This is a genomic window from Acinetobacter bereziniae LMG 1003 = CIP 70.12 (assembly GCF_000368925.1).
In the GTDB taxonomy this organism is placed as follows: Bacteria; Pseudomonadota; Gammaproteobacteria; order Pseudomonadales; family Moraxellaceae; genus Acinetobacter; species Acinetobacter bereziniae.
The window spans coordinates 285,628-340,066 of the sequence record NZ_KB849754.1 but is presented as its reverse complement, the minus strand read 5'-3'; the positions used below and the strand labels follow the sequence as shown (position 1 = coordinate 340,066).

General features: G+C 37.9%; 32 protein-coding genes. 22 read left to right on the top strand and 10 right to left on the bottom strand.

What is annotated here, in order from left to right:
* Positions 1-907 precede the first annotated feature (907 nt).
* The 18 genes from F938_RS01735 (at position 908) to F938_RS01650 (ending at position 40,654) form a co-directional block, all read left to right on the top strand.
* Positions 908-2,542, top strand: coding sequence for a hypothetical protein (locus tag F938_RS01735; RefSeq protein WP_005005782.1), 1,635 nt, complete (start codon positions 908-910; stop codon positions 2,540-2,542).
* Between the two features lie 31 nt (positions 2,543-2,573).
* Positions 2,574-9,206 (top strand): strawberry notch C-terminal domain-containing protein, encoded by a 6,633-nt coding sequence (locus tag F938_RS01730; RefSeq protein ID WP_005028698.1) that lies wholly within the window; start codon positions 2,574-2,576, stop codon positions 9,204-9,206.
* A 312-nt stretch (positions 9,207-9,518) separates the two neighbouring features.
* On the top strand, positions 9,519-13,961 hold the full coding sequence (locus tag F938_RS01725) for a hypothetical protein (protein ID WP_005028696.1): 4,443 nt from the start codon (positions 9,519-9,521) through the stop codon (positions 13,959-13,961).
* A 2-nt stretch (positions 13,962-13,963) separates the two neighbouring features.
* On the top strand, positions 13,964-14,857 hold the full coding sequence (locus tag F938_RS01720) for a hypothetical protein (protein ID WP_005028694.1): 894 nt from the start codon (positions 13,964-13,966) through the stop codon (positions 14,855-14,857).
* 68 nt (positions 14,858-14,925) lie between these two features.
* A complete protein-coding gene (locus tag F938_RS01715; protein WP_005028693.1) occupies positions 14,926-15,354 on the top strand; it encodes a hypothetical protein in 429 nt (142 codons plus the stop codon).
* A 9-nt stretch (positions 15,355-15,363) separates the two neighbouring features.
* Positions 15,364-16,164 (top strand): hypothetical protein, encoded by an 801-nt coding sequence (locus F938_RS01710; RefSeq protein WP_024160804.1) that lies wholly within the window; start codon positions 15,364-15,366, stop codon positions 16,162-16,164.
* A 25-nt stretch (positions 16,165-16,189) separates the two neighbouring features.
* Positions 16,190-17,152, top strand: coding sequence for a hypothetical protein (locus F938_RS01705; protein WP_005028689.1), 963 nt, complete (start codon positions 16,190-16,192; stop codon positions 17,150-17,152).
* A 12-nt stretch (positions 17,153-17,164) separates the two neighbouring features.
* The gene (locus F938_RS01700) at positions 17,165-18,001 is read left to right on the top strand and encodes a hypothetical protein (RefSeq protein WP_005028686.1); all 837 of its coding nucleotides are present in this window, start codon (positions 17,165-17,167) and stop codon (positions 17,999-18,001) included.
* Between the two features lie 5 nt (positions 18,002-18,006).
* A complete protein-coding gene (locus F938_RS01695) occupies positions 18,007-19,197 on the top strand; it encodes a hypothetical protein (RefSeq protein ID WP_005028684.1) in 1,191 nt (396 codons plus the stop codon).
* 12 nt (positions 19,198-19,209) lie between these two features.
* Positions 19,210-20,451 carry a hypothetical protein gene (locus F938_RS01690; protein ID WP_005028681.1) on the top strand — a complete coding sequence of 414 codons (1,242 nt, stop codon included), beginning with the start codon at positions 19,210-19,212 and terminating at the stop codon, positions 20,449-20,451.
* A 208-nt stretch (positions 20,452-20,659) separates the two neighbouring features.
* Positions 20,660-27,946: an LPD1 domain-containing protein gene (locus tag F938_RS01685; protein ID WP_005028679.1), complete on the top strand. Its 7,287-nt coding sequence runs from the start codon at positions 20,660-20,662 to the stop codon at positions 27,944-27,946.
* Positions 27,947-28,029: 83 nt separating this feature from the next.
* Positions 28,030-28,689, top strand: coding sequence for a hypothetical protein (locus F938_RS01680; RefSeq protein WP_005028677.1), 660 nt, complete (start codon positions 28,030-28,032; stop codon positions 28,687-28,689).
* A gap of 265 nt (positions 28,690-28,954) precedes the next feature.
* Complete coding sequence (locus F938_RS01675; RefSeq protein ID WP_005028675.1) at positions 28,955-36,181, top strand: LPD1 domain-containing protein; 7,227 nt, start codon at positions 28,955-28,957, stop codon at positions 36,179-36,181.
* A 9-nt stretch (positions 36,182-36,190) separates the two neighbouring features.
* The gene (locus F938_RS01670; RefSeq protein ID WP_005005806.1) at positions 36,191-36,622 is read left to right on the top strand and encodes a hypothetical protein; all 432 of its coding nucleotides are present in this window, start codon (positions 36,191-36,193) and stop codon (positions 36,620-36,622) included.
* A 272-nt stretch (positions 36,623-36,894) separates the two neighbouring features.
* The gene (locus tag F938_RS01665; protein WP_005028673.1) at positions 36,895-37,467 is read left to right on the top strand and encodes a hypothetical protein; all 573 of its coding nucleotides are present in this window, start codon (positions 36,895-36,897) and stop codon (positions 37,465-37,467) included.
* Between the two features lie 70 nt (positions 37,468-37,537).
* On the top strand, positions 37,538-38,209 hold the full coding sequence (locus tag F938_RS01660) for a hypothetical protein (RefSeq protein ID WP_010591245.1): 672 nt from the start codon (positions 37,538-37,540) through the stop codon (positions 38,207-38,209).
* Positions 38,210-38,217: 8 nt separating this feature from the next.
* On the top strand, positions 38,218-38,700 hold the full coding sequence (locus F938_RS01655; RefSeq protein WP_005028671.1) for a hypothetical protein: 483 nt from the start codon (positions 38,218-38,220) through the stop codon (positions 38,698-38,700).
* 97 nt (positions 38,701-38,797) lie between these two features.
* On the top strand, positions 38,798-40,654 hold the full coding sequence (locus tag F938_RS01650) for a phosphohexomutase domain-containing protein (protein WP_005028670.1): 1,857 nt from the start codon (positions 38,798-38,800) through the stop codon (positions 40,652-40,654).
* 48 nt (positions 40,655-40,702) lie between these two features.
* Here the strand turns inward: F938_RS01650 and F938_RS01645 are convergent, their stop codons facing one another.
* Both F938_RS01645 and F938_RS01640 read right to left on the bottom strand, forming a co-directional pair.
* A complete protein-coding gene (locus F938_RS01645) occupies positions 40,703-41,104 on the bottom strand; it encodes a hypothetical protein (protein WP_005028669.1) in 402 nt (133 codons plus the stop codon).
* A 49-nt stretch (positions 41,105-41,153) separates the two neighbouring features.
* Positions 41,154-41,567: a hypothetical protein gene (locus tag F938_RS01640; RefSeq protein ID WP_005028668.1), complete on the bottom strand. Its 414-nt coding sequence runs from the start codon at positions 41,565-41,567 to the stop codon at positions 41,154-41,156.
* 266 nt (positions 41,568-41,833) lie between these two features.
* On the opposite strand from F938_RS01640, the gene F938_RS01635 reads away from it, so the two are divergent.
* On the top strand, positions 41,834-44,839 hold the full coding sequence (locus tag F938_RS01635; RefSeq protein WP_005028667.1) for a DotA/TraY family protein: 3,006 nt from the start codon (positions 41,834-41,836) through the stop codon (positions 44,837-44,839).
* A 61-nt stretch (positions 44,840-44,900) separates the two neighbouring features.
* On the opposite strand, the gene F938_RS01630 is transcribed toward F938_RS01635, so the two are convergent.
* Positions 44,901-45,395, bottom strand: coding sequence for a hypothetical protein (locus tag F938_RS01630; RefSeq protein WP_005028665.1), 495 nt, complete (start codon positions 45,393-45,395; stop codon positions 44,901-44,903).
* A gap of 243 nt (positions 45,396-45,638) precedes the next feature.
* Here F938_RS01630 and F938_RS01625 point away from each other — a divergent pair, with 243 nt between their 5' ends.
* Genes F938_RS01625 through F938_RS01615 form a run of 3 tightly spaced genes read left to right on the top strand, consistent with a single transcriptional unit; the run spans position 45,639 to position 48,524 of the window.
* On the top strand, positions 45,639-47,651 hold the full coding sequence (locus F938_RS01625) for a peptidoglycan DD-metalloendopeptidase family protein (RefSeq protein WP_005028664.1): 2,013 nt from the start codon (positions 45,639-45,641) through the stop codon (positions 47,649-47,651).
* A gap of 22 nt (positions 47,652-47,673) precedes the next feature.
* On the top strand, positions 47,674-48,084 hold the full coding sequence (locus F938_RS01620; RefSeq protein WP_005005820.1) for a hypothetical protein: 411 nt from the start codon (positions 47,674-47,676) through the stop codon (positions 48,082-48,084).
* A gap of 14 nt (positions 48,085-48,098) precedes the next feature.
* Positions 48,099-48,524 (top strand): hypothetical protein, encoded by a 426-nt coding sequence (locus F938_RS01615; RefSeq protein WP_005028662.1) that lies wholly within the window; start codon positions 48,099-48,101, stop codon positions 48,522-48,524.
* Between the two features lie 52 nt (positions 48,525-48,576).
* Here F938_RS01615 and F938_RS01610 read toward each other — a convergent pair whose 3' ends face one another.
* The 7 genes from F938_RS01610 to F938_RS01580 form a co-directional block, all read right to left on the bottom strand.
* Positions 48,577-49,221, bottom strand: coding sequence for a hypothetical protein (locus F938_RS01610; protein WP_005028658.1), 645 nt, complete (start codon positions 49,219-49,221; stop codon positions 48,577-48,579).
* Positions 49,214-50,770: a UvrD-helicase domain-containing protein gene (locus tag F938_RS01605; RefSeq protein ID WP_005028656.1), complete on the bottom strand. Its 1,557-nt coding sequence runs from the start codon at positions 50,768-50,770 to the stop codon at positions 49,214-49,216. The genes F938_RS01610 and F938_RS01605 overlap by 8 nt, the downstream gene beginning before the upstream one ends.
* A gap of 3 nt (positions 50,771-50,773) precedes the next feature.
* Positions 50,774-51,331 carry a hypothetical protein gene (locus tag F938_RS01600; protein ID WP_005028652.1) on the bottom strand — a complete coding sequence of 186 codons (558 nt, stop codon included), beginning with the start codon at positions 51,329-51,331 and terminating at the stop codon, positions 50,774-50,776.
* A complete protein-coding gene (locus F938_RS01595) occupies positions 51,331-51,900 on the bottom strand; it encodes a hypothetical protein (protein WP_005028650.1) in 570 nt (189 codons plus the stop codon). Before F938_RS01595 ends, F938_RS01600 begins: the two co-directional genes overlap by 1 nt.
* Positions 51,901-51,912: 12 nt before the next feature.
* Positions 51,913-52,587 carry a hypothetical protein gene (locus F938_RS01590; RefSeq protein WP_005028648.1) on the bottom strand — a complete coding sequence of 225 codons (675 nt, stop codon included), beginning with the start codon at positions 52,585-52,587 and terminating at the stop codon, positions 51,913-51,915.
* A 12-nt stretch (positions 52,588-52,599) separates the two neighbouring features.
* Entirely contained in the window at positions 52,600-53,505 is a 906-nt protein-coding gene (locus tag F938_RS01585) for a hypothetical protein (protein WP_005028646.1), read from the bottom strand.
* Positions 53,506-53,627: 122 nt separating this feature from the next.
* On the bottom strand, positions 53,628-54,439 hold an 812-nt coding region (locus F938_RS01580; RefSeq protein WP_228129502.1), incomplete at its 5' end, for a secretion/conjugation apparatus DotM-related subunit.

Below are 54,439 nucleotides of genomic sequence, written 5' to 3'. Positions count from 1 at the left end.
AGCGAAAGTTTTTTATAAATGGGTTGTAAACTTTCTTCCGTCCTAATGACGTAAGTTATTGATTTATAGTTGTGTCAAAATACGAGCGAAAGTTTTTTATAAGTGGATGTAAACTTTCTTCCGTCCTAATGGCGTAACTCATTGATTTTCTGTTATAGTCTGAACTCAGCGAAAGTTTTTTATAAATGGGTTGTAAACTTTCTTCCGTCCTAATGGCGTAAGTTATTGATTTGTCGTAAAACAAGCTAAATAGCGATCGTTGGGTCATATATAAGGGCTATTCCTCATAAAATCTGAAAGTCTTTATTATCAAGGCTCTCAGGAAATTGGAGAAGTTATCCGCAACGTTTTGAATTTAATTTGCGCTCAAATGAATTTAATTTGCGCTGGAAGTATTTTTTATTCTATTTAATTTTATTATAAACAGCGACTTACAACACTTGCTAGTTTGCAAATTTCCAATATTGCAAAAAGCTAAAAAATGAACAATATTTTACTCATATTTTTAAATTCATTCTAATATACAAGAACTTAATTTGTGGATAGAATTTAATAGGAAAGTGGATAAAAACATCAAAAACCAGCTAAAAACGCCTTATTTTCTAAAAATTCAAATTCAATTTGCGCTCAAATGAATTTGATTTTCGCTCGTACCATTTGTGTTTTTCCGTACTAATCCTGTAATATCATGAAAAATAAGCATAAAAAATGTCCCTAATTAACTTCCCTTAATTAGAAAGATAATAAACAAAAAATTTCTTTTTAAAAATTTACTCTTAAACTTTTTAATATATTTTTTAATTTTTTATTTGCCTCCTTAGTATATACCAATGAGGTTTTGTAGTATTTTATAAATAGCTTGAGTCAATGACCAGCAATCAAAAATATAAAGCGTGGAATTTAAGAAATGAGTAAAAGTGATAATACGATTAAACGTATCGTCATGACTGTAGATCAATTTTACAAACATGATGAACAAGACGAGCTGTATGCATACGGCTTTGATATGTCTACCAATGAACCAGTTCGCATACGAATGAGTTCATCTGAAGAATTCACGAAGATCATTAATAAACTCAACAAGCATCATACTGAGAATGTTTCAGTAGATGAAGTCCACGCAAAATTTGATTCTGGACGTAACCAACGTACTTCATTAGACACACATAATCGCGGTGCTAACCGTGGTCGAATTATCTGTTTTGACAAATGTGTTGACTCACCCTACGAATCTCTTGACGGTTATAAAACTTATGTTGCTCAGTGGTGCAACGTAATGAGTAACAACCCGAATTCACAATTAATCAAAGCAGTCACTTCTATCAATGTGCATCAACAAAAAAACGGCGATTTCTTTGTTAAAGCTCAAATCATTGAAGATGCAGCACATATGCAAGTGCCCAATGTAAAAATTAATTCTCCAGCACTTCATAACGCTATTATTAAAAATAATTTACAGCTTCTTGTTAAATCTTTATCGAATAGTACTGACAACCAACCTGAGCGCATTCCATTTTCAAAAATTGTTGTGCGCTATGAGTCTGGTTCTGTATTAACTACAATCCCATTGATTCCAACCTATGACAGTGCTGATCGTGAAAGTGTTAAGCAATTCGCTAAGCCAGATCCGTTGATGCAACGTGGCGGTATTGATAAAACTAAAAAGTCTTATCGGGTTGCTAAAGATCCGATTGAAAGTATCAAAGATATTTTGAACGGCAATGACTTTCACACCGCAACTTTTGATCCAAATTTTGTACCATCCAACCAGCATGAAAAAGACCAGTTCGATAAACAGGCTCAGAACGTTTATGTTATGGACCAGGCCCGTATTGCCCTGTTTGCATTACTTGGCGATCGACAAATTAAAGTGTTCTACAATGAAGATGTAGACAAAGAAAAAAATCAAAATTTAAAACGTCTTTACGCTGGCTTGGTGAGTCAAAAATTACTGCCTGAGGTTTATCATGGCCAACAACTACAACTAGGTGCGCTTTACAAAGACACGTTCTTAAAGAAATTTTTCAACAATAAAACGCCTCACGCTGGTTTTCGCAAGGTAGATCCAGAAATAGATTTACGTACTGGTGAGGGTGTTCGTGGTGTTGGTGCACCTCCCCTAGTGAATCAATTTACCGATGACTACGGCAATCCAAAACCGCACGACTTAAATCCTCAATTTTTAAGTCAAGTTGATCGTCAGACCATGAATAAATTGACGCATGCAAAACAGCAATTTGCTGAAGCGTTTATTGTTATTCAACCACACCAACGGAACTCGAATAATTGTTTTGTCTCGTTTATCGAGCCTGTTGAACTTACTCAAACCCGTATGAATGCGTTGAACTTTTCAGAAATTACGGTAGAGCATGTACAGCAACATAAAGCTTCAATCGATAGTCCGTTATCTAAGAACTTCAACCACGATCTTTTACCTGATCCACAAGAGTTAATGATGAAAGTCAGACAGCCAGAAATGGATGTTAAGAAAAGCCAAGAAAAGGCTGCGACTTCTGATGTCTATAACGACATGACTTTTTAATCAAATTTAATAATTCTTCTTCAGGTTCGCTATGACTACTCATGATTTAAACGAAAAAATTAAATGGATCGACTTATCACAAGCTGGTGTATATCTCGATGTACGGCGTGTTGGCCAGACGGATAGCCAATTACTCTTATTGGACGTTCAAAAAAAACTATCTAAAGAAAATTTGAATAACATTGGTTTTACACCGATGAAGTTTGAGGCTTATCCTCACTTTGACGGTCACTTGTATCAATACAATTTGAATGAAACGATCAAACCAAGACTGTTTCATGAAGTTTTGGGTATTCCAAAAGAATTTATCCGTAGTGTGCTTGCGACTCGCCAAGAATTGCATGATTTGTTCAATGCCCAAGCAAAAACATTGGTGCCACAACGATTGAACGTTGCGTTGAATAGTGCAACTCCACTCGGTTATAACTCTGATGGCAACAAAATCTATGCTTCAGCTCATAACCGTTTTTACGTGAATGCCCAAGGTACGCAAATACCTGAAGGTCCTAATGATCAGCCGTCTAGTCTGTACTTACGTGCGACCAAGCAAAAAGATTTAAAAGAATGCTTAAGAGGCTATATCTATCAATTAGAACATGAAACAAAGAGCCATAATCACCAGGACTTTTTAAAGTTTTTAGCTCTAATCACGCAAGCCAAAAATGCTGACGTTGATGTATCCAAGGTAACAGATAAACAGATCCATACTGCAGAAGAAGCGCTTGAAACAGTGATGGTCGAAAAGTTAGGTGAGCTTGATTTTACTGAGAGCTCATTTAAAACGAGTTTAGCGTTATACAATCGCATGCCGACTAAGACCATGCGAAACAATACGATTCGTATGTTACAGCAATATTCGACTCCAATCCCGATGTCACTTGTGGCTCAGCGCTTATTGATTGAGGGTGATAACCGAACAAAACAAAACTTTTCCGTGCTCGAGCCAACTGTGGGTAATGGATCTTTAATCGGTTTATTAACCCAAGAGCGTAATGCTTCTGTCTATGCGGTTGAGTTAGATCCCAAACGTGCTGAACGTACAAAAGCACTGACTCAAAATTATGAATGCACGGTTGTTACTGCAGATGCTACACAAATTGATTTTGAGCAAACGTTTAAGCAAAAAGTTGACTATGTGATTGCCAACCCTCCTTTTGGTGCTATGGATAAACTAGAACGTGTTGCACCAATTTTGGTTCAACAGCGTAACGGCGTAGATCCAAACCCATTATTGGTAGATCCATCAGAAAACGTCTGGTTCAGTACGGATAAATTGGACCATGCCATTCTGGTTAAATCACTAAACGCACGAAACGATCAAGGGCGTTCAGTTTTCATTATTGGCTCAGATAAACAGATTTCAGATGGTACGGTTGAGCGTAAATCAAAGAATTTACTTAATTATCTCTATAAGCATTATGAAGTTGAGGCGGTTGTAGAAATCCACGGCAATGCATATGCACGAAACGGCGCTAATCAAAATGTTCGTATGTTAGTGGTAGGCAATCGTAAAAACGAACAAGCGTTACTACAAACTTACCAATCTTCTGTGGTACCAGATAAGTTGAAAGTCATTACGGACTATGACGAACTTTGGGGATGGGCTAATAACGTAATCTATAATCGTTTGAATCCGAATAAGGATCTATACTTCAAGCCAACTACTCCGACTCCAGTTGAGCAACAAGCACAACAAGCACCAGTGGTTGAACCTGTTGTTGAGGTTAAGCCTGTTGAAAAAGAAAATGACGATTTGTTTGCCAGTCTAGGTGATGAACAGCCTGTTTCGCCACTTGAAGATATTGCATCAAGTGTAACGCCTACGTCTGCAGTCACTATGTTTGATGAAGTCGTGGTCGCTAAAGAAGAAGAGATTAAGCAAGAGGAAGCTGTCAAACCAAAACCGATGTTTGGTCGTAAACCTAAATCAAAACCGAATAAAGTTTCTTTTGACTTCGGAACCGTTGAAGTTAGTACGCAAACAACCAGTTCAGATGATGATGTACCTACACCAACTGAAGCTACACCAACGTTTGAAAATGAAAATGACAATGATTTCGTGCCTGAGGTAAAGAATCCGCACGAGAACCAAAATCTGGATGAAGACCTTGACGATGACGTTAATCTTCAAGTAGGTGATACCACGGCGACCAATGAGGGTGAAACACCTGAACAAACACCAGCTGAAGAACCAGCGGTAGAGCAAGTAAAACAGGAACCGGGTTTAACTGCTGAAGAGATTGCTAAGTTAAATTCTGAATTAGCGATCGGTACTGAGCAAAAAGAAGAACCGACTGTTGAATCTGACCAATCAAATTTACAGCCGATTGTTCCTGTTCCTAATGCTGAAAACACAACAGAACCAACTCCGGAAAATATATACCAAGTTAAGTATATACCGATGTCTATGGCATCTGAGCCAATTGCTTTAGTGGCTAAAAACCAGATTAAAGCGATTAATCAGGCAAATGCTCAATTGACTACACACATCCAAAATGTATTAGGTTTTGGGGGTATCAATTTCCAAGCTGAAGTCGATAATGGTAACTACCCTACTCTTGTTGATGCCTATGTCGCTAAGAAATTGCAATATGACAATTTTGATGCACTAAAGTCCGCTTTTGCATGTGAACAGGTCGATGCGGTTGCCCATATCATTTTACGTTTTGACCAAAACTTACCTGTGCTTATTGGCGACCAGACGGGTTTAGGTAAAGGTCGTATTGCAGCTGCGTGTTTACGATATAGTGCGTTAAGAGGAAAGCCCCCTGTTTTCCTTACAGATACAACGCAACTCTTGAACGACATTTGGCGTGATATTGTTGCTACAGACAGTGACAAGTTCTTTAAAGATCCGTTTATCTTTAACTCGGATGCTGTGATTAACCGCTTTGGTACTGAAGAGGTTTTATTCACTGGCCAAGATCTACCTAAGGAAATTGAAGATATTCCAGCGCAACATGACTTGGTATTGGCAACGTATAGCCAATTTAACCGACCAAACCGGAAACGTGCGTTATTGACTCGTTTTATTAATCAAGACACTGTTTTGGTGATGGATGAAACGCACCGTGCAGCATCCTTGAAATCAGCTACAAGTCAATTTTTCTTAGATGTTATTGATCAGACCAATCTAATTAATTTCCAGTCTGCATCGGCAATTAAGAAACCTGAAAATCTTGAATTCTTCCATAAATTGTTCCCTCGATCCGTATCTCGTAATGACTTACAAAAGGTTATCGATAATGCAGATGGTCCAATTTTGGAGTTTATTTCTGAAGGTTTGGTAGACAGCTCTGCCATGATTCGTAGAGAGCAAGATCTCTCGCACATTACCATTCAAACCTTTGTGCCAACTGAAGAGGAAATTAAGAAATTTCACAATTACTCAGATGTTCTTTCTGACATCTTGACGGACATGGTGAAATTTTCTAAAGATATTCGCCTCGATGCGCTAGAAAACATTGCCAATGATGATGATGCTGTTGCCAATTTAGACTTTCATCAGGATTCAGACGATCCGAAAAACCGTTTAAGTTTGAGTGTGATGAACTTTGGATCTCGAATGTACCAGATCCAAAAGCAATTCCTATTGGCATTGAAAACTGACTCTACAAGTGATGCTGTGATTCAGGCATTACATGAGGGTAGAAAGCCCGTGATTGGTTTGGAAAATACGGGTGAGAGTCTATTCAACATTTTGATGCAAAGTCGCATGGAAGCGATTTTAAAAGCAGATACGGCGCAAGACGTTACCGCTGATTCGCCTGAAAAAGAAAAAGCGTTTAATAACTTCAAGTCGGTATCGTCAGAAATTGAATTTCTTGAAAATGAGCTTCAAAAACTCATGATCAAAGAAAACCGTGACGCTGGCGATGAAAAAGCAGCGAAAAATATTCAAAAGGAATTGACTAAGCTTGAATATAAGCGCGGTAGCTATCTGCAAAGTCAAATTTCTGTTTTAGATGAACTCCCACAATTCCGTGACTTGCTTGAAGTGATGTTAGATCGCATCGATGTGGTGAAAGCTGAAGATAACTACGGTAACTCGTTCGTTAAGAAGCTCAGTACGGAAGTGACATTTAATGAAAACGGCGATCCAGTGGTAAGTCCGTATAAAATCATTTTGGATCGTATCAAAGAAAAGATTCAAAAGTTCCCTGACCTACCTTTGATGCCTTTGGACGTACTACGTAACAAGGTGACAAAAGCTGGCTTCAAGATTGATGAAATCTCTGGCCGTCAGATCCACTTAACGGAAACAAGAGACGGCAAATGGAAGGTTAATAAACAAGAGAACAATACGACACAAGGTAAGATTTTGGTTCAATCAAAATTCCAATCTGGTGAAATCGATGTTGTTATTGTGACTCGCTCTGGTTGTACGGGTATTTCTCTACATGCAGCCAAAAACCCTGATCCTACAATTCCATCGGATCACTTGCGCCAACGTGAGTTGTTTTTCTTGCAAAAACCTGAGAACTCTACCGATACGATTCAGATGATCGGTCGTGTGGGTCGCCGTGGTGAAGAATCACATCCGATTATGACGACAGTAGATTCGGGTATTCCAGCAGAAACACGTATGCACTTAATGATGATGCGTAAACTGTCTACCCTATCAGCGAACGTCTCTGCCAACTCAGAAACCAAGTTTAACGAAAACGATTATCCTGACATGCTCAACTACATTGGCAACCGGGTAGCGTTGGACTATTTAAAAAATAACGTAAACTTGGCGAACACACTTGATATTGATATTTCGGATGATGAAAAAGGACCATCATATCGCACGGCGCAAAACTATCATGTGAACCAGTTGCTATCTAAACTGATTTTGATGCCGATTAGTCAGCAAGAACAGGTTTATCAAGACTTGGTTGTTGACTATAACGATAAGATCCGTGAATTAGACTTGTTGGGTCGTAACCCTCTCAAGACCAACTTTTTAGACTGGAAAGCTAAAAAAGTCCGTGAGTTTGAAGTGAAGGACAACTTCTTTACCGTGACTTCAGAAACAGAAGCAGCCAAGATCAATACCTTTGATCTACCTGTGCGTTTTGAAGGTCTGCAATACATTGAACATGTTGAGCCATTACGTGCTGACAATCTAAAACTCATGTTCAAAGAAAGTGATGATTATCTGGTGCGTCAATTTAAACGTATCAATGAAAACATCAATGAAACGGTACACGGACTACTACACTATGCCTATAACTTTGAGGCATTGATGTACCAAAAATATGAAGGCTTTGCTAAGCAAAAGTTATTTTTCAAAAATGGGCAAATGCGTGGTGAAGTGATTCGTGATTATCGACACGAAGTATTTGATCATTTCGGTGTTGTTGAAGCCAATGTAAAACACATTGATGATATTCAATTTCGTAAACCTGATGATCACTCTGCAGATGCTTTTGAAAAAGTAGCTGAAGCGGTTTATCTTGCCAATGATCCTATTTTGACCTCTAACTTTGATCGCATGTATCGAATTGTTCAGGATCTAAAATTCTTGGCTCGTTCTATGGAAAGGAACGAAAAAGAAGGTCATTCAGCGCATGGGTTATTGTTCCTTATCTCAAAACCTAGTCTTTTTGATGATGAAGTGACGCCAGATCACAAAACAGGTGCTTTGCTACGTCTAGACCTACCGCCGTTACGTGTAGGTGCAATCACACCGAATGCGGTTAAGCTTGATTTGGTTTACCCTGGTGATAAGAAGTCGTTTAAAGTTCCACTGATCAATTACACCATGCAAAATGCCAAGCAAGACTTGGATTGGGTAGCTCCAGTGAGTGAAAAAGGACGTATTATCCTAAAACGCTTCAATCCTGAATTTTATTCTTATGCTGATGTGAATAGACGTCATGTTGAGGATCGTCAACCCTTGGTGAACTTATTTACTGAACAAAACAATTATTCCCGTTATACGCGTACCTATTTTGAGAAAGCGCCGTCTGGTGATGTCACACGACAAGCGATTACCTTAACGGGCAATATGTTCAAGGCACATAAGATTGTCAGCTCACTAGATCTACGACATTCAACCGTTATATTTACCGATGCTGATGGTATGCGTAACCGTGCGTTATTATTGCCATCAAATACACCAACTGACTTGTTTGAAAGCTCTCTTGAAAACCAAGTGACGTTTAAGCAAGTTAAAGAGATTGCGAACTTCTTTAATCAATTGCCTGTAAACATTGATTTCAACCGCAATAACTATGTGGGTACTAAGGTTAATTTCCCGTACAAGAAAGCAAGTATTGAGTTCTACTACAACGGGTCAGACTGCTTTAATGTGACGGTGAAATCTGTTGCAAAACAGTTCAATCGCTTTATGTCGAATACCAACGTATTCCATGATCCTAAAGGCGGTAAAACAGATGAATCGTTGAACATCCACTTTACTGAGCCAGGCCGTAATGAGTTTAGATTTGCGCTTGATCTCAAGGATGTTGAACGCTTTGTTGACGAGCTGGACAGTACAACCAAAATTGAAGCTGCCTTTTTGGATTTAAAATCTAAGCTTCCTGATGGTAATGATTACTTTTTAAATGAAATTAACCGTATGCTTAATCCTCCAGAAGAGCCAGCTTATAAGGCTGAGTTACCTAAGGGTAAAACCTTAGATAACGATCAAGAAATCCAGCAATTATCTTTCTAAAACCCTCCCTTAAAAGGTATATACCAGACCATACGTGAATAACAATTACGTGTGGTCTAGTTCGTATATACCATGTATCATATCCGTGACGATCACATTGACGTTTTAAAAAACAAATACAGGTATTTTATGTGCAACTCTAATCCCTTAGAGGAATCTTCTAATAACTCAGATTTAGTGGATTTTGACAGTGAATTAGACATCACAACTGGTTTTAATTCTGACTTTAAAGAAGACTTTATTTGGAATGTTGATACAGATTCTAAAAAGGACTCTTAAAACCAGGAAGGCCACCTGTCATAAGGATCAAATATGGACCAAAGCCCTAAACAAGATAATTTTGACGAGCAAACACTTGATCAACTGCAAGACGGCCAATCATTAACTTTCAATGAGGGCCTGGAACAGTGGGATGATTTAAGTTTGGACGGCGTGGAATTTCAATCCATCCAGCCTACGCCACAACAAAACAATGTTGCACAAGATCAATCGCAACAATACCAGTCTGAACCATATCCCAATGATCCCCTATCTGAACCTCCATTAATGGAAGAACCGCCAGTCATGCAAGATGATGGGTATCAAAATAATCAGTATGATCAGTATGATCAGTATGAACAATATGATCAGCCTATGGGCGGTAACTCTGTACCTCCTGGGCACCCAGATTATGATTACGCTCCCCCTCTTGAAGATACTCGGTTGAACGATGATGAACCGATGTTTTTTGACGAAGGTGATTATGAGCGTAGTAGTTACCCGAATTACGAGAATGAACGGTCCATCATTCCTGAAAACACGTTTGATCTTTCCGCTGTCACTGTCAATGATTTAGCTGAACTTGATCCTGTTCTGATTGGTAAAGTATTTGATGCACTTGAGCAAAGAGAGCCAGCCAGTCAATTAGAATTCTTTGCAGACATCGGGCTTGATCTGCAGAATGATGATGATCTTAAGTTTATTGCGGCTCTGAATAAAATCCAGACTAAAAACGCACTGGACCAAGGATTAGGCAATATTGCTGAAAATAACAGTTCATTGCCAGTTGAAGACCGTGTTTATACAACTGCAGACTCTAAATTATACCTATCAGACAATGATCCTGATTTCCTCCTTTCCAAAGAAGAGAATCCATTTGAAGCCGTTCAAGTGGCTGAAAAAACCCTCTTTAACTTTGAGACAAAATCTTTTATCACTCAGCCCTACTATGGTTTAAGCCTGAAGGGTGCAACTAAAGAAAATGCCCTCAACTTCCTGAGTAATCGTCAATTCGCGATTGAAGGCCTGATTAACCAAAACCAAGTCGTGCGTGAAGCAAAACAGCAGATCTACAACGAAGTTACGGGTGCACCGAATACCTATTTTTCAGGTGAATTAACCGATAAAAACCAAATTAACGCATTGATGCGCCAAGTGCGTGACTTTTGCTTAATTCGTGGGATTGAAGCTGAAGAACTTGGCTTAGTGCCAAAATCTATCGTCATGGATCAATGGCGTGTGAATAGCGACCATACAGCTGCTCGACTTGAACAACTTGAGATTCACTATCTTGAATTCAATACGGACACGTTAACCAAGGAAGTAATTCAGTTATTAGAAACCCGTGAACATAGCGACCAGTTACAAGCTGCTCTACTTTTGAAAGAACATAAAGAAAATCAGAAGACTAAAGAGACAGTAAAGGAAGATGTTGAATCAGCTGATCCGAATGCACCAAAAGGTACACCAAAGAGCACATTAAACATTGCTGGTGGTCCACAAGACAAAGCAAGTTTGGCTGCAAGTAGCGTTGCCTCTAAAAGCTTTAAGGATATGCGAAATGAGGAAGGTAACGAACGTCCTCCTTTAGCGCGTGAAAATAGCCACGGCCATCCACGAACGGTCGCTGATGAACTCGCTGCGCTCAGTGCAAAAATGATTGCAGTCATGATTGAACTGGTTAAGAAAACAATCAAGTTGATCATTGCAGCGATTATGGCCATGTTCAACAAGAACAAAAGCCTTGATAACCTGAAAAACATTTGGGATAAACCAATCAATCCTGATGTTACCGTTAAAAGTAACCATCCAGACGCACAACAACCCGAACAGCTTGCCAATACAGCCGATAAATCAAAATTGACTGAACTTGGTAAGAATGCCGATATTTTAAAACCGATCTCTAAAGAGCAAATGTTGCCTCTTTTAAACGATCCATATACCACTCAACTGAATAAAGACCGTGACGGCGTTACCTTAGAAGAATTCGATCTAAATGTCGGTAAAGTCTATGCCATTGACGGTGAACAATACATCGTGATTGATGTAGTCGGTAAGGATTCTGTCGAAGGTGTTGAATCCTCTACCCCATTTATCAAACTAGTTAAAGAAGCAGATTTACCGCCTCAAGTGGAAGGTAGCGATGCACCTACCCCGATTACGCCGTTCTATTTAGAAGCGATTGAAGACAAAGTAACGTTTCTCTCAATTGAAGAACTGCATGAAGGCATTAAGTCTGAAAAGATCCATGAGTTTGAAGGTCGCTTTTTTGAACCCATTTGTTCTCAGTACTTAGAACAAGCACGTATGTTCCTTGGTGCCGAATATCCATTAGGGCAAGATCCAGAACAAATGACTGAAGAAGCCAAAGCTTCATACAAAGATCAGTTTATTCAACGTGCCTATCAATCAGGTCAAATAATTTCGGATCAAGTAAAGAAAGTCAAATCTAAACTTTCAAACCTTTTGGGTAAGTTTAAAGGCAATACTGCAGAACAGTCGGCAACTCAATCAGCACCGCAAAGCCAAGACCAAAACAATGACGGTAAACCAATGAACCCTTATGACAGTATTTATGTTGATCATGATTCTGACTTAGAAGCATTCTTTAAAGACCGTCACAACAATGTTTCTTATGCTGAAATTGAACAGTTTGTCGGTATGGTTTATGAAGATGAAACAACCCAAACCAATATGGTTGTTTTGGATATAGCTTCCGATAATCTGGATAAACGTGCGATCGTTGTGCCTCTTTCGGTGATTGAAGATCTCGAAAATATCACTGAACAAGATGTGCTTTATCTTAAAGACATCGTGAATGAATCCTCTACCGTTCCACTGTATGAGCTGGAGTCTGTCGAGCCGATAGACGAGTTAAATGCGCTTGGTAAATTTTCAAGTGAATATTTAGACAAGCTCAAAGCCGATACCATCAACAATACTGCAGAACAGACTAATACTTATGCCAGATCTGCCGAACGTGAACTTGAACTTTCAAAAATGATTTTGGAAGGCAAGCTCAGTGTTGTAGGTGCCATGGTGAAAACGGATTACGGTCAATTCGTGGTACTGACTTCAGATTCGGAAGGTCATAAATCAATTGCACCCGAATACAACGCCGTGGCCATTACTAACCTTGATCGTCAAATTACCACGGAAGATATTATTAATGCCGGTATTACAACGATACCGCGTAAAGATATTTTAGAGTGGAATACTGTCACGGCGCTCAATGAAGAATCTGCCAATCAGGTGACTTATTTAGATCCTGAAGTTTACCAGGCAGTAAGTAATGCAATTCATCAAAATCGCGAAAAAGAATTGATTCAAACTTTGAGTACGTTACAACCCTCTGCAGCACTCAATAGCATCGGTTCAAAAATCATTACGCAAGATGGCAATACATATATTGGTCTATGCGCCAAAGATGATGGCAAATCAGGCGAGTACTACGCCGTAAAAGCTCCAGATAATCAACTCTCCCCGATTGGCGCAAGCTATATCAATGATGTTGGTGTTGAAGTCATTAGCCGTAGTCAAATTGCTGAATTTCAGAATGCGGAAAATAATCAGCAACAACTAATCAGCCATGATGTGTTTGTTACATTGCTAAATGCAGTCAATAACAGCAATGAACAAGAAGTACTTCACCTCTTCTCTAACTTGGACCAGGTGAAACAACAAATTAAAGATTCGTTATTCAGCGAAAAGGAAAGTGAAAAAGTGATTGAACAAAATCAATTTATTGAACAACTGAAAAACAATAACCTTGTGAAAGCCGATCACATTAACGCGCTTAATCAAATTGCTGATCAGATTCAAAATACGCAACTGAAAAATGTTGTTAAAGGTATGGCCTCAACCGTTGTTGCGCCTGAAAACTCTCAAAACGAGATGTATGTTCAAAGCTTTCTACATCTCAACCAACGCCTAGACACGTTACAACAAGATTTAAAGCTTCAAGCAGCATCAAATCTTATGAATGCTGAATATAAGCAACTTTTTGAATGTATGGATGATCATCTAGTACTACCTACTGCGTATGGTGATGCCAAGTTTGTAAACCTTAATAGTGTTGAGCCTCGTATTGTTGAATTTAGAAACTCGGCTGAAACAGGTCAAATCTTTGACAGCTTCAACGCCGTGATTGCCGAAACAGGAAACGTGGAAATTGCGCTTCAGCACTTAAAGCAAGAGATCTTAACCGATCACTATATCGCTGCGATTCATGAGGATGTGAAGTTACACCGTCTAGAACAGCAAGACATGGAAAAAATCAAAGAAGTGAATCAGATCCTTGAAGCTGATTTTGATAAAACTGGCCTACGCTTAGAAGCGCTCCAAGATGGTTTGAATCTCAATACTAAAAACTACTTAGACCAAGTAAAGCTTGAGAAAAATACGACATCTCAATTTTTGAGTGACCTTGATAAGCATATAGATTTAGAAGTCGCACGTAGAAACGATCATGACAATGATCAAACATTGGGGCGTTAATCATGGATCTCTATAAAAACGTAACTGGCGACATCGATGCGATGATTACTTTTGATAAAATCTTAGGTGGTTTTGGTCAAAATACAGTGAATACCACGCGTGAGCGTGTTCAAATCAACTCTAAGCATGAAAAGGTAGAGCGTGAGATTGAAGGTGCCAGTCCGTACCTTAAAAGCGATTATGAGCTATTTGTCGAGCATCACAATATGTTGATGCAAGAGTATCGGGCAACTCAGCTACATTTACGCAATATCTTAGAAAAGAAAAATGAGGTTAAAAGCATTCAAAAGCTTGCGGATCTCTGCGAACGGCACCAGTGCTCCAACATCGCTCAATTATTCGTTGAAAAAAATGAAGATGAATATGTATTGCAATGCTTTCAAGACTTTCAGCAAGACTTAGAAAACAATAATGCTCTCCGAAAAGACTTTAATCACTTTTCAGACTCGTTTGAAGCCTACCGATACAATATGGAGATCTGTAATAAGCTTTCTGGTATCGATCAGCCGTTTACCCTTGAACGTCCGAATGACAGACAGTTGAATTTCGTTATCCATAGTCATGAAAACATCAATAAAACATTGTTGGACTATCAGGCGAAGATCATTGAGCAACAAACAACTGTAGACCAGCTCAAGCAAGATGCTTCCTATACTGCCCTATTTCCGATCGCAACCAATGATAAGAACATGTTCTCAATTGCAGCGACCGAAGTTTATGTAGAACAGTCACCAAAATATCAAGACTATCTTAAGGTCATTAAAAATGAGCTTAAGAACATAAACGAAACGGGTAAAAATACGTTTAGTCAGCATTACAAAGATACTATTACGCAAAGCAATCTTGAAAACGTTAAAACTAAAGAAAGCGCTTCAACTTATAGCAATGGGTTTTAATTAATTTTAAATAAAAACATTTAGGGTGTTTTAAGATAGAATCTAAATACCCTTTAATGGAGTTAAACATGATTCAAACTAAAATCACTGAACCGACAAGAACGCCGTTTAATCCTCATGGTTTTGCAGATGCAACGCCTTTACATGCGTTTTACTTGGAATTATTAGAAAAGGGATTAATCCATAAAGCTCTTGAAGAAGGTAATTTGGAATTTGAAAACCAAAACTTGTTCATGACGATCGATTGGGAATCAATAGACGTTCAAATGGATGCTTATACGTTTGATGTGAAATTAGATATTGTATGTGGCGTCATACTTGATGAACAAAAAGTCACGAATAGCATTCAAGTGTTTATTAATGAGCAAACTTTGTTTATAGCTTCAGCTAAAACCTTTAACCCTAAATCTGGTCTAACGCAAAGTCTTAACTTTGATATTCCTTTACGTGTTTTAAGTCAAATGGGCTATTACGCCCTACCTCTCAAAGAGGACTAAATCGTGGGAATGAGCATAGAAAGCCAAAACATAGCATTGTCTCAAGAGCCTACAACCTTTGTACCAGAAGCTTTTGTACACTCTATTAACTACTTTTGTCAGACCTTAGAGAACACTTTTCATTTTGATAAGCGTTCACTCAATTTCTTTGAACCAGGTACACCAAAAGAATACGGCTTGTATCTTACTGAACAGCATTGCCTTGTTTTTTTGAATGCTTGCAGTAGTGGCTATCTTGGCGAAACACGCAAAGTTACCAGCTTCACCGCTTTTGTGCTTTTAAATCAAAAAAATAATGAATCTGAAATGCTCGACATCACGTTAAACGATCCAAAACGTGTAGAGGAACATTTCAAAACTGCGTCTAAAGATCAGATCAATATTTACTTAAAGAACGTGCATGAATTAAGTAATTTTCTGAAAAATAAGTACTCGGATTCAGGTTTTTTAAAAGATATTGTGACTGAGGAAGGTTTTTCTAAAACCCTAAAGCCATCGGTTTTACAGGAATGCTTAAAAGAGGAAGTAGAGCTAATTAATACTTTAATGTGTTTGGTTAGTACTCAGTTTATATATATTACGACAGCTATTATTTTTAAGCGTCCTATTTTAAAAGAATTCATAAAACTATGTTTAACCAATGAGAAGTATATACTACAATATGGTGAAGAATGGTATTATGATTCTATATATAAGTTCGCTAAAAGGATATATGAGTTAAAACACCTTATAGCTACCTTATATTTAAGTAGTGAAGCTGTAGTAAAAGATGTTGTAGTGCTTTGCGAACTTGCTTCTAAAAAACATTAATCATAACTCTTTTAAAGGGCTAGATATGCGTAACAATCACAAGAAAGCTAAAAGGCTACAACAAGTTCGGGGCAAGACTTTAAGGACTAACCCTAATCTACAAAATGTTAAGCCAGCTTTTAAAACTAAAAGTGCTTTAAGCATTTTTGTTGCTACCGTTATTGGGTGTTCAAGTGCTATTGCAGTTCAACAAAGTTCCGTTGCTTCTGTTACCAGTAATACTCAAAACATGGGTAACTTAAACATCGCAACATCATCGACCATTGCAAGTAGCTCTGGTGGTGATACGCCTTTGTCGAATTCAAATAGCGGATATTATTCGTCTACCAGTTCTAATTCGTCATTCAACTCTACTGCTGCTGAAAACAACTTCATGGCGGTTAAAAAAGGTGAACAAGCAGCTGCTCAAAACATTCAAACCAATATTGAATCATGTGCAACTGATGGGATCGGTAAAGTCGTTAAAGACAACTTAGATCTACAAATGACGGTTTGGGGTCGTCCAATCGATATTAACAAAATGTTCAGTCCAGCTAGTCAAGGTGGCTGTTTTGCTGACATCGGTAAAATCATTGACCTTTCTGTGACTATTCCATCACTTGATACAATCATCAATGCAGCGCAACAAATGGTTGTCGATTACGCGACTAAAAAAGCGTGTGACGCAATGAAAACTGCAAGTACTGAACTTGTTGGCCCATTGAATGATGTTATAGGTGAAATCAACAAAGCTGGTCAATATACTGATGTATCGGGTGCGCTTGGTACTGCTGTGAATGGTCAACTTGGTAAACTTGATCCTGGTCTAGTTATGCCTAGCGGTGCTTTTGAGGGTGGAGATACTTATACAATCAATGGTAGTAGCTCGACTAGTCCAGTTTCTTATTCAACTGATCAAAAAGCCAGTACTAGCACACCGTCTAACGCAAAAACTTCAAGTTCAGAATCTACTTCTGTCACCCAATCAATTAAAGACTTTTTCTCTTAAGTTGGGGGTGGTATGAAAAATAGAAATAATCTGCGTAAAAGAAGAATTACTGTTAATCAGTTTTCACCTGTTAAAGCAATTGCGGTGGGTACTTTAACGGTTGGTCTATTATCCGTACCACTTTTTACCAATGCTTTTAGTCTTGGCACTATCCTTTCTGAGCTTGCAATACAAGCTCAGCAATTGATGGTACGTTCTGCTGTGCGTGTATCTACTCAACAAACAGCGGTCAGTGCAAATCAAATTGTTGATAACCAAACGCGTGATTCAGAAATGATCGTTGCTGGTATTCAAAGTGTCGATAAAAATATTGAGATCAAAAAAGCGATTTTAAATTCTGGTACGAATGCTGCCCTCCCTGATTCAGCTTTTTGTACGGCTCTTGAAGAACGTGAACAAACCGATCTCAATAGAAACTTAAAAGACTTTAACGTTTCTAAATACATGCAAGATGTTTCAGGGAAACTTTTCTCAAATTCAACAGATGAAGCAACCTCACCATATGCGTTTCACTTGGCGACCTCGTGTGGCGTAGAAGAAGCAAAAATGGGTGTCTGTAATTTGATTCCAAATGGTCTGCAGTATGGCGACATTGATACTGCTTTTGTTTTTTCTCGTTCTCGACTTTCTGAACAGCAAGCGACTGTTGCATTGAACTACTCGTCAATTGCATCTAACAACGTTGTTCCAGTCGGATTGATGGAATGCTCTTCATCAACTTGCGTTGATTTTCAAAATAAATACATGGCTGGAAGTACTCTTTCATCACTGGCTAACTATTCGGTGGCTAATAATGTGATGCAACGCACTACACCAAACTCCAATGCTTCAGCCAAATTCTTTGAGTAATGACTATGAGAAAGCGTAAAAATACTTTAAGACAGCCTAAAGGAAAATCAAAGTTTGTACCTGTCATTTTAGGTGCAACTTTGGTGATTAGTAGTCCTGTTTTTGCTGAATGGGCTACGGTTGGTTTGGGTACGATTATGAGCGAGATGTCTTCTCAGATTCCTAAGCATGCAAGCAACCAAGCAAATGATATTCAACAAGTATCTCAAAGTACCCGTAGAAAGTTAGATGATTCGACTGAAAACATCGTTGCAGCGCTTAAAGTTGCGGTGAAGCAAAAGGCGCAAGCTGCTAACCAAATTACCGATGCGACAACTAAAAACACCCAAACTATTGCCTCTGGTATTCAAGCGCTTTTACAGTCAGATACCATGAAAAAAGCACAATTTGCTTATGGCGCCAATACTGGTCAAGGCTTTAAGTCTTGTGAGGTTTTGGCTGAAAATACAAATATGTCGAGTGCATCTGGTCAAGTGATTGATCAAGCAGCTGATATGGCGACTCAAACTTCTCAAGTCGGCGGTAAATTAGTTGGCTCTCAACAGGAAGTGATTAATCAACGCCTAAACGTGCATAAAGCTGAATTCTGTACGGTTGCTGAAGCACAAGCTGGTCAATGTACGTTGTCTAAATTACCGGGTGGCGATACCAATGCTTCCCTACTGTTTAAGTCTGTTGCACCTGGCTCAAAAGAAGCTCTTGCAAGACATTACGTGCGTGAAAACATTTTAGGTACACCAGATAAATCATTGTCTAATGCAACGGCACGTACTCCAGCTGGTCGAGATTATTTGCAAGCAACCAACCAAAAAACAGCTTTACTTGCTATGCCAGCGTATAGCTTGGCGGTTATTGACGCGCAAAATACAAAATCATTCAAAGATATTGACGGCAAAATGGTGTCTGCCAACGATTTGATCGACCAAACAATCGCACGTTACTACGGTGGTCCTGAAGCTAAAAAATGGCAAATGGCGATGGCGATGCAAGATCCACGCGGTCTACTTAAAGAAGCCAATATCATTAACGGCGTTTCTGTTTATTTAGATCTTCAAACTTACAAGCAAAGTTTGCGTGAAGAAGGTTTATTGTCTGCATTACTTTTAGCGAAATCTCAGCCGATAAAAGATGATGTGAAAACGAAATACGGCCAGTCAGTGAAAGTTAAGCTTTCACAAACTATGCCTCAATTTTAAGGAGACTAAATAATGCGTACTCCGAAAAGAACATCACGTAAAGTTATGAAAGCGCCACAAGCGCACGGCTCTCGTTCAAAAATTAGTGCACTCGGTTTAACCCTCGCCATTATTAGCGGTTCTGCATCTGCTTATTACTGTGCTTCCGTGGGCAACCCGATGGCAGTAAATACCTTGAATATGCTTATTCAACAGGCTGATGCGGTGGAAAGCGCTGCGTTACGTGCGTTGGACACAAACTTATCTTTGGGCATTAAAAAGCAACAAGATGATGTGACGGCAGCGATTAAGATCCTGACGAAACAAGAGGCTGTATCTGCTCAAGGTATTTCAGATAACGCACATAAAAACGCACAAAGTCTTGTAACGGCGTACCAAGCTGTTAAACAAAGTGAGCAAATGAAAAAAGCTCAATTTGAGTTTGGTGCACATGGCCAAGCATTTAAAGCGTGTGAAGTTTTAGGCGATCGTGAACAAGCTCAACAAGACAATAAATCTGCTGATAGTTCAATTTTAAATAAAGTTGGCTCTGAAGTGGTTGCTGCGCCTGGTGTCTACATGAACCCTCACAAAGCACAAGAAGCTATGTTACAAGCTCATAATGAGTTTTGTACCACTTCTCAGGCTGCGTCTGGACTATGTGGTGCTGCTGGTGAAAATGCTGGTCTAAGTTTACAAGCTTCAACTTTATTCACGACTGCAGCGCCAGACACGGCGATGGCTCGTGCTCAAAATGCATTGATCAACAACATGGTTGGTCTACCTGATGCTCCAATTGACGGTAGAATTGCGAAAACATCTGCTGGTCAAGATTATGTGATGGCTAAACTGGCGAAAGATGCTTTAACTTCTCCAGCAATTACCTCTTTGAAAGCAATTCAAGCGCAATACTCCCCTGTTGCTGGTGGTGGTACCAATAGTCATGATTCAAGTACCAAACTTGCACCGATGCAACACTTGGAAAAAAGTGTCTCTCGTTATTTAGGTTCAGGGCAAGATTACAAAGACTTTGCTAAATCACAAGCGATTAAAGATGAACGTGGTTTGATGGTCGATGGTTTAATTCAAAGTACTGAACGCTTGAACTTGCAATATCAACAATACAAGTCAAATGAACGTAAAGAAGCGGTATTGGCTGCGCTAGTTTCTGCTGAAAGCAAATTAACTGACGGCTCAATTGAAGTGACTGATCGTTCTAAGTCTACGGGTAACATTCGTAGGATTGCACTTTCACAAGCAATGGCAAGTAAATAGCCTGATTTTTTCATTATCAGGCTGATAATGAAAAAAACTTAAAAAAAAGGGATGGTTTTAAGCCATCCCTTTCTTTGTTTAAAACCCTTTTAGATAGTTTCTTTATATAAATTCTCTTATAATCTTTAGTATATACCGTTCAAAAGTAACCGATGGTGCTTTGATATTTTAATTAAAAGATGCTTATACATATTGCCATGGAGTTTATATGTCAACTAAAAAGAAATGGTTGGATCTGAGTAGCTTTGGCGCTCAACTTGTAGTAACCCCTAAAACTGATTTAAGAAACCAAGCAGCCATTATTAAGATTAAAGATGTTGAGCTTTTAGAGAAAAAGTTGAACACATCCTTAAACAGCTTCTTAACAGGTTTAAAACAGACTGGAAAGTTTGTTTATATCACCAATGAGCAAAATAACGACCTTAGTTTTATGTATAAGAGTTCGCAAGATAGTCTCTCTCTTGCTGACATAAAATCTGTTTTTCCTTACGACTCTAAAAATGACCTCATTGAAATGGATATGTCAGATATATATCTGCAAAACCCAATGAGTAGTGCTGAAAAAAACCAGTGGCAATCCCTATTTGAACTCAATAATCAAAAGTCCGTTGTGCTTTACCAAGCAAAACAGCAAAAACCGTTTGCCCCAAATACAACCATTATGGGTGCGGTTAAACAATTCAATAAAGCAGATTTAGGCTGGAATAAGCTACCGACATTACTGCAGTCCGTAGATCCATTGCCGTTGGCTGATTTAGACAATTACGGGTACCAAGCAGATAAAACACTGACTCGTTATTATGTTGATAAAGAAGCAGCGCTAAATGCTGGACTCATAGAAGATACGATAGAGCCTATTGAACTAAGCAAACAGCTAGTGATTTCGGTTAATTCAGGCGGTGAAGTACTTGCCCTAAAAGATATTACGCAAATTCCTGAGCTGACCAATTATAAAATATCTTCACATCCAGCATGGCCAGCGTATAACAGCTTACCGAAGCAATTTATTGATATTCGAGAGCTGAATAAGGGGCTGAATACGAGCATTGATCCAATTGTGAATGCGCTTAGATCGGATGATCATGCCGTTAATCACCAAGGATTGATCAAGCTTCAAACCTTAGTCACGAAAATCAATGACTGTTTGTATTCATACGAAGAAAACAGCATCCCGTCAGCATTGGCACCATTTGGTATAGAAACAACTGCGTTACAGCTGGTGGACAATGATTGGAAAGTTTGGGAATACAACAACCAAACTTTAGATGTAGAAGAATTCGACCTTGCCGATAAGATTAAGGACCTGATCCAAAGCGTTCAAAATAATATTAATAATTTAAGAACATTTGATCCCTACTCAATTGGTGATAGCAGTTTTGATCGTGAATTAATTTATGAAAGTTTGGATGACATCGGTACAAGTTTAGAAAGCTTGGATCTCAATCAAATTAAGCAAACCATACCGCCTGAACCTAAGGTTCCAGTAAAACGTTTGTTCAATCGAATTGATCACTTTTTTAGACACACCAAGTTTAAGCCGAACATTCCAGAACCAGTCATTAAGGACTCTTTGACTAAACTCGCTTTAATGCGAAAAATTAAGCAAGAATACCTACAAAAAATTGCAAAGCTCAAAGAAGAACGTCAAGCGATTGTTGAAGCGAAAGCAACACATACCATCAGTGAGCGTATTGAAAAAGCGGTTGCGATTCAAGTCGCTGTTGCTACTGAAAATGCGTATGTTTTGGATCAGCAAGCCTATGACGATCAAGCTTATGAAATGGAATTGGCATTAAGTCAGTTAAACATTGCTTCTACGCGTCTGAACAATCTTTATGATAGTTTTTTTGATTCAGTGATAGACCGTGAAGAATACGGCACGGATCTGGATAACTTCCTACAAAGCGTTGTCACCGATGATGAATTGCAAGATGAAATGCAACGTCTATTGGATGAGGCGAACGAGTTTGAAGCTACTCACACCTCAAATGACATTGACATTTATCATTTCAACGTTGATCTAGGTGAAGAACCTAACGGGCTTTGGAATGAAGCTGTTAACCAGTTTGATGTGGTTCATTATTATGATGAACAAGATCAAGAGTTATCTGCAGTCGAAAAGTTTGAATATTCTATTTTGGGATATTCACCATCTCAAGAATCTGCAATGCCAGATTTTAACGATATGGTGTTCTCGAATGCTGTATCAGTGCTGGATAACAGTATTGAGGACATGATTGCGACCAGTGCTGAAAATGTAGGTAAAAACTACTTTTCATTTCATCAGCAAATGCCTCGTATTCTTCAACAACTGCATAGTATTAATAGCCAATTTACGGCGCTTGGTGATGGTGATGCCCATAGCATTGCATCACAATATTTATCGGATGAAAGCTTAGAGCGATTCTATAACCTGTTAGAACAGGACGGTAACTACAAGGGTTTTAATAAGCGTATCGATGTGGCTCATGTGCTTTCTGAGCTGAGTAGCAATATTGGCAACAATCCTGACTCCCCTATCCTTAACCGATTACCTGATATTAGGTCGCAACTCAATCATGCGATAAATGAGGAATTACGTGTACGCACGAATCCTGGTAATGCACTGGCCAACGCGATTGTTTTTGCTGCGACCAATGAAGTTTTGTCTTTAAAAGAAACACTCGAAAAAGATGAAATCTATGTGGTAGACAGCTTTCAAAACTATCTGCCTAAGGTGATACATAAAGACCACTTCAACTCAAATACACAAGAACAGCTTTTTGCCTTAAATAAAAAGGTCGCGGTAAGTATGGCGTATAAGCGCTATCTACAAGACTTTTATCAAAATGCCGTGGGTGAAGAGTCTAAATCTGAAGCGGTTACTGCCATTATTAATAATGAGCACAAGCATATTTTGATGGCACTAGGTTATCTAACACCGACCTACAATGAAGTCACGGCGCCAAAAGACTCGAAAATTGAAAATGTCGTCACGTTGACTGAAGAAGCGGTAAAAACCTACCTAGCTGAAGGTAACGCTTTGATGGTTGAGCCTGAAGTTAGCGCACGTTCTTTGGCGGTGTATAGCAGTACGATAGCATCTGATCAGAACTTCATTCGCTTACTGCCGATGGATCTAGGTCAAAAGGTTAGTTCATTACAAAAGCAAAAAACCATTATGATTAATGGTGCTTCTTCGTTTGAACATATCCTGAGCTCTAATCCGATCAGCAAAAACAAGCTGACCTATGATGACCTTAAGAATGTAATTCTTAATCGTATTTTGACCAAGGAAGCGGTACCGAAATATGAAAAAGGCTTAAAGCTTGATATTGAAGTTAAGAATGTCTATGAGCATGCATCAAGTTTCTTGCCACTTGAAAAGACCGATGTTAACAGTGAAAATGACTTTGGCAATCTCTTTAAACATGGGCTTGTGCTTGAAGCATTACAATCGACTCCAGACTCACTCAAGAATGGATTTAACCTCAACCGTGATTTAATCAATTCTGCCCTACTGCAGTCATTTGAAAATCGTTCTATTGAAGAATGGACGGCACTAAAAAATAAATCTCTCGAGACAAAAACGGGATCTCTTTTAAGCATTATCACCAATCCAGAACGTATCAAAGAGTTTGAGTTTCCTGAGATAAATTTTTATCTCACGGTTTCACCAGCTGATGAACAAAAGCACGGTGCGATTAACTTATATTTCAGCGGTGAACAGATTCCGTCTACCGATCGCTTAATCGTTAAATCAAGTCTGAATGACTTAGCTGCAGACGATAAGGCGCTGTTTAAAGCTTTGACGCTTAGCAATGATTCAGTTTTAAGTACGCAAGAGCAAATGCAGTACTTGATCGACTCATTAGAAAAACGCTATCAGATCTTCCAGTCGATCGAAAACCTACACCTTAAAGAAAAGGTATTGTTTAACCCTGAGTTGGACGATTACAAGGCATTAACTTTGCGTGATGCCGATAATCAATACATCGATCCAACGGCGAAACAAGATCTAATCGATTTTGTGAAAAGCAATGATGTGATGACCAATGTTGATTTGATGAACGTCTTTACCGACTACATCCATCAAAAAGAAATGGATCAAGCGTTTGAAAACGGCTCCAAAATTATTGTGGCCAATGACGGTGCTGATTTAGTGATTTCTGTCATAGATAAAGACACACCAGTTTTACAGCATGATCAATTACGGGTTTTTGATAATGTTGAGCAGTTTGCTAAATTCAACGAGCGTGGTGGATTGTTTAAAGACTTCCAGTTAAACGGGATAAAAGCGCATCTTGTGGACCAAGTATTAAATGATCTTGGGTTACGTGAAAACATACTGCAGACAATCAAGGTGCCATTATCACCCGGTTTTGAAAATATTGATGTTAAAGGCCTTAATGAGATTGTGGCTGTTAATATTTCAACATTGGTCAATAAAATTGATTTTACCTTTGGTGAAAAGCTACTTGAATCTAAAGACCGGTTCGATCTCGCGATTAAAGTTGCCGATGATCAATCTCCGTTAAAACTGGCCATTGTGAATAATGCCGAACATCAGCAATTTGTTGATCAAGGCTATAAAATTCTTCCTACGCCAAAGCACCCGAACTCTAAGAACTTCTTAATTACTGATTTTGCAAAATCATTCAAAAAAGCAGAATTATTTAAGTCTCGCGATCAAGTATATAAACCTGAACATATGGTTCAAAGCGCACCTGTTGTAGAAGTTGCCCAAGAACCATTGGTTGAAGAACCGATCGTAACTGAACCTGAAGTTCAAAAGCCTACTGAACCAGAAGTACAGGAAGCAACGGTAGAAGTTGTAGAGCCGACTGAGCCAGTTGCTCCAGAGCAAACATCACTGTTTGAGTCTGAGGGTAAGCCTGAAGCTGAAGCACCAAAAGAGCCAAAAACAACCAAACCGAAAGCCACTGAGTCACGTTCTGAAGTTGGACTTATTGAAGATACGGGTATGAAAATGCCTGGTGCGAAAAAGGATCTGTATGGTCCACGTTTATCGCTCAGTCAGATTCAAGATATGTCGCTTTTGCAAGTCAAAAACCTAATTACGCGTGACAAAATTTGGAAAAAGGAATCGGTTTTACAAGCAAAAGAAGCTGGTCGAGATATTTACATTCACTTGCTGACTGACGCTGTACGCAAGATGACGAATGATCAGCCACGTTATCCGCTTGAAAATGCCACTGAAGAACAGTTTAAAAAAGTAGGTGCTGGATACTATGACGCTGTTTTAAGTATGCGTGATGCTTTAATGGAAGCAAAAACAGTTCGTGAATTTATTCCTAATGCATGTGATTTATACGTTCGTTTGAATGAAGACAAAGATCTGTTCACGGCGTTTAAATCATTAGATCGGTCATTATTTTCATTGGTAGAAAGCTATGCTGAATATGCTGCCACTGACATGATTATTAGTTCTGAATTGGCGAAAACCGATAGTAGTGAAGCACGTAAAACGCTCACTGAAGCACTTCATCATTTACGGAAAGAGTTACCGCCAGTTAAAGGCACCTACTCTATCTATAAAAAAATACGTAGTGCGATTGATGCCAAACCGTTCCAAGACAAAGTAAAAGCGACTGTTACTTTTAGAAGTGGCAACATTATAGATTCGAGTACGCTATTTAGCAGATCTGATGCTGGTCTATCTGAACAAGTAATGGATCTGTTAACTGCTAAAAAAACCAAAGACGCAACTGCAGAGAATGATGATACTCAAGAAGTCTCGTTATCTGAAAAGAATGTATCGAACATTGTAGATGACACGGCGAGTACCTTAGATGCCCTATTCAAAGAGTATGCTAAGCCTCGTACTATGCGTAAGGCATTCAAGCTCAGTGATGTGGTTGTGACGGAAAACATTGCTTCACGTAATGGCCAAGATGTTACAGCACATACCTTGCAAGCGACCTTTGGATTTAAAGCCGTAGAGTTTGGCGAGTACTTGAACCAGAGCGATCGTCAAATCGCATTAAATAACGCATATGACGGTTGTTTCGCTCTTGCTAAGGCACTTGATATAGATCCGAAATTTGTTGGCTTTAACGGTATGTTGGGTGTTGCTTTTGGTTCGCGTGGACGTTCCGCTGCGATGGCACATTACGAGCCATCTAACCGTGTGATTAACTTAACCAAGAATTCAGGTTTTGGCTCGTTTGGTCATGAATTTTTCCATGCCTATGACCATCTCATTTTTAGTGCGATGACACGCAATCAACCAAAAATGATGATGGAAAACGTACAGCCTTATCTAACTCGTTTTGCAGAATTGAATAACATTAAGTCTGAGAAGTATGCCAACATTAACCAAGATTTGTTGCAAGCTGCAGCCAAAGTAAATCAAGCGATGTATTACTTGCCAATGAAAAAGGATGACTCGATAGAAGTACTTCGCACGAATCTTGAGAATCAAGTCAAGTTTTATGAAACCAGCATCAAAACGATTTTGGATAAAACATTGGTAGATCAACCTGACATTGTTGATTTGTTTACGCCAGATAGAGACAGCATAAAAGAGAAAATTAATACGTTTATTGCGGAACGTGGCAAGTTGCATACTGAACTATCTTCATTGATTAACTTCGCTAATCGTCATGAAGATCCTGAACTTTTCCAAAAGGACGCCATACAACATAGACGTTATATGCACGTTGCCCAAGGCTTGCATAAGTTCTTGTCTGAAAATGAGTATCCAATCCCACGGACTGAGCTCAACAAATATATCTCGCAATCTCGTTCTGAAATTGATCATGATCGTGTCTTTGCAGCGCAAGTACTTGGTGCAGCGAACAGTACAGTCTTTAGATCAGTTGTATTCCGTGATTATCGACAAATGTTGCGTAGTCAGTTTGCGATATGTGCACTCGACTTCATCAAAGAAAACAGCCCTAAACCATTGTCAGATGAACACTTAAAGTTAATTTCTTTAAGCTTACAGACGAACGATCGCTTAACATCAACTAATCAATCTCAGCTAAAAACTGATTTCTACAAAAATGCGATGGTATTAGAGGGCTTAACAAGTGCTAAGAAGCCGTATTGGACGACCGCACATGAAATGTTTGCCCGTAGTGGTGAGCAGTACTTACAAGTGACCTTAGCAGAAATGAACTTGCGTAATGATTGGCTTGTTTACCCATGTCCTGAAGGTGGTTCATCTTCTGTAACTCAACCGCATGGTATAGAAAAAGATGCAATCATGAAGGAGATTCGCGAATTTACGGTGAAAGGCCTGGACTATATTCAGGAAAATATTGCTGAACTGCGTTTTGCTGATCATCAGCAGTATGTCAGAAATGCAATGCACTTCTTCCAACCGGGTACAGATCAACATGAGAACCTAGTTAAATGGAATGAAGTCATTAATGAGATGTCACAAGCTGAATACGATGAATATTGGACTAAGCTCATGACCAACATTGAAGTACAAGCAGATCCAGAATTAAGCAAACAAAAGAATAGCGATCCTGAATTGGCACTATAAGCAATTTTGAGATCTTGGATGCTATCCCCTGTGGGTGGCATCTTTTTTTTATTTAAATCTTATAAATGGAATCAGGGGGCACTATGGCAATAGCAATTCCAAAGCAATTTGCTGGTTTTGGTCTAGCAGTTGCAATTATATCTGTGGCTAATCATTTCGGATTGGTCGATCTCTTTGCTCAAAGTGCTACACGGGCAATATCGAAACAAGCTCAATCAGTAGAGTCAGCCAATCCAGGCCAACCGAATGAACCTGAAAACGGTCTACAAATGGCAAAAGACTATGCTGAACATCAAAAAATGGTAGCCAATAGTGCAGCCATGCCATTTAAAAAAGAAGTGATTAATGTTTCCAGTATGGAAAACACACAACATTTTGGTCCTGTTTCAATGGAATCTCAAAATGTTGATACTGTGTTTATCATTCGAGATAAGGCCACTAAAAGGTTACGAGCCGTTGTTCAGGTACCCAAAAAGCAAACTGTCAATATATCTCTTCCAATTGGTCAATACACCATTCAATATGCCCAAAACAATTATATTAAGGATGCTCCATGGCAAGGCTTAAATAAGTTTTGGGGATACGGCACTACCTTTTTAGAAAGTAACCTTGAGCATAATGTTACCTTGGTCCAATATCCGAATAATAGTGGCTACTTTATTCGTGGTACTGGAATTATTGTAGGTGTAGAAGATGGCACCCAACCAGACGAACTCGCTAAAAACGAATTTGTTAAAATGTAACCATCAGCTTTAAGCAAGATGTCACCTATACGGTGGCATTTTTATTTATAAAAAAAGAAAGAATAGTGCACGGTTTTAGATGGTTTTATTAAAAATGATAGGTATTTAAACAGTGCTATTTACTCGGTATATACTATTTTAAAGAATAACGCCTAAACCCTCCCTCAAAGTTAATTTTTTAGTTTAATATAAGCACATATAAGTACTCGTAAGAGTCGTTTTAAAGTCTTGGATCATGCTATGTGACCAAGTAGGAGACTATAAAGTGAATGAAGTTAAATGGCCTAATTTAACTGGTCTTGGTGCGCGTCTTGTAGTATCGCCAGCCAACAATTTTCGCCCAAAAACGGCGATGCTTGTTGTTAATGAATTTGAGCAATTCAAAAAATCTATTGAACAAAACAGTTCTAAGCAATTTGAACAAGTGTTAATGGATGCCCATTTTTATGAAGTGCAAAATGATGATGGTATTCATGCGTACTACTATAAGAACCCGGCAAAGTCTGGTATCGATCTAAACGATCTTCAGAAGGTCTTTCCAGCGTTTACCAACGATATGAAAGTACCGACTAAGCAAGAAGATATTTATCTCACCAATCTACCGTTTAAGAAGAACATTCCGAACTGGAAAAGTTACTTCGCATCAGCGACCGAACGCCTTTCTGCTTTCCCTGAAGTGTATGTCAGTAAGCTAAACAATGGATCTAATATCCTTGATACGCTGAAAACCAGTCTTCAGGAATCGAACAAATCCTACTTGGCTCAATTTCAGTCTTCAAAAATTCCTTTTAATCGTCTTCAAGATTATGGCTATGAAAATATCTTCTCTAAAGTCTATCTAGATGAAGAATCGGCGATGGCCAGTGGCGAAAGTCTAGATAATCTAGCCAAAATTAAGTTGTCTCCATTTGCAGTACCCGTCAATTACGAAAAAGATGGTTCGTTACTGATTATTGATGACTTGCGCCATATTCCTGAAATCTTTGCTCATGATCCGTATGAAGCATTGGGGTTAAATGACAATATTAACCTGGTGCATTTTGCTCATGAATACGAGTCCACTTTTAATCAGCTGATTGAGCATGGCCGTGGCAACAGAATGTTTAACATGAGCTTTAAAGATGTTGATGCTTATGTACAAAAATTAGCTTCTGATCTTGTTGTGATAGACCGTGTGTTTAATCAACAGCAATTGCCGTATCCAAAGCTATTAGAATCAGCTAAACAAGGTATTCCAGCTTTTTATAAAGATGAACACGGCACATGGATGGCGTCTAAACAAGGTATTGAAACACGCCTTGTAGATAAGATGGTGTATGACGCTGCCATGCTTCGCCATGATGTCTTACAACAAATGGTACGCCAGATGCCAACAGGTAAAGTTTTCTTTGCCGATCTGAGCCAAGAGTTCTCTGAATTCTCTGTAAACATCGTTCCTAAGTTTAATGCGCTCTATGATCACCAATCTGCTGAAATCAAACAGCGTAAACTAGAAGAACAACTCAATGAATCAAATGTTAACGAGATCTTGAATGACCTTGATGTTAATTTTGAGGCAACTGAGAAGGCATCTATTACTGAGTCTGATCTACTCAACATTGCAAATGACCTCCCTACTCCAGAAATTGATGATGTTGCCGTACTTAAAGAGCTCTTAAAGTTTCCTGAAGAATTATTGGATGCAAGAGGCAATGACAAGGTGCGTGATTTCGCGCCGTCTATGCTTGAAATTAGACAGATCTTGGATGTCTATGTCATTCCTAAGGCTACTGAACAAGCTCAACAAATTGAGAAGCAATATAGTGATTATCTAAATCAGAAATATGCTGAAATTCAAGATGTCGTGCGCTCAGCTACACAAACAAAAAACTTCAGCGTAGATGATATTCAAGCGATCTCTGACGAAATCGACACACACAATGTTGAGATCTCAAAACAGTACAATGAAGTTAAAAAAGTCTTATGGCAAAGTGAAACTTTGGTATCTGGCATTACGTCTGCAACAAATACCTTTTTGTTTAATAAAAACAGCTTCTACTACGCTAAAGATGAAAACGGCAAATTTGTAGGTTTTGAATCTGAAGTAGAAAGCAATCAACACAAAGCGGATCTGTTCAAATTACTGTCTAAGCAATTCGACAATCAATTGGTTTCAATTAAAACGCCTGAGCTTCAGGAATTTGTGAATAATGAAACTGCAGTTGATATGTTGATGTCACGCACGAACAATTATGTTGAGCAAAATATCAATGATTTTGTTGCTGGTGATTTTTCTGCGCCGTTAGAGCTAGAGCAAGATGCACAGCGTTTAGAGTTAAGCGATCTGTGCACGGCTGATCTTGCTAATAACGATAAATTAGCTTCAGCGTATTTTGAAGAGTTTACTCGGCTTCTTGATGAATCAAACTTTGATGAAGCATTTTTAAAACAATCTCTATCACAAACTAAAAGTGCGTCATTCTTAAAGAACGGTGTAAATGAGATTTTATTCCGTAATTTATTGGTGCCAAATGCAAGTGAAAACTTCAATCGTAAGACTAAATCTGATTCTGTTCCTGAGGATATTTTTGCTAAAACTTCATCACATACAGATGGGTTTAGTCTGGACCGTCAGTTCAATCGCTTTGTTGAGGTTCAAAGCTTCCAAAAGGCATTAACAGCCAAATATCCGCAACAAGACTGGTCATTTATCACAAAGGATGACCGTGGCGAAAACATCAAGTCGATTGCTGAAGATATGCAGTCTGACATGGAAGAAGACCGCAAAGATGCAAAGGATCTGTTGTCGAGTATCGAACGTCAGTTTTATTCTAAAAATTCGACCTTATTTGTCTCGAACATGGATCTCGCTGCAGATGAAATCTATGTTCAGATTAAACCAACGGGTGACATTGACGATTTAAAAGTTAAAACCGTTAAATCAAATGAATTTGATGAAAACAAACATTTTTCATTGTCTACCGATGGCTACAAAGCAACAAATCAAGCGTATGCGAACATTGCCAAGTATTTTGTTGAGAAAACCCTATATCTAGAAGACGGCGATTATGACAAGGCAAAAAAAATAGCTGCCTTAGTGATTGCTGGTGAAGATAAAGAGCTCAAACAAGAAACTAAGAAAGTCTTTGGTGTAGAGCTGACTGCAGATGACTTGAAGCAAGTCCAAAGCATGCAGTTAGAAGATGGTAAGCTCCAGTTAAACAAAACTGCCCTACCGAACCACAACTACAACAACATTCAGCTATTCAACTATCTGAACCTGATTGATATTAATCAGCGTACAGTTTTTGGCAAATTTGATGTTGAAGTACAAAAAGAATTTGAGGTGATTAAGGAACTTCTCAAACCTAATGTAGCTTTTCAGAATAACGTTAAATATTTTTCGCTATCAGCTGAAGAAGAGAACGTACAGTTCAATAGTGAATCTGAATACTTTAACACTCAGCTAGAAAATGCTGTAAAGCACTATGAAGATCACCACGGCGCAATCAAGATCCCTGATCATGATATGTTTATCACCGTGTTTCAAAAGAATGATCTTCAGTATATACGCCTCTACAATCATAAAGACAAAAATGCGCCGTTTATTGGGCATTCAGTTTCCCTAGATGCCAATATACATAAGGCTACTGGCTTTAATGATAGAGATGCGGTTAAAACGTCTGCGAATGCTTTGTTTAAGTTATCGACTTCACGCAACAGCATGACGTTTATGCCTCCAGCTAAGTTCACTTTTGAAAAATATTACGAGTCAGATCTCAACTTCTTCAAAGCTAAAGATAGTCAGCAAACTTTAATCAATAAAGTGTTTACGTCTTTACCAAACAAGATGTTCCAGTACATTTCTGATCATCCATCTAATTTCAACTCTAAATTAGATTTCATCAGCAATCTTAATTCTGCAACATACGAAAAGTTTGAGGATCTTAGCTACGATAAAAAACCGAATGAAGTCACTGAGCTTCTGAGCAACATCTCTCCAGCGTACACCTATGTTATCGCTCATGTAGATGGCCAGACAGCAATCATGCCTAAAAACTTAACCAAAGTTTTTGATGTTCAGGCATTTGAAGAAGTTCATCCGTTTGATTTGGTGAACTCTAAACTTCAGAAAAGTGATCTTAAAGAACTTTTTAGCAATGGTATCAATGGTGAACCTGATCCGTTCATTAATAAGCTCAAATTTAGTGTTGTATTAAACCGTGTAGGTAATCCAGAACTTGAGGATATTCAGCCTAGATTTATGTTAGAGCAGATCGCCGTGAATGAGGCGTTTGCAGAAAAATATAAAACCTTAACCGCTTTAAATGAAGTCAATGCCGTCATGCTTGAGCATGTCAAAGCATTACAAGATACGATTAAACAGGCTTATGCTGAGCATTTTGTAGGTTCCAACCCTAAAGTTCACCAATACAAGTTGCTAAACAAATCATCTCAACAAGATGAAACACCGCAATTGTTTATGGTTGATACGGACTATGAGCCTCAATTAACTGCCGTGCTTCTTCGTATACCGTCTCATGACTATCAGTATCAATTGATTACTGGTTTTGATGATGTAGACCAGTTTAGTCACGAAATCTTAAATGCTATCGAATCTAAGGTTAATTTCGGTACCACTTTAGAGCAATTAGCACTATCTAACTTGCCTGAAATTCAGATTAAACACAAAACTGACTTTGAGAATAAACAGTTAGCAAGTTTGCATTTCCAAACTTTGATTACGAATACGCTTGGTGCTCTATACGATCAAACCGCACACATAAAGCCGTATATCAAAACTGAAAATCACAAATTGTTTTTGGCCATCAAGCCATCGACCGACAATGAATATGCATCGGTTAAACTTTTTGGTGATAAGTCCGATATTCACGGTGATTACAAGTCTCTGTGCGTTTTTCCTGTTAAAAGTATGCGCTCAGTTGAAGATGTCTTACAACTTCAAAACCGTGTGTTTACTGACTTCACGTTTATCGATCAATTGGTACCAAAAGACAAATATGTGCCTGTTGATGTAAAGGTAGAGCCAAGTGACTCCCCTGCTATGTACTTAGGTGATGTAGGTGCCAAGTTTGGCGGTGCACATAAAGATCGCTACGGTGAATACATTTCATTGGAATATATTTCAGCGACATCAGCCGATCAAACAGCTACGGACTATCGAAAAGCAAAAATCGTTGCAAATAAAGAATTCCAAGCTTGGTACACCAATACGCCACTCGGTATTGATGACAAAATATTCGTAAAGGCAATGTATGACTACTGCCCAACTAAACCGTTATTCTCTAAAAATGCGTTGATGCTTGATAGCCAACGAGCGACAGAATTACGTGCGTATGTGGCTGTTGTTTCTAACATCAGAAATTTGATGGTAGATACTCAAGAAGAGTTGATTCATGCGGTAAGAAACAATAAAAGCTTATCTGCTGAAAGTCTTGGTATGACTGATCGCCAACGTAAAGACTATATCGGGCTTTATAGTAAAGGTACCAAGAACAACTACAAAAACTACTTCGAATTGCTTAGCAATTTGAATGAGTACTACATTATGCCAGAACATACAGGCGGTATCAGTGTTCAGCTTGAGAAAATCATCGAAAAAACGATTGATAAAGAACTCAGTGAGATTCTATCAACAGGTAAGATCTTTGATTTTTACGGTAAGTCGAAAGTCACTAAAGATGTGAGCGATGCGATCAGCAACATGCAACGTACTGGCTTATATTCAACTGTGCTTGAACCATACGTTCTGAAAAGTGCGATTGAAAGTGGTTTAGTTAAAGCTGAATCTGCACCTATTTATGTTAAAGATCCTGTTGCACCAGTTATAGAAGCAACGACTGAAGCTGTGAATACACCTAAAGCACCACGTTTGCCGTCATTTACCAGTGAAGTGAAAAAACTTGAAAATGGCTTTGTGACTGAAAAAGTCCAATCAAGTATTTACGGATTGTTAAATTACTCTCGTACTGGTCCTGATCATCGCCAAGGTGCCGATGTGGATTCATTCAAGCTTAAAGATGACTTTTCTATCCGTGGTGTTGAAGTAGGCAATAAAGTTAGTCCTGTGGCTCAACAGTTGGTTAATGCCGTGTATGACTCATTGGCTGACTTAAAACAACTCATGGGCTTTAAATCAAACAATGGTTTATTGAACTTGGGTGTTGCTTTGGCTTCACGCGGAATTAAAGGATCTGCAGCGCATTTTGAACTGTCTAAGAACGTGGTTAACTTAACTCGTGATAGCGGATCTGGAAGTTTGGCTCATGAGTATGGCCATGCGCTAGATGCACACTTGGGAATGTTGGAAAAAGCGGAAGTATATAAAAATCACGCTCAAATGAATCGTTCTGTACTTCAGGACTATTATGAAGACATCCCTAATTTTGAGATACCAGGTGCACGACACTTCTTATCAAATATGTTGGATGCTGGATACTCCCCTGTTACTGAGTCCGGTCGTGCTTTTGAAAAGGTACATCGTGCGATGATGAATGAGCCAGTTCAGCCAATGAAAAATTACGGTCAAGTACTTCATGAGAATGCTGAGACTGCAATCAAGGCGTACCACACTGTTGCTGATTCAATGCATGATGAAGTGATTAAGAATAAAGAGAATTATCCTAATTCTACGCGCAAAACCTTAAACAGCTTCTTTGACTGGCACCAAAAGCACTATGAAGATCTCATTCGCCGTCAGTTTGAGAAAATTGAAGAGTACTTGAAGAAGTATGAGCGTGAATATAAAGCTGATACAAACCTATCTTTCTTCAGTACAGTTCAAGACAAGGTGGATGTCATTGTCTCTAAAATTAACACTGACATTAATGCTATAAGCTTTAAGTCGTTTGAGCGCTATCAGCAAAAACTTAATGATATGCGCCAGCCAGAACATCATTTACCTACAACCGGTTTGGAAGAAAAAATTACAGGTGTTGCGAACGCAGCGAATGTGGATTTAAAAACACTATCGCAAAACCTATCTGAATACTTGATAGAGTCATCTAAATACAAGTTCTATAACCTGGTAGAGAAGTACATGCCTGAGGGAGTTAAAAATCCTCATACTCAAATGCAAAACTTCTTTGATAAGTCGCAAGACGTTGAAGTTAACGTAGGTGATATTCGTTTTAGTGACAATCTATCGCGTTATAAAAAGGACTGTTTAAATATCGACAGTGCTGAAAATCGTGCAACGCCGTATTACGCGACCAGTACCGAAATGTTTGCTCGTTATTTTGAGACTTATTTGTACTCTAAAGTTTCAAATGAAAATGAAATGAAAAACTCATTTTTAATTGACGGCTACCCTACCGTACAACCTAAAGGTTTAGAGTTTGAGATCTGCAGAAACTTGACTGAACAATTAGTCGAAACTTGTGTGAATGAAATATTTGATCAAGATCTGCAAAACGAAAATACCCAAAAAATTATTGCTGAAGTTTCGATTGAAAAAGAAAATGAAGCTGACCAATTAAGACTTGAGATGTGAGATAACTAAATGCAATACGAAAATATTCATGAAGCAAAAACGCCACTTAAAAGCATGATTACTCGTAGTCATGCCTATATTCGCCTGTTGGTAGAAAAAAGTATGGCTGATGGTATTAAGTTTAAATATCACAACGGTAGACGTTTAACTCAAATTGATGATCCTGAGCGTGTTGTTTCTCAAATCTTCCCTTATTTTTTCCGTTTAGTTTTCTTGGAAATATCAACTTATTACGGTCAAACATTTGATGGTCTTAAGTTTCATTCTAAGAAACGTGCAACAGGAACATTGCAATTAGAGGTCAGTATTCTTGAAGACAAAATACCGAACCAATTAGAGTTTTTCACCTTTATTAGTTACGTTTTTAACTATGGGTTTTTAAAAAATCAATTCCATGAAGACTTAACCCTTTTAACCAAAGCAACAAAGTTTGCCAGTTAAAAGTTAGATCCATTTTAAATCTTAGATTTAGGTATATACTAAAAATAATTTTTAAATATTTAAACTTTCAATGTGGCTTTATAATCAAATAAATCCATATTGATTTAGAAACAAGTTAGATATTTCTGAATTAAAAGTGTGGCGAAAGTATCAGTTTTATAAGTCAAACAGTCTGCAGTCTTTTAAGTAACTGTTGTAACGAAATAGTCATAACTGAGTCGCTGTACATTTGATGTGTATGCCCTTTTATTAATCCCATTGGAGATGATCGAATGCAAAAACCATTGCATGAAAATCTTGAAAACTTTCTGCCTTACTTGAAAAGTGAACTCGCTGCCAAAGGTATTTTAAGTGCGTCACTCAAAACCATCTTTTTGAACTACATTGATCAGATCACAAAAGAGAATAGATTCGTCAGCCATACCAATACGACCGATCGACAAATTGTATATATAGAACGTGGCGATGATGCATTGATGTTGCGCTTTAAATATTTTGTTGAAAATAATGAGTACTTAGAAGTTGAGTTAATCATCACGGATACTCATGTAAAGTTGGTTTATGCTGAATCACCAGAATTACACTTGCTTTATGATGATGAAACACCAATTTGCTTAGATGCTGGCCAGTTAATCAAGTGTACCAATGACTATGGAACATCACTTGCTACTTTAATTAGCGCCCTATTCCAATGTTTACTCAGTGATGATCCACAAAAAAATATCCAAGACGTACTTAATCAAACTAATCTTTTTGACAAAGTTTCAGATGAAAATGCCGAATTAAACAAGGGTTCACATGATTTCGATAACCGACAAAATCAAGCAAATATCTGGGTTTTCTGATTCAGATTCAGAAGTTGTTAAGGATAGTGTTTTATCCTTATCTACTGCTTTGTGGATCATGAATATACTCATGTCTACAAATTTTGTTATTGGTTTAACCAAGAGAGATCAGAAGCTTTTTGATAATGCCAAAGAAACACTGATTACTGAAATGAAGCGGTTAAATTACAATCTTAGCGATTATAAAGTACTCCCTGTTTCAAAAAAGAATGAACCGCTTTTGCTTCAAATTAAACTTGAACAAAAATCAGATCGGATCATAGATTTAGTCAATGCCAATTTAAAGGATTTATCCAAAGACGAGTCCATGGTTATTGAAGTTCTTTATGCAAATTTAATGAATAGTAATAGTGGTGTTTGCATCACTATAAGCGATATTCATGATAAAACAGCGCTTCAAGTCAGTGAGATTCTTACTGACATTTCAAAAGAATTAAAGGTATCTACTTTATCCGATGTTCTTGATATTTATGCACGACCAATTGAACATAATAATGCCAAGGTGAGCTTTACCCTGGTGAACCCATGGGCATTATCAACCGATAGAAAAAAGACTCTTTGCATTGCTGCACCCATATTCAATGAATACAACAGTCCATTTAAATTAATTGCACTTCTTCAAAATATCATTTATCTAATTAATCAGAAGTGTACTAAAGAGACGGACCTTCTATTCGATTCCATTAACCTACCAAAATTTCAAAATAGACTTTTTGGCCAAAGCTTTTTTTATATTAATTAGGACTAACCATGAAAAACCAAACACGCCCATTTACTGTAGTGTTGTTGGCTCCTATTGCAGAACAACCTATTCATGCTTTAGTTGCGCCATCAGGTGATTCAATTCTGTTATCACAAGATACGAAAGTCTCTACTCTCGCAAATTGTCCAGATATGATCGAATCTGAGTTCGGTACATATGATGAATTTCTTATCGAACATCGCGATCAATTTATGCTGTTTAACCAAGTCGCATCTGATTTAGATCCTGATCTAATTTTTCCTAAAGTGCATTCAGACCTACTTGAAGATAGCTTATGTATTATTCGTTCTATTTTCGCTTTTGAACGTTTCAAATTAGAAGAAGAACAAAAGAATGCTACTCGTAAAGAGCCTAAAGAAATTAATCAAGAATATTTAATGAAACGTGCGATAGACCAGGCAATGACTTTAGAGCAAGATGTTTCTGACCTTTCATCAAATGTAGAGCGCTTACAAAGCCCCATGTCTTAAACTCCATTAAATATATTTAAAATTAACTTTAAACCCTCTCTTAAAACTTATATGCTTATTAGTAATAGTTTAAGGGTGTGGTTTAAAGTATTTTTAGATGGATACAAATTTAGTTTTTTTCGATGACTTTAACGCTACTTCTAACACCTCTTCTGGTGAAAATCACCGTTCTTTAAATAACGTACTATTCTTCTTTCTCAACTATCATAAAGGTACGTTTTTAGCTGATACGATATTTTTTGATACCCACTATCAAACAATTGACAACCGTAATATTGTCGGGGTTTTGCCTGTTCTTTTTAGTATCTGCCAGATTGACCGTTCAGAAGGTCACACCGGGCAAATAGTCGATATTCAACAGGATCTAAATAACGTAGATGAAGATGATTATGAACCTGTAATTGATATAGATGATACGCAAACATTTAACTTGTTCTACCACTTCCTTAAACCATCCAATGATGCACCTGTAAAACCACACCTTAATAAACTAAAAGTATTACCAGACAACTTAATCGATTCGATTAAACACCATGAGCTTTTAAATTACATTCTTGCTCTCATTGAGAATAAGATCTGGACCGATTCTGATGTATTTAAGTATGAGTACAAAAATAGGTTTTTGTTTTGCGTTTTTATCTATTTGTCCAAGACCGTAGATCTAAGTTTTAATAGCTCTCACGCTTCTTTCACGAGCTGGCTTGAACTGCGTAACCTATCTTGGTTTGGTGCTAATGAAGTTGATACCAGTAACTTTGCAACATTAGAGCTTTATATACATGCCCTATCCTACACGCTTAAACTGGCAAACCATATTGTAAAAGCAATCATCAATAATAATGTGACGCCGTTTAAAGTTGCACCGCAAGAAGAATTGTTTTACTTTTTTGCTGAACGTACAGACGCACGTTCTCCTAATGAAGAGACTACACCGCCGTATACGCCAGCGGAAGATGATGAAACTTTTTCCACTGAACTTTCTAGTGCTCCAGTACCAGCACCGTCAAATAAGGAAACACCAAAAGTAACCGATGCTTATTTATTGGTTGGTGCGGATCTTGAGGATTCTGAGTCCACAACATCAGAAAAGAATGTGATTACTCAAGACTTCAACTACCAAGCACGTTTAAATGAATTATATGAGCTGTCAAAATTCATCAAAGATGAAATTATAGATGCTCCAATCATTTCTATTAATCAAGCGTGGAATATAGTGCAAGATAAATGGAAGTTTTATCTCGATACTTTTTCAAGTAGCTACTTCAATATGAATGATTTTGAGAAGACGGCTATTCTTAAACAATTGAAATCACTCAAAGCCAGTATTTTTATGAACTGGTTTGATATTAAGTCGGGTGCTGGCCAGCAAGTATTTATTGATCTAGTGTCATACGACACGTTTAAGATTGAGTTTCTTTCTTCTGAAGCTAAGATGATCCAAACTTACATGAAGAACCGTATTAAAAATCAGATGTATTTTGAAACTACGGCGCCACAACCAAAGTTTTTGAGAAATCTAAACAACTTATTTAATGAACGTGTCGATACGCAAAAAATTAAAGACATAGAAAACACTGAACTTTTGTTGAAGGTGAATGGCATTCTTGACGGTGTTACCAAAGATCTCATTGACAATATCAATCTGCATTTATCAAATGACATTTATCTTGTGAACTACTTTTCTAATGTAGATAAGGAACTGGAACCGCCCAAATATCACTTATTAGATATTTTGCTTCGTACTTCAGTGCTTAACCTTATCTATGTTTGTCCTACAGCATCACTCAATGCAACCAAGGATCTTCTAAATGCAATCACTGATCCTGAAATTGAGGTTTCAGCTTTTGACACATTCGACCGCAAACAATATCAAAATCAAATTGTAAAAGAACTCGCATGTTCATTCCGTCAGCGCATAGATCCATCTGAACTTTTGAAGCTAGATATTACGTAGATATAAAAAATGCCCATCATTCGGGCATTTTCTTTTTAATGGTTAGGCTTACCAAGGTCTAGGCTCTGGTGGGCGTGATGTGTATTCATTATCCATATTGTTTTCAGATTCATTGTCTTGGTCCAATTCTGGATCTGTTTGTTTGTAGCGGTTTTGGTAATCTTGCTGCTCAATTAAATCTTCTAGAGCCATTTCTTTAAAGTGACCAACAAGTAATGAACGTGTTTCTTCTTGGTATTCTGGTTCTTGCGCTAATTGACGTCCAATTTCATTCGGTAGTTTATTGTCGTAGATATATTTTAGGTTGGTTCGTTGTGTTTGTAGTGTAGGTTGTGGGTTAAACTCGTCAGTAAGGGAAACTACTTTAGCTTCACTAAAACTAGTGCCACAATTAAAAACGGCTCTGGTCGCGTCTTGAAGTATATCTTCTTCGTTCTGTATGTTTTCCATTTGGCTTAAACCCTTTATTAAAGTCAGAATCTTAAAATTAAGAGATGTATTAAGATACCCAATTATACTTCAATAAATTTTCAATTTGTACCTTTAACGCTTCTTGCTCTAATCTGTCTAAACCTATTGTTGCGATGTTCTCTAAAAACTTGTCTTTATACTCGTTGTAACTTTCTATATCGTCTTTTTTAATGGTTTTGTCTAGATTTAACGTAAGCATGAGGTTTAATACTTTTAATATTTTTAGGTTCTTCCGTTTTTTGAGAACTTCAATAGGATCTAATTCAAAAGTATTTATTTTATCTAGTTTTTCTTTATAAGTTATTGCCATTAAAGGATTTATGCTTTGGTTGAGTATGTAGGATAACTCTAAAACAGTTATATCTTTCCCCATATCTTTAGATACAGATTTCTTAATTTCCGACAGTAAAATTAAGTGAGATGTAAACTTTGCTTTATCCATAATAGTCTCTTGTATTTAAACTAAATCATTAAAACAATTAGCAAGTCATGTTTAAACTTTCTGTATATACCAATAACAGTTTTGTGGTACATTATTGCTAATTTAAAAACCATTGTTATTTGTAATAAAATGGTTTTAATGATTCTTTGGTTAAAAGGTATTAAGCCTTTTAGTTAAACGTCTAACTTGTAATTTATAACACTTTGCTTTTAGTCGTCTTAAGTAAGCGATGTATAAGAAGCATTAAGAAAAACGGTGAGTTAGCTATGAGTTTATTTTGTCAATCGACAAATCCGAATTGTGATGGCGACCAAGCCGTTACTCTTCTCTCATCTATCTTTGGACACGACTTCATCAATGCGTTTATCAATGCGTCTGGACCAGCCTCGACAGTACCATCATCAGGTTTACTCACTAATATATTATTAGGCGGTGTAGCTAGTGTGGCAATGTCGTTGGTTTTGGTTTTTGCGATCGGTATTGGTTTAACAGCACTTTTGAAAAGCGCCCAGGACGGTGAAGCTTTCGGGAAAGATTCAAAAGTCACTACGATGTTTTCCCGAATATTATATTCGATTATTTTACTTTTACCTACGGCGTCCGGCTACTGTTTCATTCAAGTAGTCGTGCTAGGTATGGTGCTATGGTCAAATAATGTATCCAATACAATTAATAATAGAACGTTAGGCGAATCCTTAATGGCTTCGGCTAGTTTGTCAGATACGCACGATCATCAGCGTGACATCTTTGGATTTAGGAAAAATGCGCCTGTTATGCTTCGCCAGTTGCATTGTATTAACGTTCTAAACCAAGAGTTTTATACTCTACCGCCAGCATTCGGGCGCTATTTTAGTGATGGTGCTTATGGGGCGAATGCTAATCCTGGTGTTAGCATGACTGCAGTAGAGAAAAAGCAAAACTACATTGATAAAACCGCTAAAACTGCAAGTAACTGGACATCTGTTACTTATAACTTCGCTTACGCTGACAGCCGTTTAGAAGTTGGGGGCAAAAAAGAGCCGATCTGTGGCGGTGCTTCAATGAACGTTGTTAATCCAGCTGCGGTTAATGCTGAGTTAATGGACATTCCTGTTTATAAACTTCGCCAATCAGATCAAAACAAGATCAACGTTGCTTTGGCAAATGTTCAAGCTAAGTTACAACAAGAAAAGAACAATCTATATCGTCAATTCTTTATCGATTTAGAAAAGTGGTATATCGCATATCAAGTAAGCCCTAATGCCACTGAACAGGAAGGAACATTCCCGATTAGTAAAGCTGCTATGGATGCTTTCAATGCGCTAGTTGATAATTATGTGAATAAGAGTCATACCGTAACGAATAATGTTCTGACTTCTGAAAATGGCTATACTGCGGTTCAAACTGTTGTTAATACGCTAAATCAGCGCGGTTGGATGATGACGCCTGAAGCTCGTATTAAAGTAGGTCAATATCGCGCTATTGTTGAGAAGTATATTACTGAACCTTTGTGGACGTTCAGCCCTCCTACACTGAATTCAGCAATCATGAGCAACTCAAAAGGTGAAGCAATTTATAACACCGTTTATGTTGCAATGGATAATGCTGTTGGTAGCATTACATCCAACAATAATTGGGTGGCAAACGGCGATATTGCCGACTCTACCAACTTAATATCAATGTCTACCGATGGTGGTGACTCAAACAAAGTATCCAACATCGATCAAAAGTTTTCGGCATATGGTTCTGCTTGGGCAACAAACATTACTAAATCATTGGTAATGGGTGTATTGGTCGGTGAAAAAGGCGATGCGGAATTATTAAATAATAATTCGTCAAGCTCAAATATCAGCCCTACTACATTGCACCGCAATACGAATGTTATCCGTAATATTCAAGATACTGGTGAAGCAATCTTAGTCTATAAAGCTGTGGCTCAAGGTACTGTTGTCGGCATGAAATTAGTCGTGCTTACTGCTCGTTCTGGTTCTGCTCTTGTTCAATGGGTACCAGGGCTTAAGGGCGTAACTGAAGAAGGCACCAACGCTTTAGAATATGCCGTTGAAAATATCTTTGCTCCTATCCTTGGTCAGCTAGTAACGTATTTGACGATTCTTGGTGTGTGGATGGCGGTTGTTATTCCATATATGCCAATGATCTTCTTTGGTCTAGCTTGTGTAGGTTGGATCATCCATATCCTATACGCTGTGTGTGGTTTGCCTTTATGGGCGCTAATGCACATGATCCCTGAGCGTACTTTTGTCGGTAGCCAAACACAAGGTTATGTCACGGTATTAACGTTGTTCATGCGACCAATATTTATCATTGTTGGTTTCTGGATGGCTGAAATTATTATCGGGCCAGCTCTTGTTACGCTTACTGATATGTTCTTTAGCTACCAAGGTGCAATGAGCATCGCTTATTCATCTAATACGTTTACAGTTATCTTTACTGAGCTGATTACGTTTATCTGGAAGTTCTTCTTATATCTATTCTTGATGACTTCAGCGATCTACCTGATTTACGGGTTGGTATTTAGTGTTGCTGACCAAGTACAACAATGGATTGGTTCTGGATTGAATGGCGGTCAGTGGGGTGAAACAAACTCAAAAGAAGCTATTCAAAAGTTTGGTGGCGCTGCAAGTACGTTGTCTGGTCCATCTCCAGCATCTCGCCGTCCTTTACCGCCTGGTAGACGTCCTGATGGTGGTAAGGGTGGTCCAAATAATCCGAAAGGTGGTGGTGGTGGCAATGGTGGTACAGGTGGTAATACATTAGGCGGTACTGGTAGTACGACTGCATATAGCCCTGTAAACATGCCAGCTAGATCCGCTTCTTTTGGCGCTGCAACTGGTGGTACAGGTGGTATTACTCCAAGTGGTGTCACTGGTGGTACGGGTGGTAGAACTGGTCTTGGTGCTAAACCAACATCACCTACCCCAAGCCAAGGTCAATCTACATTCGGTATGGGTGCTACAAGTGTAAGTGGTACAAATAATACGCCTACTACTGGTGGTGGTCTATATGGTGCAAATGCTTACGGAAAAACAGCTTCTACGTTTAATCGTGGTGTAGCTAAAGCATCAGCATCTAAGACTGGTTCTACTTTCGGTAGTGTGAATGTTGCAAGTGGTACTGGCTATACGTATGGTACTGGTTCGACTCCTAATGCACGTTTTGGTGCTAGTTCTAGTGCAACCAAGAAATCTAATATTTCTGGCCGTAGCACTATGACTAATCGTGTGCGTTCAGGTTTAAGTTCAACTCTGTCTAAGTTTAAAGGTAAACCTTAAAATCTAGACAATAAAAAATGGTGCTTTATAAGCACCATTTTTTTTATCAAAATATTCATAATTAAAAGTTGATTTTCTGAATGTTGTTTTTGTTTGTAGAGTTAAAAATAAATCTACGAACGCCGATATTAACAAGTTGCTGTTGATCTTTCTCTAGCTGACCAACTGCATGACTGTAAGCACGGTTCAAATTGTTATATGAACGGTTTTGCACAAGTAAGTCAAAGTTGTTGATACGCTCTTCTTCTAACTCAATTTGCTTGTTATTAAGCTCGATGTCTTTTGCTTTCATTTGGGCGCAAACATTGTTGTACTTGTTCGCCAGCTCATTGTGCTTGCTTGTAACGTCATCAATGTGTGCGTTCGCTTCAGTAACCAATTCGTTGTACTGATTTGTAATACCTTTGATTCTGTTTTCTAGCATTTCAATGTGAGCTAACAAGGCATTTTCATTCTTCATGTGTACTTTGTTTTGGATTAAAAAGTCTAATCCCATTGAAGCACGGTCAATCGCTTGGTCGAAAGTAGCGCTTAAAACGTGTGCGTGATTTAACATATTTAGATACCTCACTACTTTTATTAAATTAAAATATTAAAACCATGTAACCTTATTCTTAAACCTATCAATAAGATTAACGCTATATGTATATACTATCTTAAAACAAAACCTAAAAACTTTTTTTAAAGTATAAAATAAGTATTTAATCGTATATACTTAATCCGTCCACTTAGCTATTAGGGACATTTAATAAGAAGTTAATTTATTTTAAGAACTTCCTTTAAGCCTGGCGATTCACTTATGAAATTTAAACCCTCATTTCAATTAAAGCCCTTGAGCTGTGGCATTAAAGTCGCAATTTTAGTGACTTGTTCGGCTTTTATTTATACCGCTAACGCCGATCCTATTTCTGAAAACGTAACCGCTACAAATGCTAATACGGCAAAAGTTCCTAACAACGCTCAAAAAATGATTTTCCATAAATATTCGATCATGCCGAATGATGGGCGCCGTAGTGCTGGTCGTTTTGGTGAATTTCGTTTGCGAGGGGGCGCTGCTGGTAGTCATAACGGTATTGATATTAGTCGTGCGAATCCTAATGACCTTACACTTAAAGCAATTGGTTCAGGTTCTATTGTCTCTTATGACACACGTTCATCTGGTGCAAGCAACCAATCAACCACTAACCCACTAATTATGCAGATGGATACTGGCGATCGAATCATGTATCGCCATACTGATCCATCGTATCAAAAAAAATATAACGCTTACCCTGGTCAACGTATTCAAGCTGGTCAAAACATCGCACACATGTCAAATAAAGGCTGTGGTTCATGTGCCGTGCATTTGCACATTGAATATGGTGTAAAGGCAAAACGTGGGCTAGATGTTTGGCTGAATAAAAACTTAGATCAAGTTTTTAAAAATCCATCCATTGCACTTCAGCAACGCGTTAAAGGATCTGCGCCATATGTGGGTAGTTCTGAATATAAGTTAACAGATCCTACGCCATATTTACCTCAAGACGTTGTGATTAGTGTCTCGCCACAAGGACAAGCATTAGAAAACAAATACACACCGTACTTGGGTAACACCATTAGGACTCAATGGAATGCCTTATATTCATCATCAACAGGAATCACCCTCCCCGTTTCTTCATCGGTAGATGGCATTGCAGTAAAACAAGGCAAAAAGCTTCCAGCACTTGCATTTAGTGGCGATGTTTCGATGGATGCTTATGGATCTGCACAAGTGCAAGTCGCTCAAATGATTGCTGACGGTACTATCTCACCTGAAGCAGCTGCAAGCGGTACCATTTATGCAAATGATGTTGCTCAATATGCACCGCCTAGAACTATTTTTGGTGGTACGGCTGATGATGTGGGTTTTGATATTGGTGCACTTAATTCTACGCCAGCAGAATTAATTGAAAACATTGGTACTGGACGTTATGGCAACTCTAAATGGTTTAATGAATTAGCAACTATGTCGATGATGGGGCTTTTGATTGAAAAGCTAAACATTATCAATGCACAAAACTATTTGACTAAAGAGATCCATAAACAAAATGAACGCTTAGAGGCTCTTTTGGCAGCTTATACAGCGTCAGAAACTCAACGCTATTCTGGCCGTGTAGATGAACTTTATACGAAAGCTGAACAACCAACTGTTATTCCTGAAGTAGCAGTAGTTGAAATGAAACAGCTTTTTGAGGAAGGTGGAAACGGGCAAGTTTATTCAGATGCACAAATCTTAAAAGGTGGACAAGGTACTCCAGATCGTAAATGTGGTTGGGGTATACCAGGTGCTTTTGGTGCGGTTAAAGATGGTATTAAACGTGTTTCTTTAAAACATGGTTATAACCCTAATGACGTTGCAGCTATTCTTGGTTTTGAATCTGCCGGTTTTAATCTTAAAATTGACAACAACGCTGGTGCATATGGTTTAAGTCAATGGACTAAAATTGGTATAACAGATATTAATGCTTCAGATTTAACAGCGAGAGGAATACCAGCTTCAATTAAATCAAACCCTAAGCAAATCACTACACTGAGTGCTCAACAACAAGTCGAATTATTAGATTTATATCTTGCAGTAAAAGCACGACAACGTAAAAGCGACTATAATAATAAAACAATAGCTGGGTTTTATGCTCTAGTTTTAGGTGGACCATATAAAAGCCCTAGTCGTGAATATAATGCGAACAGAAACCTCGATAGAAACCCTCGAGATGGTGTTGTGACTTTAGCTGAAGCCGTTACATTTGAAGGTATTGTTATGCGTTTATGCCCTTACTATTCTGAATACCCTTAATAGAGCAATTAAAGGAAATATTATGAAAAACAGATTTTTGTCTTTATTGGGTTTTAGCCTTTTAGCATGTGCATCTTTTAATGCTAGTGCTAATACTAGCTCAGACTCTATTCGTGCTGAACTTGAAAAACTGCGCTTAGTAAACGTTAAATGTGCTGCGGTTTCTAACGATCCATTTGATGCAAAACACCTAAATTGCTATACAAATGTTTATAACCGCGCAAGTCAGCTTGGTAGCCTTGCTTCTAAATATATTAATAATGAAGAAGCTCCGCGTGTTCTAGCTGATCACAATCGAAACTTTACTCAGTTACTTGCTAACTGCGATCAGTTATACGCTGGCCAGACTGCAAAGTACAAAACACTAAGCATGCAATGTAAAGCGACCAATAAATTAGGTTGGGCAATGTTTATTCCGGCATTAATGAAGTAATAAAGGATCAGGTTATGAAAAAGTTTTTAAGTTTAGCTTTGTTATGTGCTGCTACCATTATTACGTCATCTGCCAACGCTGGTTATAAGACCAAAGCTGAAGCTATTCAAGCTTATAACAAGGTACAAGCTGAGTATCAAAAATGCGTGTTTAATTATAATGAAGCGCGTGATTCTGAGTACGGTTCACCAGAACTTAAGTGCAATACACCATACAACCAATCATTAACACGTTTCATCAAAGACGTTCGTGCGGAAAGTCAAAAGAATGCTGCAGCTTGGCAAGCAATCAATACACAACATATTAAATTTAGCCAAAACTGTGATAGTCAAACTATGGTGAGCTCATACAATCCATCGTTTTTTATTCGTCAATCTTTTATGTGTGAATCCTCTGCTTTTACATCTTTAGCACAAGTGGCAATCGACCTTTCTTATTAATTTCAAAACATAAAAAGGGCATCTATAAGATGCCCTTTTTTGTCGTTTGGTTTTAGACTTTTTCTATAATTGTTTCGGTATCTGGTGTTTCAACTTCAAACCCAAAGTGAAGATTACCGTATTCAATTGCTTCTTCTACCCAATGCAAGCCCATGTTTTGCTCATTTCCTACTTTGCTTGAATCATAAGCCTCAAGGGGCATCACCCTCTTAATATCATTTTCGATGAAAAAATATGTATAACAGTGAGGGTGCACATATATTCCATCAAAATAAAATGGAATTAAATATCTCCCCTTTAATTCCTTAAACTGCTCAATTGTATGTTTACTTGAAGCAATTCCACCGCCTGAATCTATGACAATGCTTCTAAAAGATCCTGAAGGAATATCAACGATAGCCAGGCCATCGAACGTTTCTACACCATTTAATATCTCTTTAGTTTTGAGATAAACACCTGGTTCAAAATGGCGTTGCTTGAAATTAAAATCTTCCGTGAAACTAAAGATTGACTTTGTTTCCTTTTCAATTAGATGAAACATTTCAAGAAGTGGTGTGATTATATCTGCGACCTGTGAGCCCTTTTTCTTAACAAGCTCCATGATATACGGTTCGTGATGAAACTCTCCGCGAATATAACTAGCATTGTGACATGCCTGAAACACTCTATTTTGCAGAACTTCAACTTGATTAGGCATTTGAAATCTCCGTATTTTTTGAATTTAAGTGTTCCAATAAATCATTAATGCCATCTGTAAATAATATGTTTTTGGCTCGTGTTACGGTCACATACAACAGCCGTTTTTCATCTGCAGAAATCATTAGCTTTTTATCGAGAATTTTATAGTTAAAGCCTTTTGCGATTAGGACATTATCCCACTCTAAACCTTTACTCTTGTGTGATGTGCTAATGACCAAAGTGTTTTTTGGGTCAGTTTCATCATCAGCCATACTATTTTCTAACGCCCACTCAATCACTTGCCATGAGTATTGGTTTGTTAGATCCAGAAAGGTTTTTAATTCTGTAGTTGCCCCCTCCACTTCTCCAAACACTTGTATATGGTCCACAAGCTCTTGGTAGGAAGAAAAGTTTTGAAGCTCTTTACACGTTGGCCGTTTATTTGCTCTCAGTTGAAAAATCCCACTGAAAATATCTTTACTGCGCTTTCCATCAACCTCAAGACGTATTTTCTTTTCGCCATTAAGGTAGCCATGAAACTTAAAAAAGTATTCAAAAGCCGTAGCATTTGTTCTACAAATAATCGCGTTCAATGAAGATGGTGCATAACTTGATGTACTGAAAGTGGTAACTTTTGACGTTTTACTTGGTAAACCTTTTAACTGTCTGGTTTCACCAAAAAGTTTATTGAGAAGTAGATTAGCTATATCTGCAACTGCATTACCAAACCGAAACGACTGTTCTAAGTACAATGCTTCAAGATCTAGGTTCTGTAAAATATCTTTCGCACCCCTAAAGCCATATATGCTTTGGTATGGATCTCCAACAAAAATAACTTTTGCTTTTTGACGTTTGAGTACGTCTAGTATTAATTGGTCACTATCTTGGCTTTCATCTACCATCACGTAATCAAAATCAAGTTGTGGTTTTTGCAGTACCCACCACTTGAGATAGTAATCGTGTGTAATACCATAATCACCGTTTGGATCAACTACATCATTCCAGATCATTTTCGCAATTGAAGTGATTTTATCTTCAAGAACGTCATTGCGCTTAATTGATGTTTGTTCTTTTAAAGCTATGTAAGCATGATCATTGGTAACAGTCTGATCCACTGTCATACAAAAATAACGTAATGTATTAAGGATAATCAGCGCTAATGTTAGATCGGTGAGTTGTCGGTTTTTCCCGTTGTACTGAAATCGAATGTTTTCAAGCTTAAACTTTTGAACAATATCTTTAGGAAGTAACGTAGGTTTGTTAATCTTATTTTTCAGCCAACCAGGTATATTTCTGTAAGCTAGAGAATGGAATGTAGAACATGTGACTGAATTCAGCCCATATTCAGCGAATTTTTGATTAGCTTCATCTGCCATCTTTTTATTAAATGATAGATATAGTCCAAGCTTACCTAGTTGTTGCAAAGCACTACTACAATGGATCAATGTCGTAGTCTTACCAGTACCAGCAAAAGCAATCAATTTAAAACTGGTTTTTAGTCGTGTTGCTTTATCAATTGCTCGTTGCTGTTCACTGGTAGGTTTTTGAGTAATTTTCTTCACAACCATTGCTTAATTTCGTGCTAAAAAAGAACTTGGTTTTTTGTTTTTCATTACAAGCACATCGCTTTCAACAATTTGCATCTGGCTTGCTAAAAAGTTAACTTGTTGCTTCAGTTCGTTTATATCGCTTTTTAGTTCAACTACTTGCACTTGCATCTCAAGGTTTGAATATTTGAGCTTGTTATTCTCAGTTTCTTTCTCTTTTAGTGCTGCCTGTAATCTTTTGATTTCCTGTTGGCTCTCTATGTTAGCCACATTAATATTGCTCTTGCTTTGAATATTTTGTGCTTGAGAAGATGTACTCTCAATTGCAACAGGTGTTGGCTTTGGTTGTACTGTGCCATTATATTTGGTTGTCTCTGAGATCTTATCCCATAGTGAATATGTGCGTAATGGCGCTGGTATATTTTGATTTGGTGTTGAAAAACTGGTGCGTAAAGCATTTGCACTGTCTTTAGATACAATGTCTCCAGAACTATTAATTTCAGTAAAGCCAGCATAAGCAAGTGAAACAACTGTTGAAACTGCTATTGCACCAATTACCTTAAAATAGTTTGATTTCTTCATTAGAATGCCCCTTTCAAGCGCTTATTTTTTGCCGTTTGATTTGATGATTTTCGAGTGATTGTGTTGTTTTCTAAATTGATAGAAACACCTACATTCATGACCTGATTTTTCTGTGGGTTGTATTGAATAAAGACCAGTTCTTTTGCATATTTCTTTGCGTGTGTTAAACGTTCAGCATGAATTTCATCAAGATTAAATCTGATTTGCATTCGCGATATATACAGCTTGAATAACTGATCATTTACTTCAGCTAAATTTAAAACTAAGCCTTTTTCATCTATAGAAGCAGACTCGAAAGTTAAATCATTTAAAAACCAATTTTCGGGTTGTATTAGTAAATAAAACTTTTCAACTTCGCTTGTGATTGCATATGAAAAACAAAACTCATTCACCTGATAGGTGCTTAAGCAAATGGTTTCATTGTTATAGCCACGTTTCATGTTTCGGTCATATGAGCTCAACCACCAAACTAAATAGTGTCGTGCTTCCAACTCTTTAACGGTTATTTGTGCTATTTCTGAGGCCTTTAGCTGTAATGCTTCAAGGTTTTCTATTCGTCTAGCTCTCATAGATATTTCACCTTATTTTTCTTGAAAGCATGAGTTATCAAAAGCCATTGAGTTAGGATCTAACCCCATGTTTTTAAGAGCCAAGGCTTTACCGTCAAGTTCAGGGTTATCAGATGTGCTTAGTTGTTGCGAACTTGTTTCTGAAGATGCATTTTTCTCATTAGTACCTGAACCTAAAAAGTAACCGCCTCCAGCAAAAACAACTACTGCAGCTACAATGCCCATAGCTGGCCAAGACGTTTTAAAACTAGAGAATCTATCTGCTAAAGATAAGCTGTATTTTTCTTCATTAGAACGTATAGGGCTGTCTGTAACATCAGCCTTATATTCATTTAGAGCTTGATGCCAAACTTCCTTTATGTAGCTCTGAAGTTCATATGTACTGAAACGAACCTTGCTTTTGTTTAAGTAATAGCATGGCTCACTTATAAGAATTTCTGTGTTTTCGTCAGACTTTAAGAAAACTTGTCCTCTAAACAAATTATTCTCGACCTGATCAAATCCTTTGATCGTTAATAGTAGATCCGTGGCCTTTGCATCTATATTGAAGATGCTCACCTGGCGATTTCTATCCGTATCTCCAGAAAGGTCAGAATCTAAAAACATAGACTCATTGTTTATCTTAGAGAAATAAGGTGAAAAGTTTCCGACAATCGATTGGAAAGCTTTCAATTGAGTTTTGTTCATCTCAATTCCCTCTTATTTGAAAATATAGTCAAGAGTGGCTGTTTCTGAAGTTCCTCTACGAGCTTCAACTTTTCCAGTCTTTTTATTTACAAAGATAGCAACTGGTACACCAGCAGTTAGTGGCTGTGGCTTTTGTCCAGCGCTACGAATTGCTTCTCGCTGTTCACGATCTTCTTTTGGCATTGCAACAATATCTTCGTGATAGAAGAAGATAGATTGAAGAGCGCCTAAGTGTTTATCCAACTCAGCAAGTTCCTGTGGTGTAGGAATCACTTTAATTGAGTTAATTTCTTCATCTGTTCCATTAAAGGTTTTATTAATAGTATCTTCAGATGGTTTACGAAGAATTCCAGCTGCTAATTGTTTTCCGTTTTCACTTTGGTTTAGAACTAAAGCTGGAATCCATTTAATAGTTGCACCGCTTTTAACGTATGAGCGAGAAAGGTTGAATGTTTCGTGACAATATTTACAGCGTGGATCGTAAATGATGTAAACAGTGTTGTTATCATTCGCTTTCCCCTCTTTAAACCCTGAAAGCGTTTTTACAGCTTTAAAGACTGGATGATTGTATGCACTGGCCAAATTCCCAACGGAAGCTGTTGGTTGTCGTGCTGGTGTATTCATTTTTTTTGCAGTTAATTTAAGAGGCTCAGATATATTTTTTTTAGTAGCAGAATCCCAAGCTGTACCATGTAAGATGACTTTTTCATCGGATGTTGTAAAAAACACCGCATTTTTCCCATTAGGTGCCTCAAGAATCCAAGAAGTTAAACCTCCACTAAAGGGTTTAACTTCTTTTACTTTGCCCATTTTTTGCATCTTAGAAGTAAGGTCCTGAGATGGTGCAGCGTAAGTAGAGATTGTAATAATACTAATAGCGCAACTTGCTACTATTTTAGTGAAATTATTTAAAAGCATTTTAGAGTATTACCTTTTAAGCCATGTTTTAGCAGTATAGTTAAAATATGGTTTTAAAAAAATAGTTAAATAAAAAAGACCGGTGTTTTAATACCGGTCAATTATAACTTATAAGTTTAAGACTAAAACCCTTTTTGCTTGTTTTTTTGTATTTCATCCTGTGGTATTTCTACGCTCACCATATCAAAAACATGATCGTCACTATACTTAAAATCATCTTTATCATTGTTTTTAGAGTTATAAGATCCGTTGTTTAATTCCTTGTCCGTAAACTCTACTACTCGAATAATACTGTTCACATCTTCAGCAGCTTTTTGTCTAGCTTCAGTCATGGCAAAACTCAATAATTCGTATTCAAAACCAACAAGGCCAATGTTAAAGTCTGGCTCTTCTAATGGCTTCCCTAATTTCACCTCAATTAGATAATGCGAGATTGGACCTAAACCCTCACTAAACAAAGACGGTCTACCAATATTCTGTATGAATGCGTATGCAGTTCGATTGTATAGTTTTAACCAGCGTATATCTGTTGGTGGCATTACACCTAGTTGTCTTGCTGTTAATACAACCTCACACAAAATAGTTCTTACATATGCATGGTTTTTAAAAATCTTAGTAGCAACGGGATGTTTAATGTATTTGTGAATTCTTTTTCTAAGGAAATCAAAATTAAACCCTACAAGCTTACGATCGCCCTCAACATACTGATTTTCAATTGCAAACAATGGGTTGTTAGGTATATTTTTTGTGCAAATATCCCAATAGTAATTAATTAATGTTGTTGAATCTTTTTTGATTTTACGGAACTCTTCATCATCCATAGATTCATCGGTTGCACAGGCTTTGTTGCACAAAGATTTAAAAGATAACACTCTGCTCATTTGAACAGAATTCAAGTGACAACTTGGGTATGAGGACGACCTAATTCTGTAAA

What these genes read in the sequence shown, in the direction of transcription:
- F938_RS01735 (WP_005005782.1), top strand. Translation starts at nt 908, where the DNA reads ATGAGTAAAAGTGATAATACGATTAAACGTATCGTCATGACTGTAGAT.
- F938_RS01730 (WP_005028698.1), top strand. Translation starts at nt 2,574, where the DNA reads ATGACTACTCATGATTTAAACGAAAAAATTAAATGGATCGACTTATCA.
- F938_RS01725 (WP_005028696.1), top strand. Translation starts at nt 9,519, where the DNA reads ATGGACCAAAGCCCTAAACAAGATAATTTTGACGAGCAAACACTTGAT.
- F938_RS01720 (WP_005028694.1), top strand. Translation starts at nt 13,964, where the DNA reads ATGGATCTCTATAAAAACGTAACTGGCGACATCGATGCGATGATTACT.
- F938_RS01715 (WP_005028693.1), top strand. Translation starts at nt 14,926, where the DNA reads ATGATTCAAACTAAAATCACTGAACCGACAAGAACGCCGTTTAATCCT.
- F938_RS01710 (WP_024160804.1), top strand. Translation starts at nt 15,364, where the DNA reads ATGAGCATAGAAAGCCAAAACATAGCATTGTCTCAAGAGCCTACAACC.
- F938_RS01705 (WP_005028689.1), top strand. Translation starts at nt 16,190, where the DNA reads ATGCGTAACAATCACAAGAAAGCTAAAAGGCTACAACAAGTTCGGGGC.
- F938_RS01700 (WP_005028686.1), top strand. Translation starts at nt 17,165, where the DNA reads ATGAAAAATAGAAATAATCTGCGTAAAAGAAGAATTACTGTTAATCAG.
- F938_RS01695 (WP_005028684.1), top strand. Translation starts at nt 18,007, where the DNA reads ATGAGAAAGCGTAAAAATACTTTAAGACAGCCTAAAGGAAAATCAAAG.
- F938_RS01690 (WP_005028681.1), top strand. Translation starts at nt 19,210, where the DNA reads ATGCGTACTCCGAAAAGAACATCACGTAAAGTTATGAAAGCGCCACAA.
- F938_RS01685 (WP_005028679.1), top strand. Translation starts at nt 20,660, where the DNA reads ATGTCAACTAAAAAGAAATGGTTGGATCTGAGTAGCTTTGGCGCTCAA.
- F938_RS01680 (WP_005028677.1), top strand. Translation starts at nt 28,030, where the DNA reads ATGGCAATAGCAATTCCAAAGCAATTTGCTGGTTTTGGTCTAGCAGTT.
- F938_RS01670 (WP_005005806.1), top strand. Translation starts at nt 36,191, where the DNA reads ATGCAATACGAAAATATTCATGAAGCAAAAACGCCACTTAAAAGCATG.
- F938_RS01665 (WP_005028673.1), top strand. Translation starts at nt 36,895, where the DNA reads ATGCAAAAACCATTGCATGAAAATCTTGAAAACTTTCTGCCTTACTTG.
- F938_RS01660 (WP_010591245.1), top strand. Translation starts at nt 37,538, where the DNA reads ATGTCTACAAATTTTGTTATTGGTTTAACCAAGAGAGATCAGAAGCTT.
- F938_RS01655 (WP_005028671.1), top strand. Translation starts at nt 38,218, where the DNA reads ATGAAAAACCAAACACGCCCATTTACTGTAGTGTTGTTGGCTCCTATT.
- F938_RS01650 (WP_005028670.1), top strand. Translation starts at nt 38,798, where the DNA reads ATGGATACAAATTTAGTTTTTTTCGATGACTTTAACGCTACTTCTAAC.
- F938_RS01645 (WP_005028669.1), bottom strand. Translation starts at nt 41,104, where the DNA reads ATGGAAAACATACAGAACGAAGAAGATATACTTCAAGACGCGACCAGA.
- F938_RS01640 (WP_005028668.1), bottom strand. Translation starts at nt 41,567, where the DNA reads ATGGATAAAGCAAAGTTTACATCTCACTTAATTTTACTGTCGGAAATT.
- F938_RS01635 (WP_005028667.1), top strand. Translation starts at nt 41,834, where the DNA reads ATGAGTTTATTTTGTCAATCGACAAATCCGAATTGTGATGGCGACCAA.
- F938_RS01630 (WP_005028665.1), bottom strand. Translation starts at nt 45,395, where the DNA reads ATGTTAAATCACGCACACGTTTTAAGCGCTACTTTCGACCAAGCGATT.
- F938_RS01625 (WP_005028664.1), top strand. Translation starts at nt 45,639, where the DNA reads ATGAAATTTAAACCCTCATTTCAATTAAAGCCCTTGAGCTGTGGCATT.
- F938_RS01620 (WP_005005820.1), top strand. Translation starts at nt 47,674, where the DNA reads ATGAAAAACAGATTTTTGTCTTTATTGGGTTTTAGCCTTTTAGCATGT.
- F938_RS01615 (WP_005028662.1), top strand. Translation starts at nt 48,099, where the DNA reads ATGAAAAAGTTTTTAAGTTTAGCTTTGTTATGTGCTGCTACCATTATT.
- F938_RS01610 (WP_005028658.1), bottom strand. Translation starts at nt 49,221, where the DNA reads ATGCCTAATCAAGTTGAAGTTCTGCAAAATAGAGTGTTTCAGGCATGT.
- F938_RS01605 (WP_005028656.1), bottom strand. Translation starts at nt 50,770, where the DNA reads ATGGTTGTGAAGAAAATTACTCAAAAACCTACCAGTGAACAGCAACGA.
- F938_RS01600 (WP_005028652.1), bottom strand. Translation starts at nt 51,331, where the DNA reads ATGAAGAAATCAAACTATTTTAAGGTAATTGGTGCAATAGCAGTTTCA.
- F938_RS01595 (WP_005028650.1), bottom strand. Translation starts at nt 51,900, where the DNA reads ATGAGAGCTAGACGAATAGAAAACCTTGAAGCATTACAGCTAAAGGCC.
- F938_RS01590 (WP_005028648.1), bottom strand. Translation starts at nt 52,587, where the DNA reads ATGAACAAAACTCAATTGAAAGCTTTCCAATCGATTGTCGGAAACTTT.
- F938_RS01585 (WP_005028646.1), bottom strand. Translation starts at nt 53,505, where the DNA reads ATGCTTTTAAATAATTTCACTAAAATAGTAGCAAGTTGCGCTATTAGT.